The organism is Dongia sp. (assembly GCF_041905885.1).
In the GTDB taxonomy this organism is placed as follows: Bacteria; Pseudomonadota; Alphaproteobacteria; order Dongiales; family Dongiaceae; genus Dongia.
On the sequence record NZ_JAYRKD010000042.1, the window covers coordinates 1 to 48,233 of the forward strand.

The 48,233-nt window shown below is 65.0% G+C and carries 49 protein-coding genes and 3 tRNA genes; 19 read left to right on the forward strand and 33 right to left on the reverse strand.

Features of this window, described 5'->3' with window-relative positions; genetic code table 11:
* Window positions 1-146: 146 nt before the first annotated feature.
* From ACH2CY_RS26730 to ACH2CY_RS26800, 15 genes are all read right to left on the reverse strand, one after another.
* A tRNA-Val gene (locus ACH2CY_RS26730) sits at window positions 147-222 on the reverse strand.
* 182 nt (window positions 223-404) lie between these two features.
* Window positions 405-1,109, reverse strand: a complete 705-nt coding sequence (locus ACH2CY_RS26735; RefSeq protein WP_395022997.1) for a ribonuclease activity regulator RraA — start codon at window positions 1,107-1,109, stop codon at window positions 405-407.
* A gap of 14 nt (window positions 1,110-1,123) precedes the next feature.
* The gene (locus ACH2CY_RS26740) at window positions 1,124-1,633 is read right to left on the reverse strand and encodes a DMT family transporter (protein WP_395022998.1); all 510 of its coding nucleotides are present in this window, start codon (window positions 1,631-1,633) and stop codon (window positions 1,124-1,126) included.
* Window positions 1,623-2,054, reverse strand: coding sequence for an EamA family transporter (locus ACH2CY_RS26745; RefSeq protein WP_395023000.1), 432 nt, complete (start codon window positions 2,052-2,054; stop codon window positions 1,623-1,625). Before ACH2CY_RS26745 ends, ACH2CY_RS26740 begins: the two co-directional genes overlap by 11 nt.
* A gap of 92 nt (window positions 2,055-2,146) precedes the next feature.
* A complete protein-coding gene (locus tag ACH2CY_RS26750; RefSeq protein ID WP_395023001.1) occupies window positions 2,147-2,419 on the reverse strand; it encodes an HU family DNA-binding protein in 273 nt (90 codons plus the stop codon).
* Window positions 2,420-2,595: 176 nt separating this feature from the next.
* Window positions 2,596-5,010 (reverse strand): endopeptidase La, encoded by a 2,415-nt coding sequence (gene lon, locus ACH2CY_RS26755; RefSeq protein WP_395023002.1) that lies wholly within the window; start codon window positions 5,008-5,010, stop codon window positions 2,596-2,598.
* A 338-nt stretch (window positions 5,011-5,348) separates the two neighbouring features.
* Window positions 5,349-6,614, reverse strand: coding sequence for an ATP-dependent Clp protease ATP-binding subunit ClpX (clpX, locus tag ACH2CY_RS26760; RefSeq protein WP_395023004.1), 1,266 nt, complete (start codon window positions 6,612-6,614; stop codon window positions 5,349-5,351).
* A gap of 272 nt (window positions 6,615-6,886) precedes the next feature.
* Window positions 6,887-7,531: an ATP-dependent Clp endopeptidase proteolytic subunit ClpP gene (gene clpP / locus ACH2CY_RS26765; RefSeq protein WP_395023059.1), complete on the reverse strand. Its 645-nt coding sequence runs from the start codon at window positions 7,529-7,531 to the stop codon at window positions 6,887-6,889.
* A 116-nt stretch (window positions 7,532-7,647) separates the two neighbouring features.
* Window positions 7,648-8,991: a trigger factor gene (gene tig / locus ACH2CY_RS26770; RefSeq protein WP_395023005.1), complete on the reverse strand. Its 1,344-nt coding sequence runs from the start codon at window positions 8,989-8,991 to the stop codon at window positions 7,648-7,650.
* Window positions 8,992-9,043: 52 nt separating this feature from the next.
* Window positions 9,044-9,128: transfer RNA gene (locus ACH2CY_RS26775), tRNA-Leu, on the reverse strand.
* A gap of 181 nt (window positions 9,129-9,309) precedes the next feature.
* Window positions 9,310-9,723, reverse strand: a complete 414-nt coding sequence (locus ACH2CY_RS26780) for a GNAT family N-acetyltransferase (protein WP_395023006.1) — start codon at window positions 9,721-9,723, stop codon at window positions 9,310-9,312.
* 16 nt (window positions 9,724-9,739) lie between these two features.
* Window positions 9,740-11,272 (reverse strand): NAD(P)H-hydrate dehydratase, encoded by a 1,533-nt coding sequence (locus tag ACH2CY_RS26785; RefSeq protein ID WP_395023008.1) that lies wholly within the window; start codon window positions 11,270-11,272, stop codon window positions 9,740-9,742.
* A 1-nt stretch (window position 11,273) separates the two neighbouring features.
* Window positions 11,274-12,041: an HpcH/HpaI aldolase/citrate lyase family protein gene (locus tag ACH2CY_RS26790; RefSeq protein ID WP_395023009.1), complete on the reverse strand. Its 768-nt coding sequence runs from the start codon at window positions 12,039-12,041 to the stop codon at window positions 11,274-11,276.
* A gap of 61 nt (window positions 12,042-12,102) precedes the next feature.
* A complete protein-coding gene (locus ACH2CY_RS26795) occupies window positions 12,103-13,734 on the reverse strand; it encodes an SPOR domain-containing protein (protein ID WP_395023011.1) in 1,632 nt (543 codons plus the stop codon).
* Window positions 13,735-13,828: 94 nt separating this feature from the next.
* On the reverse strand, window positions 13,829-14,239 hold the full coding sequence (locus ACH2CY_RS26800; protein ID WP_395023012.1) for a nuclear transport factor 2 family protein: 411 nt from the start codon (window positions 14,237-14,239) through the stop codon (window positions 13,829-13,831).
* A gap of 122 nt (window positions 14,240-14,361) precedes the next feature.
* On the opposite strand from ACH2CY_RS26800, the gene mce reads away from it, so the two are divergent.
* From mce to ACH2CY_RS26815, 3 genes are read left to right on the forward strand one after another with little or no spacing between them, the layout of a single operon-like run.
* Window positions 14,362-14,766: a methylmalonyl-CoA epimerase gene (gene mce / locus ACH2CY_RS26805; RefSeq protein WP_395023013.1), complete on the forward strand. Its 405-nt coding sequence runs from the start codon at window positions 14,362-14,364 to the stop codon at window positions 14,764-14,766.
* Between the two features lie 7 nt (window positions 14,767-14,773).
* A complete protein-coding gene (locus ACH2CY_RS26810; RefSeq protein ID WP_395023014.1) occupies window positions 14,774-15,022 on the forward strand; it encodes a DUF1467 family protein in 249 nt (82 codons plus the stop codon).
* Window positions 15,023-15,055: 33 nt separating this feature from the next.
* Window positions 15,056-15,613: a DNA-3-methyladenine glycosylase I gene (locus tag ACH2CY_RS26815; protein WP_395023015.1), complete on the forward strand. Its 558-nt coding sequence runs from the start codon at window positions 15,056-15,058 to the stop codon at window positions 15,611-15,613.
* Window positions 15,614-15,870: 257 nt separating this feature from the next.
* On the opposite strand, the gene ACH2CY_RS26820 is transcribed toward ACH2CY_RS26815, so the two are convergent.
* Both ACH2CY_RS26820 and ACH2CY_RS26825 read right to left on the reverse strand, forming a co-directional pair.
* A complete protein-coding gene (locus ACH2CY_RS26820; RefSeq protein ID WP_395023016.1) occupies window positions 15,871-16,275 on the reverse strand; it encodes a hypothetical protein in 405 nt (134 codons plus the stop codon).
* A 168-nt stretch (window positions 16,276-16,443) separates the two neighbouring features.
* Window positions 16,444-16,520, reverse strand: a tRNA-His gene (locus tag ACH2CY_RS26825).
* Between the two features lie 260 nt (window positions 16,521-16,780).
* Here ACH2CY_RS26825 and ACH2CY_RS26830 point away from each other — a divergent pair.
* The 6 genes from ACH2CY_RS26830 (at window position 16,781) to ACH2CY_RS26855 (ending at window position 23,617) form a co-directional block, all read left to right on the forward strand.
* On the forward strand, window positions 16,781-17,962 hold the full coding sequence (locus tag ACH2CY_RS26830) for a pyridoxal phosphate-dependent aminotransferase (RefSeq protein ID WP_395023017.1): 1,182 nt from the start codon (window positions 16,781-16,783) through the stop codon (window positions 17,960-17,962).
* Between the two features lie 166 nt (window positions 17,963-18,128).
* Complete coding sequence (locus ACH2CY_RS26835; protein WP_395023018.1) at window positions 18,129-19,214, forward strand: type III polyketide synthase; 1,086 nt, start codon at window positions 18,129-18,131, stop codon at window positions 19,212-19,214.
* A complete protein-coding gene (locus tag ACH2CY_RS26840) occupies window positions 19,211-19,717 on the forward strand; it encodes an isoprenylcysteine carboxyl methyltransferase family protein (protein WP_395023019.1) in 507 nt (168 codons plus the stop codon). The genes ACH2CY_RS26835 and ACH2CY_RS26840 overlap by 4 nt, the downstream gene beginning before the upstream one ends.
* Before the next feature lie 134 nt (window positions 19,718-19,851).
* On the forward strand, window positions 19,852-20,190 hold the full coding sequence (locus tag ACH2CY_RS26845; protein WP_028096232.1) for a P-II family nitrogen regulator: 339 nt from the start codon (window positions 19,852-19,854) through the stop codon (window positions 20,188-20,190).
* Between the two features lie 122 nt (window positions 20,191-20,312).
* Window positions 20,313-21,722 (forward strand): type I glutamate--ammonia ligase, encoded by a 1,410-nt coding sequence (glnA, locus tag ACH2CY_RS26850; protein WP_395023021.1) that lies wholly within the window; start codon window positions 20,313-20,315, stop codon window positions 21,720-21,722.
* Between the two features lie 224 nt (window positions 21,723-21,946).
* Window positions 21,947-23,617: a methyl-accepting chemotaxis protein gene (locus tag ACH2CY_RS26855; RefSeq protein ID WP_395023022.1), complete on the forward strand. Its 1,671-nt coding sequence runs from the start codon at window positions 21,947-21,949 to the stop codon at window positions 23,615-23,617.
* Here ACH2CY_RS26855 and ACH2CY_RS26860 read toward each other — a convergent pair.
* Together ACH2CY_RS26860 and ACH2CY_RS26865 are read right to left on the reverse strand one after the other, a co-directional pair.
* Window positions 23,614-24,057, reverse strand: a complete 444-nt coding sequence (locus ACH2CY_RS26860; RefSeq protein WP_395023024.1) for a GNAT family N-acetyltransferase — start codon at window positions 24,055-24,057, stop codon at window positions 23,614-23,616. The two genes, ACH2CY_RS26855 and ACH2CY_RS26860, sit on opposite strands and share 4 nt — an antisense overlap.
* Before the next feature lie 41 nt (window positions 24,058-24,098).
* Window positions 24,099-24,743, reverse strand: a complete 645-nt coding sequence (locus ACH2CY_RS26865; protein ID WP_395023025.1) for a cation transporter — start codon at window positions 24,741-24,743, stop codon at window positions 24,099-24,101.
* A gap of 73 nt (window positions 24,744-24,816) precedes the next feature.
* Between ACH2CY_RS26865 and ACH2CY_RS26870 the strand changes: the two genes are divergently transcribed.
* On the forward strand, window positions 24,817-25,239 hold the full coding sequence (locus ACH2CY_RS26870) for a helix-turn-helix domain-containing protein (RefSeq protein WP_395023026.1): 423 nt from the start codon (window positions 24,817-24,819) through the stop codon (window positions 25,237-25,239).
* Here the strand turns inward: ACH2CY_RS26870 and ACH2CY_RS26875 are convergent.
* The 3 genes from ACH2CY_RS26875 to ACH2CY_RS26885 all read right to left on the reverse strand — a co-directional run bounded on the left by ACH2CY_RS26875 (window position 25,221) and on the right by ACH2CY_RS26885 (window position 28,079).
* The gene (locus ACH2CY_RS26875; protein ID WP_395023027.1) at window positions 25,221-25,772 is read right to left on the reverse strand and encodes a gamma carbonic anhydrase family protein; all 552 of its coding nucleotides are present in this window, start codon (window positions 25,770-25,772) and stop codon (window positions 25,221-25,223) included. The two genes, ACH2CY_RS26870 and ACH2CY_RS26875, sit on opposite strands and share 19 nt — an antisense overlap.
* Window positions 25,769-26,698: an N-acetyl-gamma-glutamyl-phosphate reductase gene (argC, locus tag ACH2CY_RS26880; protein ID WP_395023028.1), complete on the reverse strand. Its 930-nt coding sequence runs from the start codon at window positions 26,696-26,698 to the stop codon at window positions 25,769-25,771. Before argC ends, ACH2CY_RS26875 begins: the two co-directional genes overlap by 4 nt.
* Window positions 26,699-26,786: 88 nt before the next feature.
* On the reverse strand, window positions 26,787-28,079 hold the full coding sequence (locus ACH2CY_RS26885; protein WP_395023029.1) for a flavin monoamine oxidase family protein: 1,293 nt from the start codon (window positions 28,077-28,079) through the stop codon (window positions 26,787-26,789).
* Between the two features lie 133 nt (window positions 28,080-28,212).
* On the opposite strand from ACH2CY_RS26885, the gene ACH2CY_RS26890 reads away from it, so the two are divergent.
* Entirely contained in the window at window positions 28,213-29,169 is a 957-nt protein-coding gene (locus tag ACH2CY_RS26890; protein WP_395023030.1) for a sulfotransferase, read from the forward strand.
* On the opposite strand, the gene ACH2CY_RS26895 is transcribed toward ACH2CY_RS26890, so the two are convergent.
* From ACH2CY_RS26895 to rplM, 3 genes are all read right to left on the reverse strand, one after another.
* On the reverse strand, window positions 29,157-29,747 hold the full coding sequence (locus ACH2CY_RS26895) for a DUF2585 domain-containing protein (protein WP_395023032.1): 591 nt from the start codon (window positions 29,745-29,747) through the stop codon (window positions 29,157-29,159). The genes ACH2CY_RS26890 and ACH2CY_RS26895 overlap by 13 nt on opposite strands.
* An 83-nt stretch (window positions 29,748-29,830) precedes the next feature.
* A complete protein-coding gene (rpsI, locus tag ACH2CY_RS26900; RefSeq protein WP_395023033.1) occupies window positions 29,831-30,334 on the reverse strand; it encodes a 30S ribosomal protein S9 in 504 nt (167 codons plus the stop codon).
* Between the two features lie 5 nt (window positions 30,335-30,339).
* Window positions 30,340-30,813, reverse strand: a complete 474-nt coding sequence (rplM, locus tag ACH2CY_RS26905) for a 50S ribosomal protein L13 (RefSeq protein ID WP_395023035.1) — start codon at window positions 30,811-30,813, stop codon at window positions 30,340-30,342.
* Window positions 30,814-31,041: 228 nt separating this feature from the next.
* Between rplM and ACH2CY_RS26910 the strand changes: the two genes are divergently transcribed.
* The 4 genes from ACH2CY_RS26910 to ACH2CY_RS26925 all read left to right on the forward strand — a co-directional run bounded on the left by ACH2CY_RS26910 (window position 31,042) and on the right by ACH2CY_RS26925 (window position 33,442).
* Window positions 31,042-31,887 (forward strand): alpha/beta hydrolase, encoded by an 846-nt coding sequence (locus ACH2CY_RS26910; protein ID WP_395023036.1) that lies wholly within the window; start codon window positions 31,042-31,044, stop codon window positions 31,885-31,887.
* Window positions 31,884-32,675 carry an enoyl-CoA hydratase gene (locus tag ACH2CY_RS26915; protein ID WP_395023038.1) on the forward strand — a complete coding sequence of 264 codons (792 nt, stop codon included), beginning with the start codon at window positions 31,884-31,886 and terminating at the stop codon, window positions 32,673-32,675. The genes ACH2CY_RS26910 and ACH2CY_RS26915 overlap by 4 nt, the downstream gene beginning before the upstream one ends.
* 55 nt (window positions 32,676-32,730) lie before the next feature.
* Window positions 32,731-33,105: a CoA-binding protein gene (locus ACH2CY_RS26920; RefSeq protein WP_395023039.1), complete on the forward strand. Its 375-nt coding sequence runs from the start codon at window positions 32,731-32,733 to the stop codon at window positions 33,103-33,105.
* A gap of 73 nt (window positions 33,106-33,178) precedes the next feature.
* Window positions 33,179-33,442: a hypothetical protein gene (locus ACH2CY_RS26925; RefSeq protein ID WP_395023040.1), complete on the forward strand. Its 264-nt coding sequence runs from the start codon at window positions 33,179-33,181 to the stop codon at window positions 33,440-33,442.
* Window positions 33,443-33,472: 30 nt separating this feature from the next.
* Here ACH2CY_RS26925 and ACH2CY_RS26930 read toward each other — a convergent pair whose 3' ends face one another.
* Window positions 33,473-34,387: a transglycosylase SLT domain-containing protein gene (locus tag ACH2CY_RS26930; RefSeq protein WP_395023041.1), complete on the reverse strand. Its 915-nt coding sequence runs from the start codon at window positions 34,385-34,387 to the stop codon at window positions 33,473-33,475.
* A 221-nt stretch (window positions 34,388-34,608) separates the two neighbouring features.
* Here ACH2CY_RS26930 and ACH2CY_RS26935 point away from each other — a divergent pair, with 221 nt between their 5' ends.
* On the forward strand, window positions 34,609-36,123 hold the full coding sequence (locus ACH2CY_RS26935; RefSeq protein ID WP_395023043.1) for an ATP-binding protein: 1,515 nt from the start codon (window positions 34,609-34,611) through the stop codon (window positions 36,121-36,123).
* Window positions 36,124-36,125: 2 nt separating this feature from the next.
* Here the strand turns inward: ACH2CY_RS26935 and ACH2CY_RS26940 are convergent, their stop codons facing one another.
* From ACH2CY_RS26940 to ACH2CY_RS26955, 4 genes are all read right to left on the reverse strand, one after another.
* Window positions 36,126-36,554 carry a CBS domain-containing protein gene (locus ACH2CY_RS26940; RefSeq protein ID WP_395023044.1) on the reverse strand — a complete coding sequence of 143 codons (429 nt, stop codon included), beginning with the start codon at window positions 36,552-36,554 and terminating at the stop codon, window positions 36,126-36,128.
* A 148-nt stretch (window positions 36,555-36,702) separates the two neighbouring features.
* Window positions 36,703-37,635 carry a sugar kinase gene (locus tag ACH2CY_RS26945; protein ID WP_395023046.1) on the reverse strand — a complete coding sequence of 311 codons (933 nt, stop codon included), beginning with the start codon at window positions 37,633-37,635 and terminating at the stop codon, window positions 36,703-36,705.
* Window positions 37,636-37,668: 33 nt separating this feature from the next.
* Window positions 37,669-38,304, reverse strand: coding sequence for an NrsF family protein (locus ACH2CY_RS26950; protein WP_395023047.1), 636 nt, complete (start codon window positions 38,302-38,304; stop codon window positions 37,669-37,671).
* A 1-nt stretch (window position 38,305) separates the two neighbouring features.
* Window positions 38,306-38,890 (reverse strand): sigma-70 family RNA polymerase sigma factor, encoded by a 585-nt coding sequence (locus tag ACH2CY_RS26955; RefSeq protein WP_395023049.1) that lies wholly within the window; start codon window positions 38,888-38,890, stop codon window positions 38,306-38,308.
* 127 nt (window positions 38,891-39,017) lie between these two features.
* On the opposite strand from ACH2CY_RS26955, the gene ACH2CY_RS26960 reads away from it, so the two are divergent.
* A complete protein-coding gene (locus ACH2CY_RS26960) occupies window positions 39,018-39,830 on the forward strand; it encodes a phosphodiesterase (protein ID WP_395023051.1) in 813 nt (270 codons plus the stop codon).
* 12 nt (window positions 39,831-39,842) lie between these two features.
* Here ACH2CY_RS26960 and ACH2CY_RS26965 read toward each other — a convergent pair whose 3' ends face one another.
* A complete protein-coding gene (locus ACH2CY_RS26965) occupies window positions 39,843-40,025 on the reverse strand; it encodes a hypothetical protein (RefSeq protein ID WP_395023052.1) in 183 nt (60 codons plus the stop codon).
* Window positions 40,026-40,045: 20 nt separating this feature from the next.
* Window positions 40,046-40,357 (reverse strand): hypothetical protein, encoded by a 312-nt coding sequence (locus tag ACH2CY_RS26970; protein WP_395023053.1) that lies wholly within the window; start codon window positions 40,355-40,357, stop codon window positions 40,046-40,048.
* A 216-nt stretch (window positions 40,358-40,573) separates the two neighbouring features.
* Here ACH2CY_RS26970 and ACH2CY_RS26975 point away from each other — a divergent pair, with 216 nt between their 5' ends.
* A complete protein-coding gene (locus tag ACH2CY_RS26975) occupies window positions 40,574-40,936 on the forward strand; it encodes an Mpo1-like protein (protein ID WP_395023054.1) in 363 nt (120 codons plus the stop codon).
* Between the two features lie 70 nt (window positions 40,937-41,006).
* Window positions 41,007-42,062: a TIGR03032 family protein gene (locus tag ACH2CY_RS26980; RefSeq protein WP_395023055.1), complete on the forward strand. Its 1,056-nt coding sequence runs from the start codon at window positions 41,007-41,009 to the stop codon at window positions 42,060-42,062.
* A gap of 31 nt (window positions 42,063-42,093) precedes the next feature.
* On the opposite strand, the gene ACH2CY_RS26985 is transcribed toward ACH2CY_RS26980, so the two are convergent.
* On the reverse strand, window positions 42,094-48,180 hold the full coding sequence (locus ACH2CY_RS26985) for an FG-GAP-like repeat-containing protein (RefSeq protein WP_395023057.1): 6,087 nt from the start codon (window positions 48,178-48,180) through the stop codon (window positions 42,094-42,096).
* Window positions 48,181-48,233: the final 53 nt, after the last annotated feature.

Below are 48,233 nucleotides of genomic sequence, written 5' to 3' on the forward strand. Positions count from 1 at the left end.
ATGCGCTACGATCTCGGCTTCATCGATCTGGAGCAAAAGACCCTGCAACCCACAGACAACCCGTTTGGCCCCGGGTTGTAACCCATGTCTCCAGTACGACCTGTTACCTATGTGTCCGGTCCGGACAGATAAGGACTGCGCAGGCTTGGTGGGCGATGAGGGACTCGAACCCCCGACATCTTCCGTGTAAAGGAAGCGCTCTACCAACTGAGCTAATCGCCCTGCCCTCAGCGCTCTGGACTTCTGTTTAGAGGAAGTCCGCGGGGTTGGCCAGTGGGCCGAATGCCTCAACAAACACAGCCGTCATGCCAGGCTTTAGGCCTGGCATCCACGAATTTAGGGCCGGCAAACTCGTGGATGCCAAGGCCAAGCCTTGGCATGACGATCGAGTTTGGGTTTAACGGTCAGAGCTTCTTCTTCGAGGCCTCATACCTTGCCTTGGTCTCGGCATTGGCGGGGTAGAGGCCGGGGAGCGGTGTCCCCTTCTCCACTTCCTGCATGATCCAAGCTTCGAGCTGCTCCTGCTCCGGCGCCAGTTCCAGCACGTGATCGACCAGCGCCGCCGGGATCACCACCACGCCGTCGCCGTCGGCGACCATGATGTCGTTCGGGAAGACGGCGACGCCGCCACATCCAATGGGTTCCTGCCAATTGACGAAGGTGAGGCCGGTGACCGAAGGCGGCGAGGCGATGCCCTGGCTCCAGACCGCGAGCCCGGTCTCGCGCACGCCGGCGACGTCGCGCACCGCGCCGTCGGTCACCAGGGCGGCGACGCCGCGCTGCTTCATCCGCGCGCAGAGGATGTCGCCGAAGATGCCGGCATGGGTCACGCCGTTGCCGTCGACCACGGCGATGCAGCCCTCCGGCATATGCTCAATCCCGACCCGGGTCGAGATCGGCGCCGACCAGGATTCCGGAGTCGCCAGATCCTCGCGCATCGGCACGAAGCGGAGCGTGAAGGCGCGACCCACCTTGCGCGGCTGATCGGCCTTGAGCGGCGCAACGCCGCGCAGCCAGACGTTCCTCAGACCCTTCTTCAGCAGGATGGTGGTGATGGTCGCGGTCGTGACCTTGGAGAGAATGTCGACGATCCTGCTATCGGTTGACATGCGCTTTTCCCCGCCTATTGCGCGGCCGGCGACGGAGCGGCCGCCGGCTCCTTGCCTTTATAATTCGCCAGATAGACCCCGGCCACCACGATCGCCGTGCCGGCGATGGTGAGCGGCGTCAGTGCCTCATGCAGGAACAGCCAAGCCTGCAGGGCCGCCAGCGGCGGCACCAAGTAGACCAGCGAGGCGACACGGCTGACCTGGCCCTTGTTCAGCAGATAGAGCAGCAGCAGGATCGCGGCGACCGAGGTCCCGAGCACCGACCAGGCGAGAACCGCGACGAACTGCCAGCCGAAGTCGATATGCATCGGCTCCAGCAGGAAAGCGAAGGGCATGATCACGACGACCGCCGCGAGATATTGCAGGGTCGCGGCCCAGCGGATGTCGGTGCCCTGCAGGAATCGCTTCTGGTAGATGGTGCCGCAGGTGACCGAGACCATGCCGAGGATGTTGACCAGCACCGGGAACCAGGGGATGCCGGCCGAGGCGCCCGTCCCGATCTGGTGCTGGAGCTTAGGCAACACCCGCGAGGGCGACGCCGAGGAAGCCGAGGACCAGACCGAGCTTCTGCAGCCGGCTGAGGCGCTCGTCGAGGACATAGGGCGCCAGCAGGGCGGTCAGCAGCGGCTGCAGGCCCGCGATGATGCCGGAGATCCCCGCCGGCACGCCCTGCCCGATCGCCCACCAGACCGGGCCGAGATAACCACCATGCAGCAGGACGCCCGAGACCAGGATGCGGCCGAGCTCGCGGCGGCTCCGCGGCAGGCGCGCGCCGGAAAGCACGCCGATCGCGGCGAAGAAGAGGATCGCGACGCCGAAGCGGATCACCAGGAAGATGAGCGGCGGCGAAACCATCGTGCCGAACTCCGCCGCGACCCAGCCCGAGGACCAGAGCAGGATGAAGACGACAGGCACGAGGCGGCCGAATGAAACTCCGGATGACATGGCGCTGTGCTTCCAAAAGCGAACCGGCCGCCGCGGTTTCCCGGGCGGCCGGCCGTTGGTCGGATGTCGACGATTCGATCGGGCGACCGCGTTTAGTTGACCGCGTCCTTCAGGCCCTTGCCGGCCTTGAACTTCGGCTGTTTGGAAGCCGGGATCTCGATCTCCTCGCCGGTGCGCGGGTTGCGGCCCTTCGAGGCCGCGCGCTTAGCGACGTGGAAGGTGCCGAAGCCGACCAGGCGGATCTCCTGGTTCTTCTTCAGCGCCCGGGTGATGGAATCGAAAACTGCATCGACCGCCTTCGCCGCATCGGTCTTCGACAATCCGGTATCGTCCGCCACTTCGGCGATCAGGTCGTTCTTATTCACGGGGGACCCCCTTCTCTCTTCATTCTTCTGGGTGAATGCCCGGCTGGGAGCGCCAGGGCGAAATCGGCGCGGATTCTAGTGCAGAAATGACGGGCGTCAATCATAACCGCAAAAAACCCCGGGGATAAATCCCCGGGGTTTTCCGCAGCTTACACGACTTTCGACCTAACGCGGGGTCAGTGCGTCACCACACCGCGCTCGTCCTCGCCTTCCTTGGAAGCCGGGGTCTCGATCTCCGCCGGCTCGATCCATTCGACCGGCGTCAACGGCTTGGTGAGCGCCGTCTTCAGCACCTGATCGACGCTCTCGACCGGGATGATCTCGAGGCCCTTCTTCACGTTGTCCGGGATGTCGGCCAAGTCCTTCTCATTCTCCGAAGGAATGAGGACGGTCTTGATGCCGGCCCGGAGTGCCGCCAGGAGCTTCTCCTTCAACCCGCCGATCGGCAGCACGCGGCCACGCAGGGTGACCTCGCCGGTCATCGCCACGTCGCGGCGGACCGGAATGCCGGTCAGCACCGAGACGATCGTGGTGACCATGGCGACGCCGGCGCTGGGACCGTCTTTCGGCGTGGCACCCTCGGGCACGTGCACGTGGATGTCGCGCCGGTTGAAGACGGTCGGCTTGATGCCGAATTCCACCGACCGCGACTTCACGAAGGATTCGGCCGCTTGCACGGATTCCTTCATGACATCGCCGAGCTTGCCCGTCGCGGTCACGCGGCCCTTGCCGGGCAGCGTCACCGCTTCGATGGTCAGGATCTCGCCACCCACTTCCGTCCAAGCCAAGCCGGTCACGACGCCGACCATGTCGGTCAGCTCGGCTTCGCCGTAACGGAACTTCTTGATCCCGGCATACTTGCCGAGATTCTTACGGGTGATGGTCACCTTCTCGAGATTCTTCATCAGAATCTCTTTTATCGACTTCCGCGCCAGGTTGGCGATCTCGCGCTCCAGGTTACGCACACCGGCCTCGCGCGTGTAATAGCGCACGAGGTCGCGGATCGCGTCATCCGACAGCGCCCATTCGTCCTTCTTCAGGCCGTGGTCCTTGATCTGCTTCGGGATCAAGTGGCGCTTGGCGATCTCCACCTTCTCGTCCTCGGTGTAACCGGGGATGCGGATGATCTCCATACGATCCAGCAATGGCTGCGGCATCCGCAGCGAGTTGGCGGTCGTGATGAACATGACATCCGACAGGTCGTAATCGACCTCGAGATAGTGATCGGCGAAGGTCGAGTTCTGCTCGGGGTCGAGGACCTCGAGCAAAGCCGACGACGGATCGCCGCGCCAGTCCTGGCCCAGCTTGTCCACCTCGTCGAGGAGGAACAACGGGTTCGAGGACTTCGCCTTCTTCATCGCCTGGATGACCTTGCCCGGCATCGAACCGATATAGGTCCGGCGATGGCCGCGCACCTCGGCCTCGTCACGCACGCCGCCCAGGCTGATGCGCACGAAGTTGCGGCCGGTCGCTCGCGCGATCGACTTGCCGAGCGAGGTCTTGCCGACGCCCGGCGGGCCGACCAGGCAGAGGATCGGGCCTTTGATCCGCTTCTGGCGCTGCTGCACGGCGAGATACTCAAGGATGCGCTCCTTGACCTTCTCCAGACCATAGTGGTCCTCGTTCAGCACCTTCTCCGCCAGGCGGATGTCGCGCTTGATCTTGGTCGGCTTCGACCATGGAATCGACAGGATCCAGTCGAGGTAGTTGCGCACGACCGTGGCTTCCGCCGACATCGGGCTCATGGTGCGGAGCTTCTTCACTTCCGCCTGGGCCTTCTCGCGCGCTTCCTTCGAGAGCTTGGTCTTCTTCACCCGCTCTTCGATCTCCGCGATCTCGTCGCGGCCGTCCTCGCCCTCGCCGAGCTCCTTCTGAATCGCCTTCATCTGCTCATTCAGGTAGTACTCGCGCTGGGTCTTCTCCATCTGGCGCTTCACGCGCGAGCGGATGCGCTTCTCGACCTGGAGCACGCCGATCTCGCCTTCCATGAAGGCATAGATCTTCTCCAGCCGCTCGGAGACCGAACCGATCTCCAAGAGTTCCTGCTTCTCCGCGATCTTCAGCGAGAGATGCGAGGCGACGGTGTCGGCGAGCTTCGACGGGTCTTCGATCTGATTGATCGAGACCAGCACCTCGGGCGGCACCTTCTTGTTGAGCTTGATGTACTGCTCGAACTGCGAGACCACCGAGCGCGCCAGCGCCTCGACTTCCTTGCCGGCGGGATCGGCGGCATCGGTCAAAGCCGCGGCTTCCGCCACGAAGAACTGGTCGTTCTCAGCGAACTTCTTGATCCGCGCGCGGTAGCCGCCTTCGACCAGCACCTTCACGGTGCCGTCGGGCAGCTTCAGGAGTTGCAATACGGTGCCGACGGTGCCGACGGAATAGATGTCGGCGGGGCTGGGATCGTCCTGGGCCGCGTTCTTCTGGGTGACCAGCAGGATCTGCTTGTCATCCTTCATCACGTCTTCCAGCGCCTTCACCGACTTCTCGCGCCCCACGAAGAGCGGCACGATCATGTGCGGGAAGACCACGATGTCCCGAAGCGGCAACACCGGATAGTTCTGGGATGATGGGCCGGGATTGTTTTCCATGGTGATTCTTCAAGTTCTCCAGGGCTTTGGCCAGACTAACGCCGGCCGCCGCCACACTGCAATCGTTGACCCTGGCACCGCGACGCGGTTCGGGGCTTTTTTTGCTCTCGCCTTGGATTCGGCTGTGGATAAGTGATTGATAGGCTTCGCCGAAAGGACATCCGCGGTTCGAGCGCCGCAGCCCGCCAGTCCAACTCGTTAACTTATTTGGGCACGTCCCGACCTTTATCAAGGGACGCAAGGATCCCGCCATGATCTGCATCATGGTGGACTTCCGAATCGAACCCAGTCGAGGCGGAATCGTTGAGCGCAGCGAGCAGCTTAGGACCGTTGGCAGGTCAGGCGCCGGCCGCGCCGCCAGCACGGTCGGTGTAGATGTAGAGCGGACGCGCGTTCCCCTCCACCACCTCGCGGCTGATGACCATGGCTTCGACACCGTCGAGGCCGGGCAGCTCGAACATCGGCTCGAGCAGGATGCCTTCCATGATCGAGCGCAGCCCACGGGCGCCGGTCTTGCGCGCGATCGCCTTGCGGGCGATGGCGGAAAGGGCGTCGTCGGCGAACTCGAGACGGACGTCTTCCATCTCGAACAGGCGCTGGTACTGCTTCACCAGCGCATTCTTCGGCTCGGTCAGGATCTTGATCAAGGCCGGCTCGTCGAGATCGGTCAGGGTCGCCACCACCGGCAGACGGCCGACGAACTCGGGGATCAGGCCGAACTTCAGCAGATCCTCGGGCTCCACCTCGCGCAGGATCTCGCCGGCGCCGCGCTCATCCGGGCCGCGCACATCGGCGCCGAAGCCGATCGCCGAACCGCTGCGTCCGCGCTGGGCGATGATCTTCTCGAGACCCGCGAAAGCGCCGCCGCAGATGAACAGGATGTTGGTGGTGTCGACCTGCAGGAACTCCTGCTGCGGATGCTTGCGACCGCCCTGCGGCGGCACCGAGGCGATGGTGCCTTCCATGATCTTCAGCAGGGCCTGCTGCACGCCCTCACCCGAGACATCGCGGGTGATCGACGGGTTGTCCGACTTGCGGCTGATTTTGTCGACTTCGTCGATGTAGACGATGCCGCGCTGCGCACGCTCGACATTGTAGTCCGCCGATTGCAGCAGCTTCAGGATGATGTTCTCGACGTCCTCGCCGACATAGCCGGCTTCGGTGAGCGTGGTCGCATCCGCCATCGTGAACGGCACGTCGATGATGCGGGCCAGGGTCTGCGCCAGCAGCGTCTTGCCGCAACCGGTCGGGCCGACCAGCAGGATGTTCGACTTCGACAGCTCGACGTCGTTCTGCTTCCCGGCATGGGAGAGCCGCTTGTAGTGGTTGTGCACCGCGACCGAGAGGACCTTCTTCGCATGGTCCTGGCCGATCACGTAATCGTCGAGGACCTTGCAGATGTCCCGCGGGCTCGGCACGCCGTCGCGCGACTTGACCAGGGTGGTCTTGTGCTCTTCACGGATGATGTCCATGCAGAGCTCGACGCATTCGTCGCAGATGAAAACGGTCGGTCCGGCGATGAGCTTGCGGACCTCGTGCTGGCTTTTGCCGCAAAAGGAGCAATAGAGGGTGTTCTTGGAGTCGCCGTTGGTGGACTTGTTCATCGCCGACCTATCTGCGTCGCGCCTGGGATTCGCTGCGCGACAATCATGTTAAACCGTTAATTCGCGGTCACACAACGAGTTTTTGGCCTTTTCGCACACCGGGCGGCACGCTGCGGCAGGACTGCAACGCGCCTTCCACGGCCAGCTTAGCCTAGCCCGATATTCCTGAGAAAAGCTTAAGGGCAACCTGGTTCCAAAGACGGTTCCGGGCCTGTTCAATAACCCCAAAAACCTCTGGCAAAATCCGCGGGTAATTCCTTCGACGAAACGCCTCAGGAACTCTTGTCGTCGTCCCCGGACCGCGGGCGCTCGGTCACGACCTCGTCGATCAGCCCGAAATCCTTCGCCTCTTCCGGAGTCATGAAGCGGTCGCGGTCCATGGCGTTCTCGATCTTCGAGAGTTCCTGGCCGGTATGCTTCACGTAGATCTTGTTCAGCCGGTCGCGGGTTTTCAGGATCTCGCGGGCATGGATCTCGATATCCGCCGCCTGGCCCTGGAAGCCGCCCGAAGGCTGGTGAATCATGATGTTCGAGTTGGGCAGGCTGTACCGCTTGCCCTTGCGCCCGGCGGTCAGCAGCAGCGAGCCGGCCGAGGCCGCGAGACCGACGCAGACGGTCGCGATCTCGGGGCGGATGTACTGCATGGTGTCGTACATCGCGAGGCCCGAGGTCACCACGCCGCCCGGCGAGTTGATGTAAAGCGAGATTTCCTTCTTCGGATTCTCGGACTCGAGGAACAGCAGCTGGGCGCAGACCAGGCTGGCCATGCCGTCGTTGACCGGGCCGACCACGAATATGATCCGCTCCTTCAGGAGGCGCGAATAGATGTCATAGGCGCGCTCGCCGCGGTTGGTCTGCTCGACCACCATCGGCACCAGCAGGTTGTTGTAGGTCTCGATCGGGTCGCGGTCTCTGATCATGGTGCTGCTCTACTCCGTTGCGCCGGTCGACCCTGATATCCGCCGACTCGGCCCCTGCTCCAATCTTAGCGCCCGATCGCCCTCTTTGCGTACCCGCAAGGGAACCGGGTCCGTTACTTCTTCAGCGCCGCCAGCTCGTCTTCGCCTTCCTTGGCGAATTGCTCCGGCGTCACCGCGCGGTCGGTGATCGCCGCCTGCTCCAGGATGAAGTCCACGACCTTCTCCTCATAGAGCGGCGCGCGCAGCTGGTTCAGAGCCTCCGGCGAACTCTGGTAGTATTCGAACACCTTCTTCTCGTGTCCGGGATAGCGCCGCGCCTCGGCGATCAGGGCCCGGGTCAGGTCTTCCAGGGCGACCTCGATGTTATTTAGGCGACCGACTTCCGAGAGCAAGAGGCCGAGCTTCACGCGGCGGACCGCGATGTCGCGATACTCCTGCTTCAGCTGCTCCTCGGTCTTGCCCTTGTCCTCTTCGTCGAGGCGGTCCGCCTTCATGTCCTCTTCGATCTGGCGCCAGATCGCCTGGAATTCAATATCCACCAGCCCCTCAGGCAGAGTGAACTCGTGGTTGTCGGCGAGCACGTCGAGGAGCTTGCGCTTCACCCGGGCGCGGGCGACCTGCCCGTATTCGCCTTCCATCCGCTCCTTGGTCTGCTTCTTGAGATCAGCGAGATCCTGGAGCCCCAGCGACTTCGCCAGCTCGTCGTCGAGCGCCGCCGGCTTCGGGGCGCGGATCTCGGTCGCGGTCACGTCGAACTCGGCCGCCTTGCCGGCCAGGTCGCTGTTGGCGTATTCGGCCGGGAAGGTCACCTTCACGACCTTGCTCTCGCCCTTCTTGATCCCGATCAGCTGGTCCTCGAAGCCCGGAATGAACTGGCCCGAGCCCAGCTCCAGGTAATGGCCCTCGGCGCTGCCGCCGTCGAAAGCGACGCCATCGACCTTGCCGACGAAGTTGATGACGGCGATGTCGCCCTTGGCGGCGGCATGGTCGTCGGCGGCGACGTCGGAGCCGCCCTGGCGCTTGGCCAGCATCTCGAGGCGGTCATCGACTTCCTTGTCCGGAACCTCGACCTTCACCCGCTCGAGCTTCACGGTCTTGAAGTCCATCGGCTTGATTTCCGGGATGACTTCCATGGCGACGCTGAACTCGAGGTCGGAATTCTCCTCGAACTTGGTGATCTCGACCTTGGGCTGCCCGGCCGGGCGCAGGTTGTTCTCGTGCATCAGCTTGTGCGAGCCCTCGTTGACGGCCTCGTTGATCACCTCGCCCAGCACGTTCTTCTGGTAGCGGCGCTTCAGCTCGGCCATCGGCACCTTGCCCGGGCGGAAGCCGGGAAGCTGGACCTTCTGGCCGAGCTCGACGAGCTTGCCATCGACCTTCGACTTGAGGTCGTCCGCGGGCACCACGACCTTGTATTCGCGCTTCAGGCCGCTGGTATTGGTTTCGGTAACCTGCATGATCGTCCAACTCTGCTCTGATGATTGACCCTAAATCGCCGAGCCGGATCTTTGGTGCGGGCGGAGGGACTTGAACCCCCACGACTTGCGTCACGGGAACCTAAATCCCGCGCGTCTACCAGTTCCGCCACGCCCGCCCGAAGTTACTCCCGAGGGGTCCGGCGAACCGGTTCAGAGGCCGCGATCCGGCCGCTCAGAAGCGCCTTCCGACCCCCAGGAATCCCAGGGGAAATCCGGTGAAATCAGGGCGCGGGTTTATCCCACGAAACCCACCCTTACAAGCAAATTCGCCCCGGAGCTCAAGGTGCGGAAATCGCACTATTTCCGCAACCTTACCCAGGGCCCGGTCTCGGCCTCGCCCTCGCCCACTTCGCACCAGCCGAGGTGCTCGTAGAAGGCGACCGCCCGCTTGTTGACCTTGTCGCATTTCAATTCGCAGATGCCCTTGGCGCGGGCCACCACCGCCTCCAGCAGCCGCCGCCCGATCCCGCGGTTCTGGAGCCGCGGTTCGACGTAGAGGCTGTGGATAAAGTTCTCGGGCCAATAGATTGATAATACAGCAATTATCTGGCCGGCCTGGACCGCCACCCATTGCTCCTCGCCGGTGATGCTCTCGAAGTAGCGCTCGGGCACGTAATAGTCGGGCGGGTGCAGCGGAAAGGCCTGCCGATAGGCCGCCAGGAAGACCGCGGCACAGGCGGGATGATCCTCCGGCTGAGCCGGCCGGATCACCAAGTCGGGCGAAAGCTCATTCAGGGTCCACCTCGGAGAGCAGCCGGAGGACTTCCGGAATCAGTTCCGGCAGGTCCTCGGCGATGAGGCCGGGCCCGAAGGCCGCGCCGGCCATGCCGTGCAGCGACACCCCGGCCGCCGCCGCCTCGAAGGCCGGCATCCCCTGCCCCAGCAGCCCCAGGATCAGCCCGGCCAGAACATCGCCCGAGCCGGCGGTCGCCAGCCAGGCCGGCGCATCGGCATTGATCGCCGCCCTTCCGTCCGGCGCGACAATGACCGTGTCGGCGCCTTTCATCACCACCGTGCAACCCGAAAGGCGCGCGGCTTCACGGGCGCGGACCAGCTTGTCGCCTTTGAGGTCGGGGAAGAGACGCGCGAACTCGCCTTCATGCGGCGTGAGCACGATGTCCGCCCGGCCGAGCTTGGCGAGCGCATCGACGCCGCCGGCAAACGCGGTCAAGCCGCCGCCGTCGATGACCAGCGCGCGGTTGGAAGCCGCCGCCGTCTCGACCGCGCCGGCGGTGGCGCTGTCGGCCGGCAAGCCGGATCCGACCAGCACGGACGTGAAGCGCTTGTCTTCGAGCAGGGCTTGCAGCGCCGCGGCATCGGCGGCCTCGCGCACGATCAGGCCGGGCTGGTCGATCAGGTAATAGGGATGCGCCTCGCGCGGTGCGGCGACGGTCAGCATGCCGGCGCCGACCCGCCGCGCCGCGCGCGAGGCCAGCCGCGTCGCCCCCGGCATGGTCGCGCCGCCGACCACCAATGCATGGCCGCGGGTGTATTTGTGATCCGCCGCCGAAGGCAGCGGCAGGTGGTTGCGCCAGAGCGCGGTGCCGTTGACCCGCGGAACCTTCGCGAGATCGGGCAGGTCCTCGTCGCGGCAGCCGATATCCGCCACCACCAGATCGCGCGCCCATTCGCGTCCGGGCAGCAGCAGATGTCCGCGCTTCGGCCAGCCGAAGGTGACCGTGAGCGCAGCCCGGGGTGCTGCGCCCAGCACCGCGCCGGTATCGGCATCGATGCCGCTCGGCACATCGACCGCGACCACCGGGCAAGGCCGGCCATGCAGGGCGTGGATGACCGCCTTCACCGCATCCGCAACCGGACGCGCCAGGCCGATGCCGAAGATTGCGTCGATGACGACGCAGTCGCCCTCGTCCAGCTTTGCCAAGGCGCCGGGCTCGAGCTTCGCGATCGACCCGCCCCAGAGCGCAGCGGCGCGCGCGGCATCGCCGCTGTAGAGCTCGCGGGCCTGCATCGCCGCGACATGCACGTCCAAGCCGAGCGCTTTCAATTCCGAGGCGACGATGAAGCCGTCGCCGCCGTTGTTGCCCGGACCGGCCAGGACCAGCGCCCGCTTGAACGGCGTCGGCCAGCGCAGGCGGATTGCCTCGACCACGGCGCGGCCCGCCGTCGCCATCACGTCGAAGCTCGGTGTGCCGCGGGCGAAGAGTGCTGCTTCCGCCGCGCGCATCTCCGCGGCGGTGACGACCGGAAGGCCGGCAATCTCTTCGGCCGAGCGGCCGTGTCGATGCCAGCGCAGCTTCATCTCAAGACGGACTCTGCGCCTTGACGTGGTTGGCAACCGCTTCGCGCAGCAGCGCCACGTCGGAGCCCGAGATCACCAGGTCGAAGCCGAGTGCAAACAGGGCCTTCGCGTCGCGCTCCTTGGTCGGCACCGTGCCGAGCCATTTCCCCTTGGCCTTGGCCGCGGCGATGATCCGGTCGATCGCCTTGCGCACGGTCGGGTGATCGCCCTGCCCCAGATGGCCCAGCGAAGTGGAGAGATCGTTCGGCCCGACGAACAGCATATCGACGCCATCGACCGCGGCGATCTTCTCCACCGCATCGAGCCCGCCCAGGGTCTCGATCTGCGCCATCACCATCTGGCGCACCGGGATGCTGTCGAAATAGCCCTTGGTGTCGTGGCCGTAGCCGGACGCGCGGATGCCGCCGGTCGCCAGACCGCGCCGGCCGCGCGGCGGATAGTAGCAGGCCGCGACCACCGCCTCGGCATCGGCGACGGAATCCACCATCGGGAACATGACGGTCGAGATGCCCATGTCGAGCAGGCGCTTCACGTGGTTGGGATCATGCGAGGGCACCCGCACCATCACCTGCGCGCCGCGCGATTCCGCCGCCACCGTCTGGCTGTGGATCATCTGCAACTCGGTCGGCCCGTGCTCCTGGTCAATGAGCAGCGCCGAATAGCCGGCGATCGCCATGATCTCGGCGGTCACCGGGGTCAGGCCATAGACCCAGCCGGCCAGGACCTTCTCGCCGGCTTTCAGGCGCTCCTTGATGCTGCGCGCGGTCACGTGTGGTCTCTCCTCATATTTCGGGTTCAATCGGGCAGGAAGGCGGCTTGGCGCCGGGTGCTCAGTTAATCACCGGCCGGCACTTCTGTCCGCCGTCGCGTTCCTTGATCTTGGCGCAAAGCTCTTGCGCCTTCTGCACACTTTCGATCGGCCCCACATAGACACGATAGGCCGTGTTGGTGCCGCTGGCGAATTGCCGGACTTCCAAAGCGTAGCTGTCGAGCAAAGGTGCAAACTTCGTCTTCGCGCCGCCATCGCCGTCGAAGGCCTTGCGCGCCGCCTGGTCCTGGCCCCAGTCCTGGCCGAGCCATATGTGGAAGATCTGCTTGCCCGCGGTCAGCGAGTCCGCGATCGGCAGATGCTGTTCGAGCGCCGCCGCTGCGTCATCGTGAGCGGCTTCAGGCGCGGGCGCAGCTTCGGCATGGTCCGTGTCGGCCGGCGCGGCTTCCGCGGGGGCTGCTTCCGCCGGCGGCGGCGTTTCAGCCTGCGTCTCGGCCGGCGGTTCAGCCGGCGCGGCGGGCTGTACGGCCGGCGTCTCCGCTTCGGCGACCTTGGTCTCGGCCTCCGCCGGCTTCGGCTCGGTCGGCGTTTCGGTCGCGGCGTGGTCGTCGGTCTTCGCTGCTTCGGCGGCGTGCGCGTCGGCTTTCGGCACCGAAGTCGCCGCGCTGCTGGCGGGCGGCGGCGGCGTGTCCACGGGCTCAGGCTCGGTCTTCGGCTCGCTGTCGAGAATGCTGCTGCCGGTCGTTTCCTGTGTGGTCGCCGGAGTCTCAGCTTCAGCTGGAGCGGCCGGCGCGGCTTCGGCATGCTGATCCGCCGGCTTGGTCGTGGATGCGGTTTCGGTCTTCGGCGAATCCGCCGCCGTTTTGGCCTTTGCCGCGGTCTCGGGCGTCGCCGGTTCCGTCGCCGCATGTTCCTCGGTCTTCGGCGGCTCGGTCACTTCCGCAGCCTTCTTTTCCGGCTCGGTCTTCGGCGCTTCTTCCTTTGCAGTCTCGGTCTTCTCGAGCTCGACCTTCGCGGGCTCGGTCTTGGCAGGCTCGCTCTTCGACGCTTCTTCCGTCTTGGAGGCGTCCATCTGTTCGAGGTAGCGCTTGGCGTCGCTGCTGCCGTTGGCGGCGGCGCGCTCCAGCCAGTCGCGCGCGGCCTTCTCGTCCTTCTGGACGCCGACGCCCTGGTAATAGAGTTGTCCCATGTAAGCCTGGGCGTAAGGCAGGCCGCCCTCCGCCGCCTTGGCGATCCAGCGGGCGCCCTCTTCATCGCTCTTCGCCAGGCCCTCGCCCAGCATGTACTGGATGCCGAGATTGAACTCGGCGGTGGTGTTGTTCTTCTCCGCCGCCTGCTTCCAGAGCTCGATCGCCTTCTTCTGGTCCTTGGCGACGCCGCGGCCGCTGGCATAGAGCATCGCGAGATTGTTCAGCGCCGGCGCGTAATCCTGCTTGGCCGAAGCCTCGTACCAGCGGATCGCTTCCTTGATGTCCGGCTTGTCCAGGCCGCGCCCGGTCTCGTAGATCAGGCCCAGCCCATGCTGCGCCTGGGCGTCGCCGCCCTGGGCCGGCGCGTTCCACTCCTTCATCGCCGCCTTGTAGTTGCCGGCGTTGAAGGCCTGGAGCCCGGCATTGTAATCGGCCAGCGCGGCGGTCCCGGCGGCAGCCGCCCCGGCCAAGGCCAGGGCGGCCAGCTTCATGTTGAGTCGCAAAGGAAAAATCCGATTCATGATCGCCAATATGCCGCCGCCGACCGGTGGGCGCAATGCGCCGCCGTGCCCTAGATGCAGTTTCAATGCCGCCTCTCTAGTGCCGGGGCGGCGGTTCGTCCTGGGCCTTGGCCTCCTCCGGCACGCGGGCCAGGGGACCGGCCTGGTGATGGATCATGCGCCAGCCGCCGTCGGCGCGGATGAACAGGTTGCTGGCAACCAGATGCTGGTTGCCGAATCGCTCATAGCAGCAGACCAGTCCGATATCGCCGAAGATGGTGGCCTTCGGCGCGACCGCACTCACCGGAATCGGGCCGGCATTGCTGAGAATCTCCCGCCAGCTCGCCAGCACCTCGGTCCGATTGGTGATCGGCGGCCAACCGGGATGAACGCAAAAGACATTGGCCTGCTCGGCCCAGACCGCCGCCATCGCCTCCAGACTGCCCGCGGCGAAGGCCTGGTAGAAGGCGTCGTTGGCAAATTCCAAGGTCGCGACATCGGCGCTCATATCTCATTTCCCATCGCGCTGTTGTGACGCGGCGGCCGCGTCGTCTCCAACCGAAGAGAGGTTGCACCCCGGGCACGTGCACTGCAACATGGCCGCCCCTCAAGTTTGACCGGATACCACCGATGATCGGCCGTCTCAATCACGTGGCGATTGCAGTGCCAGACCTCGCCGCGGCTTCGGCGCTCTATGGCGGCGCGCTCGGCGCCAAGGTCTCGGCGCCGGTGGCACAGCCGAAGCACGGCGTCACCGTCGTCTTCGTCGAGCTGCCGAACACCAAGATCGAGCTCTTGCAGCCGCTGGGCGAGGAATCGCCGATCGCCGGCTACTTGGCGCGCAATCCTGCGGGCGGCATCCACCATGTCTGCTATGAGGTGGATGACATCCTGGCCGCGCGCGACCAGTTGAAAGCTTCGGGCGCAAGGGTGCTCGGCGACGGCGAGCCGAAGATCGGCGCCCATGACAAGCCGGTGCTGTTCCTGCACCCGAAGGACTTCCTCGGCACGCTCATCGAACTCGAACAGGCATAATCGGAAAATGAACTGGCTCGGATCTTTCTTCATCTACATGGTCGTCTGGTGGGTGGTGCTGTTCGCGGTGCTGCCCTGGGGCGTCAGGCGCAACGAGAACCCGGAGGTCGGCCACGATACCGGCGCGCCGGCGGTCACCCATCTGAAGCAGAAGCTGATCGCGACGACCTTGATCACCTTCGTGCTCTGGGGCATCGGCGTGTTCCTGTTCTGGCATTACGGCCTGTCGCTGACCATGCTGGAGCATGCGAAGTAGCCGAAGGCTGCTCGGAAGGTTTTGGGGGAAATCATGAGCGGATATTGCAAGGTGGCGCCCGGCCATGAATGGCACGGGCCCTATCATGGCGAGCATTACGGCTATCCGATCGCCGATGACAACGAGCTGTTCGAGCGGCTGATCCTGGAGATCAACCAGGCCGGCCTTTCCTGGCTCACCATGCTGAAGAAACAGCAGGGCTTCCGCGACGCCTACCACAACTTCGAGATCGCCAAGGTCGCGCGCTACGGCGAGCGGGATCGCAAGCGGCTGCTGAACGATGCCGGCATCATCCGCAACAAGCTCAAGGTCAACGCCGCGATCGAGAACGCGAAGCGCATCCAGGCGCTGCAGAAGAGCCACGGCTCCTTCGCCGCCTGGCTGGCCGCGCAACATCCGCTGACCAAGCCGGAATGGATGAAGCTCTTCAAGAAGACCTTCGTCTTCACCGGCGGCGAGATCGTCGGCGAGTTCCTGATGAGCATCGGCTATCTCCCCGGCGCCCATGCTCCCGACTGCCCGGTCCACAAGAAGATCGCCAAGCTGAAGCCGGCCTGGATGGCCGCTGTGAAGAAGGGGATGAAGTACTAGAAGCCGGAATCAAAAAGAGGCGGCCTTGCGGCTGCCCCTTTGAAGTGTAGCGTCCCCTGTGTTTTGTGAGCTGCCACCTTACGGCTTTCGGCGCTGTCCCTCCCAGAACTTGGACTGTGCTCCTTCGGCTCGCTCGCCCCGGATTCGTTATGTCCGAGGGAAGGGGACGGTACTCACATCCCCGAATTGTGTCACGCCTCTTATTCCCGTTTTAGGGCAATAATATTGGCTCTTATGGATTTACTGTAACCGCGTCTTCACTCAGTGATCTCATAGGGGACGATGATGGCTTCGTCCTTCGCGAAGATGGTGCAGGGCACGCCGCCGCTGCGGGTGTGGCAGATGTCGATCGCGTCCTGGCTGACCGGCATGCCCTCGATGCATTCGTTCACCGGGCAGCCGGTCAAGCCCCAGCTCCGCCCATCCTGTGCCACGGCAAAATAGCCCTGGCCCATCGGCTTATGCCAGGCGATCGGGGTCAGCCAATATTTATAGTTTTCAAAGGCCGCCCAGGTCGCCTTGGTGATGGTAACCTTGCCGCCGGACGGTGCCGCGGCCTCCGTTGCGGGCGCCTTCGCGTCCGACTTGCCGGCGCCGAACCAGCCTTCAACGGTGCTGCATCCCGAAAGCAGGATCACCGAAGCGATCAATAAGAAACGCATCAGTCGTTCTCCCACCGACTGCCCATCCCTGATTGGATTTATACGGGATCAAGACCGGGATTAACAGTGCCGTAATATGGTGAATTGCGTCAAATGCATCGCAGACCGAGCCGTGCGAGGACGAACGGAATGATGCAAAATGCGAAATCTCGGGAGTAAAGGGGGCGCTGGGGCGAACGAGGGGACTCGAACCCCCGACATCCAGGACCACAACCTGGCGCTCTAACCAACTGAGCTACGTCCGCCATCGCGCGTCGGGGCCGGCCAAGGAAACCCTCGGGACGGCCCTTCAGAACGGCGAGGATGTAACCGAGGGGGCCAGAACCGTCAAGCCACCCGCATGAAGCTTGGCGCGGCCGGGGCTTATCCCCCCTTCTCCACCTTGTCTCGGGCTGTCGTCGGCATGCAAATTCCTGTCGGCTTCGGCCCGCTGGCCGTGTGGTCTTTCGCTAAACTCCCGGCCCGACCCGGCCCCGGTTGAGGGGCCTTCACTGAGGGATCTTTCATGCTTCACCTTGCGAGCGGCATGGGCCGTCTTGGCACCGAATCCGCCTTCGAAGTCCTCGCCCGCGCCAAGGCGCTGGAAGCCCAGGGCAAGAGCATCATCAGCCTTTCGATCGGCCAGCCCGACTTCCAGACCCCGGGCCACATCGTCGAGGCCGCGATCAAGGCGCTCAAAGACGGCCACCACGGCTACACCCCGGCCAACGGCATCCCGCAGGTCCGCGAGGCGGTCGCCGCCGACCTGCACCGCCGGCACGGCGTCACCGTCGATCCGGCCAACGTGCTGATCGTCCCCGGCGGCAAGGTCACGATGTATTTCGCGATCGCCATGTTCGGCGAGCCGGGTGCTGAGATCATTTATCCGAACCCCGGCTTCCCGATCTACGAGAGTGCCATCAAGTTCACCGGCGCGACCCCGGTGCCGCTGCCGCTGCTGGAAGAGAACGGCTTCGGCTTCAAGGCCGAGGACGTGCTCTCGCGCATCACGCCGAAGACCCGCCTCATCATCATCAACTCGCCGGCCAACCCGACCGGCGGCATCTGCGTCAAGGCCGAGATCGATAAGCTGGTCGCCGGCCTGGAGAAGCACCCGGACGTCGCGATCATGTCGGACGAGATCTATTCCGAGATGCTCTACGACGGCAACGTCCACACCAGCCTGCTCAAGTATCCGCAGCTCGCCGACCGCCTGATCGTGCTGGACGGCTGGTCGAAGACCTACGCGATGACCGGCTGGCGCATGGGCTACTCGGTCTGGCCGAAGTCGCTGATCGAGCATGCCACGCGCCTGTGCATCAACGTGCATTCCTGCGTCAACGCGGCGGCCCAGTGGGCCGGCATCGCGGCGCTGCAGGGCCCGCGCGGCGAGATCGACAAGATGATGAAGGCGTTCGACGAGCGCCGGAAGTTCGTGGTCGCCGAGCTGAACAAGCTGCCCGGCGTCTCCTGCATCACGCCGCTTGGCGCCTTCTATGCCTTCCCGAATATCAAGGGCACCGGCTTCAAGTCGAAGGCGCTGGAAGTGGCGCTGCTCGACGAGGCCGGCGTCGCCTCGATCGCCGGCACCAGCTTCGGCGCCTATGGCGAAGGGTACCTGCGGATCTCCTACGCCAACTCAATCGAGAACATCGCCGAGGCGATGAAGCGCATCGGCAGCTTCCTGGCAAAGCGCAAGGCAGCCTGACCTTTTAGACATCAAGCTGACAGAACGCGTCCGACCAAGGTCGGACGCGTTTTTGTTTGCGGCCGGTTATTCGCCAACGACTCCACGCCTCCCGGTTTCGTGATTGGCGGTCGCTGCAGTGCAGCGATTAGCTGCTGTTGAGCCCTCCAATCGAAAGCTCTCAGCGATGCGCAGCGCCGCCCTTCGCCTGCTCGAAAACGACCCGCCGACGCTGCTCTCGGTCGCCACGACGGTGCCGAAGCACCGGCTCGCGCAGGGCGAGGTCGCCGCGATCGCACCGCGGCTGTTCGATCGTCAGAAATCCGACATCGACCGGCTGATGCCGGTGTTCGAAAATGCCGGCATCGCCACCCGCTATTCCTGCGTGCCGATCGACTGGTATCTGGAGCCGCATGGCTGGCGCGAGCGCAACCAGCTCTATCTCGACAACGCAGTCGAGCTGCTGACCGAAGCGGCGGAGAATGCGCTTGCCCAAGCCGGGCGGAGGCCGCAGGACATCGCCGCTGTCGTGGTCGCATCGACCACCGGCATCGCGACGCCGAGCCTCGACGCCTTGTTGCTCAACCGGCTCGGTTTGCCGTCGCACATTCTGCGCCTGCCGATCTTCGGCCTCGGCTGCGCTGGCGGCGTGCTGGGTCTGAGCCACGCGGTGGCGCTGGCCCGGAGTCTCGACAGGGACGACCGTGGGGGCGACGTGCTGTTCCTGGCGGTCGAGCTCTGCGCCCTCACCTTCCGCCAGGGCGATCTCTCGAAGAGCAACATCGTCGCTGCGGCGCTGTTCGGCGACGGGGCCGCGGCCCTGGTGATCGGCCGGCCCGGATCGGAGGGCCTGCGCTTCGGCCCCTCCGGCACCCATACCTGGCCGGACTCGCTCGACGTCATGGGCTGGCATGTCGAGGATGACGGGCTCGGCGTGCTGTTCTCCCGCGACATTCCCGCTCTGGTGCGCGACGAGTTCGGCCCGGCCATGGACGCCTTCCTCGGGCGTTGCGATCTCAGTCGCGACGACCTCGCCGGCTTCGTCTGCCATCCGGGCGGCGTGAAGGTGCTCGATGCTTTGGAAGAGGCCTTCGGTCTCGAACCCGGCACGATGCAGGAGGCGCGCGACGTGTTGCGCGAGCATGGCAACATGTCGGCGGTGACAGTGCTGTTCGTGCTGGAGCGGATGCTGCACCGCGGCCTGGCCGGCAGGCAGCTGATGACGGCGCTCGGGCCCGGCTTCAGCGCCGGCTTCCAGATCCTGGAAGCATGACTTTTGCGCTGCTCCTGTTCGTGACATTGCAGCGCCTCGGCGAATTGGCGATCGCGCGGCGCAACACGCAACGCCTGCTGGCCGATGGCGCGGTCGAGATCGGCGCCGGTCACTATCCGCTGCTGGTCCTGCTGCATACGTCATGGCTGACGGCGCTCTGGATCCTGGCGCTTTCCGGTCGGGCGGAAATCTGGTGGCCGGCGGTCGCAGGCTATGCGATCGCCGAGCTGGCGCGCGCCTGGGTGATGGCGAGCCTCGGCCGCTACTGGACCACCCGCATCATCGTCCCGCGCGGCGCGCCGGTGGTACGCAGCGGACCCTACCGCTTGCTCAAACACCCGAACTATTGGGTGGTCGCCGCCGAGATTGCGCTGTTGCCGCTGGCGCTGGGCTCGTGGACACTGGCCCTGGTCTTCTCGGGATTGAATGCCGCCGTGCTCAGTTGGCGGATCCGGGTCGAGGAAGGCAGCCTCGCGCCGCGCCGAACGCTGCCCGATTCCTAAGCATGCCCGCCTAATTATTCAGCATTTCCGCAGCGCACCAACAAATTAATATGGCGATTCCAGCGGCTTAGACGCTGGCACGAGCTTTGCGAATTGGGCGAGGAACCTATGGCAGGGAAAGGCCTGGAGAACGCATGAAAAAGATCGAAGCCATCATCAAGCCGTTCAAACTCGACGAGGTGAAGGACGCGCTGCACGAAGTTGGGATCCAGGGCATCACCGTCACCGAGGCCAAGGGCTTCGGCCGGCAGAAGGGCCATACCGAGCTCTATCGCGGCGCCGAGTATGTCGTCGATTTCCTGCCGAAGATGAAGCTCGAGGTCGTGCTGGAAGACCACCTGGTCGAGCGCGCGATCGAGGCGATCCGCCAGGCGGCCGCCACGGGGCGCATCGGCGACGGCAAGATCTTCGTCATCAATGTCGAGGAAGCCATCCGCATCCGCACCGGCGAGCGCGGGCCGGATGCGATCTAATCGCTAATCTATGGTGGCGCACAGTAGCCGAAAGGTCTATGCGTCCGCGCAGTGAGTGACCCAAAGGATCGCCGGGGGAGAGCGGTCCAGAAACCAAACAACAAACGATCGGAAGAGAGACCATGTCCAGCGTCAAGAAAACCCTGGAGCTGATCAAAGCCCAGGACGTCAAGTACGTCGATTTCCGTTTCACCGACCCGCTCGGCCTCTGGCATCACCTGTCGCAGCATGTCAGCACCGTCGATGAGGACATGCTGACCGAGGGCGTCATGTTCGACGGGTCCTCGATCGCCGGTTGGAAGGCGATCAACGAGAGCGACATGGTGCTGAAGCCGGACTGCGCCACCGCGATCATGGACCCCTTCGCGGCGCAGACCACGCTGGTCATCAACTGCGACATTCTCGAGCCGCTGACCGGCCAGAACTACGGCCGTGACCCGCGCTCGATCGCCAAAAAGGCGGAAGCCTATGTGAAGAGCTCCGGCGTGGGCGACACCATCTATGTCGGCCCGGAAGCCGAGTTCTTCGTGTTCGACGACATCCGCTACGACGTCACCATGAACGCGACTTTCGTCGAGTTCACCTCGGAAGAGGCGCCGTATGTCACCGGCAAGAAATTCGAAGAGGGCAACCACGGCCACCACATGAAGATCAAGGGCGGCTATTTCCCGGTCGCCCCGCTCGACTCCGCCCAGGACCTCCGCGGCGAGATGCTGACCACCCTTGCCGCCATGGGCGTCGAGGTCGAGAAGCATCACCACGAGGTGGCGCCGTCGCAGCATGAGCTCGGCGTGAAGTTCGGCACCTTGGTGAACTGCGCCGACGCGATGCAGAAGTACAAATACGTGGTGAAGAACGTCGCCCACAACTACGGCAAGACGGCGACCTTCATGCCCAAGCCGGTCAAGGGCGACAACGGTTCGGGCATGCATGTGCACCAGTCGATCTGGAAGGACGGCAAGCCGCTGTTCGCGGGCAACGGCTATGCCGACCTGTCCGAGATGTGCCTCTACTACATCGGCGGCATCATCAAGCACGCCAAGGCCCTGAACGCCTTCACCAACCCGACCACCAACTCCTACAAGCGGCTGATTCCGGGCTTCGAGGCGCCGGTGTTGCTCGCCTACTCCTCGCGCAACCGCTCGGCCTCCTGCCGCATCCCCTATGTCGCAAGCCCGAAGGGCAAGCGCGTCGAGGTGCGGTTCCCGGATCCGCTCGCCAACCCCTACCTCGCCTTCGCGGCGATGGTGATGGCGGGCCTCGACGGCATCCAGAACAAGATCCACCCGGGCGACCCGATGGACAAGAACCTCTACGACCTGCCGCCCGAGGAGCTGAAGAATGTGCCTACCGTTTGCGGCTCGCTGCGTGAGGCGCTGCAGTCGCTGGAAGCCGACAAGAGCTTCCTCCTGAAGGGCGACGTCTTCACCGAGGACTTCATCAGCGCCTATCTCGAGCTGAAGTGGGAAGAGGTCTACGCCCTCGAGCACACCCCGCATCCGATCGAGTTCAAGATGTACTACTCTTCCTAAGCCGGACCCTCTTCCGGAAACTTGCGGCCGGGCGAAAGCCCGGCCGTTCTGTTTGCGCGACCCGCCTACAGCCGGCATCAGTCTCGCGCAGTGGGACCATATGGAGCCCTGCGTTACGCAGCACGACATTCTTTTAGAAAGGTTCAAATTCTCCGCTTTATCGAATGGTTAACCGGTCTTGATCTAGATCTACTCCCGAAAACCAAAAGCTGGGAGTTTCTGCGGTGACCATTGGCAAGCGTTTCCTGATCGCCGGCATCATATCCATCCTTGCGCTGATCGCGGTGAGCGCCCTGGGTGTCTGGGGCACCATCGAAGCCGTCAGAGGCAGCGCGCAGATCAACACGGTTTCCACGGCGGTCCGCAATCACATGGAAGCGGACATGATGCACGACGCGCTGCGGGCCGACGTGCTCTACGCCTTGCGCGAGGGCAAGACCGGAAACAAGGACGCCCAGCCGGGTATCGCCGCCGACACCGCGGACCACATCAAGAATTTCGAGGAGCATGTCGAGGCCAACAAGGAACTCGACCTGCCGGCCGAAGCGCGCAAGTCGCTCGACGACCTCGACCCGGTGCTGTCGCCCTATATCGAGGCGGCGCAGAAGATGGTCGACACCGCCTTCACCGACAACTATGCCGCCCAGCGCGGATTCGACGACTTCATGAAGACGTTCGAGACGCTGGAAGAAAAGATGGGCGCCACCGGCGACGCCATCCAGGAGAGCGCCAACACGATCCAGGCTGAGGTCAACAGCAAGACCCAGACCAGCTTCATCCTGCTCGCCGTCATCATCGCGGTTTCGGTGATCGCGGTCGTCGCGGTGCTGACCTTGACGGCGCGCTCGGTCGTGCGCCCGGTCAAGGCAATAACCCGCGCCATGGGCAGCCTCGCCGCCGGCGATCTTGCCACCGAGATCCCCGGCCGCAACCGCAAGGACGAGATCGGCGCCATGGCCGATGCGCTGGAAGTGCTGAAGGAGAACTCGCTGCGCGCGCAGCACCTCTCCGGCCAGCAGGGCGAAGTCCATGACGCGCAGCGCCGCCGCGCCGAAGCGCTGGAGCGTTTGTGCCAGGAGTTCGACACCGAAATGTCGAGGAACCTGAGCGACGTCGCCAACTCGCTGCAGACGATGCAGAGCGCGGTCGGCTCGATGGCGAAGAGCGCTGAGCAGACCGCCGGCGAAGCCGGCCATGCCAACGAAGCCTCGGCGCAGACCGCCAGCAGCGTCGGCTCGGTCGCCAGCGCCACCGGCGAGCTCTCCAACACCATCACCGAGATCACCCGCCAGGTCGCCCAGTCGAACCAGATCGCCGGCGAGGCGGCCAACCAGGCCCGCCAGACCAACGAGCAGATCAAGGGCCTGGCGATCGCCGCCGAGAAGGTCGGCGCCATCGTGCAGCTGATCAACGCGATCGCGGGCCAGACCAACCTGCTGGCGCTCAACGCCACGATCGAAGCGGCGCGTGCGGGCGAGGCCGGCAAGGGCTTCGCGGTGGTGGCTTCGGAAGTGAAGAACCTGGCCAGCCAGACCGCCAAGGCGACCGAAGAGATCGCGAGCCATGTCGGCGCGATCCAGACCGAGACCCAGCGCTCGGTCTCGGCGATCCAGAGCGTCGCCGCCATCATCGAACAGATCAACCAGATCACCGCTTCGGTCGCCACCGCCGTCGAGCAGCAGGGCGCCGCCACCCAGGAGATCGTGAAGAGCGTCGATCAGGCCTCGGGCGGCACCCGCGAGGTGACCGAGAGCATCAACACCGTGGTCGGCGCGGCCGGTGAATCACGCAACGCCGCGGCGCGCCTGACCGAGGTGACCGGCGCGCTCAGCACCCAGTCGCAGTCGCTCAGGGCCGGCGTCGAACGCTTCCTCGCGAATGTGAAGGCGGTCTAACCGGCGGGACCCTTCCAGGTCATCAGCCGCTCCTCCGCGAAGAACCGCGCGCCCAGGCGTTGATAGAAGGCCATGGCCGCGGGGTTCTGGTCCCAGACGGTCCAGAGCAGGCGTTGCCCGCCGCGTTGGCGGATCACCGCGGCGGCCGCGTCCATCAAGGCCCGCCCCACCCCGCTCTTGCGCGCAATCGGCCGCACGAAGAGATCGACCACGTGCAGGCTGGGCGCGGCATCGGCCGGCCAGTAGCCAAAGTGGTACATGAGATAGCCGACCACCGTACCGTCCTGCTCCGCCACCAGCACATGGGCCAGCGGTTCGGCACAAAAGACGTCGCGCGCCAGGATCTCGGGCGAGAAAACAATGTCGTCCGCTTCCGGAATCGCCGGCGCGTCGGATGCGACCGGCATGGCGTCGAGCTCGTCGACAAACTCCTGGGACATCCGGCTGAGCTCGCCTGAATCGCCGGGAAGCGCGGGCCGGATCAAGGGCGCAACGCGGCCCGTGCGTCGAACCGCAACTCGGTTTGTGCCTGGCGAATGATCTGCCAGCCACCGCTGATGCCGAGGAAGGCCATGATCGCGGCAACGACCAGATCCGGATAGCCGGTTCCGGTGCCGAACACACCCGCGGCCGCTGCCACCACGGCGATGTTGCCGATTGCGTCGTTGCGCGAGCAGATCCAGACCGATCGCATGTTGGCGTCGCCCTGGCGAAAGCGGAACAGCATGAGCGCCACGCCGGCATTGGCGATCAGCGCCAGGACTCCGACGATGCCCATGACTTCGGCTTGCGGCAAGGTCCCGGCATAGGCGTGCCAAGCCGTGGAGCCGAGGACCCAGAGCCCGAGCGCCAGCAGAGCCCAGCCCTTCAACAGGGCCGCCCGCGCGCGCCAGGCGAGACCCAGCCCCGCCACGCCGATGCTGATGGCGTAATTCGCGGCATCGCCCAGAAAGTCGAGCGCGTCGGCCTGCAGCGAGGCGGAGCCCGCCGCGGCACCGGCAGCGATCTCGGCGACGAACATCGACGCATTGACGCCGAGCGCAACCCAAAGCGCACGGCGCCAAGCCGGGCTATCGACCGCCTTGGCCTGGGAGGAGCAATTGTCGTGAGAACAGCATCCGGACATTCGGGTTTCGATCGTTGAAGTGGCGTTACCGACCCTCTAATATGGACCCTATAGTCACTAGAGGGTCAAGGCGATGGCGGAACGATTTTCCATTGGCGACCTGGCCAAGGCCACAGACACCAAGGTCGAAACCATCCGCTACTACGAAGGAATTGGATTGTTGCCAAAGCCGGCGCGGACGGCGGGCAACTATCGCAGCTATGTCGCGGCGCATCTCATGCGTCTCGGCTTCATCCGCCGTGCCCGGGATCTCGGTTTCTCCCTGGACGAGGTCCGCGCCCTGCTGCGCCTCTCAGACGATCGCAGCCGATCCTGCGAACAAGTCGACGCGCTGGCCAAGGCGCATCTCTCCGATGTCGAGCGAAAGATCGCCGATCTCGAGGCGCTGCGGAACGAGCTCAAAGAGCTGATCCGCCAGTGCCGCCACGGCACGATCGACGAGTGCCGGATTCTCGAAGCCTTGGCGCCCTCCGCCGCTCAGCCCCTCGCGCGATAACCCGCCGCGAGCTCGGCGTAATGCTCGGCCGAATAGGCAAAATAGGCGAGCTCCTTGTCGCTGAGCAGGCGCATCAGCTTGGCCGGGCTGCCGGCCCAGAGCTCGCCCTTCTTCACCCGCTTGCCCGGCGTCACCAGCGCGCCGGCGGCGACCATACCGCCGCCTTCGACCACCACGCCATCCATCACGCAGGCCTTCATGCCGACGAAGGCGCCGTCCTCGAGGGTGCAGGCGTGGAGCAGCGCCATATGGCCGACCGTGATGTCGTTGCCGATTGTGGTCTTGGTGCCGGTAGCCCCTTCCCGCTCGTGATTCACGTGGATGACGGTGCCGTCCTGGATGTTGGTGCGGGCGCCGATCTTGATGCTGTTGCTGTCGCCCCTGAGCACGCAGCCGTACCAGATGCTGGAGCCGGCGCCGATCTCGACATCACCGATGATGACGGCGGTCTCGGCGATGAAGGCGTCCGGCGCGATCTTCGGGGTGATGCCTTCGAAGGGCTTGATCAGGGCGGGCATGGCGAGCGGCTTCATGCCTTGTCCAATCCCAGCATCAGGCGGATGTTCTGCACCGCCGCACCCGAAGCACCCTTGCCGAGATTGTCGAGCCGCGCCACCAGCAGCGCCTGGTTGAGCGCGTCGTTGCCGTAGACGCGGAGCTCCATCTTGTCGGTGTCGTTCAAGGGCTCGGCCTCCAGGCGGTCGTTCGGCGCGGTCTTGACCACCTTCACCAGCTCGGCGCCCTCGAAATGGCGTTCGAGCGCGGCTTCGAGATCGGCGGCCTTGGGTTTGCCGGGGAGCGTGTCGAGATGCAGCGGCACCGAGACCAGCATGCCCTGGCGGAAATGCCCGACCGAGGGGATGAAGATCGGCCGGCGCGAAAGCTTGGAATATTGCATGAGCTCCGGCACGTGCTTGTGCTCGAAGCCGAGGCCGTAGAGCTCGAAGGACGGACCGCCGGTCGCCTCATGCGCCTCGATCATCTGCCTTCCGCCGCCGGAATAACCGCTGACCGCGTTGACGGTGACGGGGTAATCGGCCGGCATCAACCCGGCCTCGACCAGCGGGCGGATGAGCGCGATGCCGCCGGTCGGGTAGCAGCCGGGATTGGAGACGTGCTTCGCCTCGGCGATGCGCTTGGCTTGGCCCCGGTCCATCTCGGCGAAGCCGTAGACCCAGTCCGGCGCCACGCGATAGGCGGTGCTGGCATCGAGGATGCGGGGCGCGGCATTGCCCAATCCGGCGGCGAGCGCGACCGACTCCTTGGCCGCCGCATCGGGCAGGCAGAGCACGACCAGGTCCACTTCGCCCATGATCTCGCGCCGCGCATTGGGATCCTTGCGCTTCTCGCCGGTCAGGCTCCGGAGCTCGATCCCAGCCTGCGTCAGCAAGCGCTCGCGGATCCCGAGCCCCGTCGTGCCCGCCTCGCCATCGATGAAAACCCGCGCCGTCGCCGCCATTGGTGGACCTTCCTGCCGAACCTTGCCCGTCCTAGCTAATGGAGACGGCCGGGAGGATCAAGCGACGGTTCCGCGCAGCGGCCTTGCGTCAGTTCCTGCCGAGGAAGCTCAGGATCTCCGCCGCGGCGGCCTCGCCCGAGGTGACCGCGCCCTCGAACCAGCCGGCCTGGTCGGGCGCGAAGTCCGAGCTGGCGAAGGCGAGCGGACCGTGGCGGCGCCAGGTGGCCGCCACCGTGGCCTCCGGTGCGTCGAGATTGGTCGCGACCCAGGCGCCCCTGGCGAAGGGATCGTCGTTCCAGTCGTGCCAGTCGACTGAGACCACCTCGGCCTCGGGGAAGAAGCGCTTGGTGGCCGCCACCGCGTCGGCCGGCATCCTGGGCGACCAGCCCTCGTCGGCGACACCGAAGCCGACCAGCAGCGCGGCACCGCCGTCTTCCGCCAGCCGCTCGCTGAACATCCATTCGATCTCGGACCGCCCGCCGGTCGCGAGCACGCCGACCGGGACGTTGCGCGCCTTGACCCAGACCTTGACCGCGCGGCCGAGATGGCCGGCCTCGATCGCATCCGCCTTCGGCTGGGGCAGCGGCGGATCGAAGCGAATGGCGCGCAGCGGGTTGAGGCCGGTTGCCAGGATCGCCGCGCGGCTGCGCCAAAGCCTGCCGTCCTCGGTGGTGATGCCGACGCCGTCATCGTTGACGATGATCGTCTCGACCGGATGGGTGAGCTGCAAGCTCGCGCCGGAATCCTCCAGCATGCGCGTGGCCAGGGCGGTGACGCCGCCGACCAGCGTCTCCACCCAGACATCGGCCATTCCCTCGGTCAGTCCGTCGGAATAGGCCGAGCTCGACAGCAGCTCCGCCGCCGGCGCCCGGCGCTTCTCCGCATTGCCCGAGACCGCCCACCAGGCGCTCAGCAGGTCGCAGGTCGAAAGCGGCGCGCCGATCCGCACCAGGTAGTCGGCCAGGCTTACGGCGGCGATGTCGCGACCGTGCTCGTCCCGCGCCTTGCCTGCCTTGAGCAGCATGGCATCCGCCGCGATCCGGGCGACCGCGTGTTCATGGGCCGCACGATCAACGGCCGAGGTCGGCCCATCGCGATGCAAGGCACCGTCGCGAAACCAGCGGCGCTCGACGATCGGCGTGCGCGGGCGGAGCGCAATGCCATGCTCGGCGCAAAGCGCGCGCATCCGATGCTGCCAGGGCGTAATCCAGGCGCCGCCGAAATCCAGCAGCTCGCCGGCCACCGCAAAGTGCCGGGCATAGCCACGGCCGCCAATGCGGTCGCGAGCCTCGATGACTGTCACCCTCCGATTGCTCTTGGCGAGTTCCAGGGCTGCAGTGGCACCGGCCAGGCCAGCACCGATGATGATGACATCGTGCATTCACTACCCTGTGTGACCTTTCGTTCAACAAGTTTCCCGCCAGGGACTTCAGAATCAACGCAAATCGCCCCTGATCCGAATCACCAATCCCCGCGCCCTGCACTGGCGGAGATCCCTGAACCAGTTACCTGTCTTGCGCATTGCTGACGAGATCATGTTAGGGCGGGCGAGGCAATTTCCAATGTTGGACAGGACCTTAGCAAGAATACCGCATAAGATTTTCTTCGACCGGCACGACCTTTCGAAAGCGGCGATCGTCGCCGGCAGCGGACGCAGCGGGACCACCTGGGTGGGCCAGGTGCTCGGCTCCATCTCGCACTATCGCTTGATGTTCGAGCCCTTCCACTGCAAGGAAACGCGCATCGTTCGCGACTGGCATTGGCGGCAATACGTGCGGCCGGACGATCGCCGCGCCACCTATGTGGGACCGGCCAGTTTCATTCTCTCCGGTCGAGTGCATTCCGATTGGATCGACAAGCTGAACGCCGAGGTGTTTCCGCGCGGCCGCTTGATCAAGGATATCCGGATCCAGCTGCTCCTGCCGTGGATGCACGAGACCTTTCCCGAAATCCCGATCGTTATCGTGACGCGGCACCCCTGTGCCGTGGCACTGTCGCGGATGGCCCTCGGCTGGGAGACCAGCCTCACCCCCCTGCTCGAGCAAGGCGAGTTGATCCACGACTATCTCTCGCCCTTCGTCTCTGAGATGGAGCACGCAAAGGACGAGTTCGACAGGTGCCTCATCCTGTGGTGCGCCGAGAATTATGTTCCCATCCAGTACTTCTCAAGCCGGAACTACGGTTCGCAGATGCATACACCCGGCGACCCCGCCTATCTCACGCGCTACGAAGACATCTGCGCCGATCCGGAAACTGAGTTCGGCAAGCTTGCGGACTTCTTCGGATGGCAAGTCAACCAGGAGAGCAAGGCGCTGATGAAGAAGCCCTCCGCGATGACGGCCAAGCACAGCGCCATCCTGAGCGGTGGCAACCTGGCGGAGGCCTGGCGCAAGAAGATCACCGACGCCCAACTCGCCAGCGCCCGGCGGTTGCTGGAGATCTTCCAGCTCAATCATCTCTATTCGGTCTGAGGCGGCGGCGCCGGCTGGATCTGCGACTGCCATTCGGTGATGGCGTCGATCGGGTAGATGAAGTTGAGCACGTTGAGCGTGAGATTGTCGTGGATGGCGTAGGCCGCCGCGAGTTCCAGGACCAGGACCAAAGCGACGCTGGCCCAGACCGGCACGCGGCGCGCGACAGCGAAGCCCGCCATCATCGAGAAGGTGTCCATCACCGAGTTCAATGTGCTGTCGCCGACATAGCCCTGCGCCAGCGCCTGCTGGCGATAGGCCTCGATCACGAAGGGCGTGTTCTCCAGGATCTCCCAGCCGATCTCGATGCCCATCGCGATCAGCAGCGCCTGCCAGACGCTCAGGCGATGGCGGAAGACCAGCCGGATCGCGCCGTAGAACAGGAAGCCGTGCACGATATGCGAGAAGGTGTACCAGTCGAACAGCTGCTGCGAGGTCTCCGGCGAAAGCGGGCTGTTCTCCCAAAGCCGGATCGTGCCACAGGTGCAGATCGGCGGCCGTCCCATAGCCAGCAGGACGACGATCTGCAGGACGAGAAGGACGGGGATGCCCCAGACCCAGCGGTTCACACGGTTCATAGCGCGAGAGTAGCTGAGTCGCGCCAAAAGCAAAAAGGGCCGCAGCGAACTGCGGCCCTTTCCGTCTCCAGAGGAAAGGAGATTTAGCGCTTCGAGAACTGGAAGCTGCGGCGCGCCTTGGCGCGGCCGTACTTCTTACGCTCGACGGTACGGCTGTCGCGGGTCAGGAAGCCTTCCTTCTTCAGGGCCGAACGGAGATCCGGCTCATAGTAGGTCAGCGCCTTGGAGATGCCGTGACGGACGGCACCGGCCTGGCCGGAGAGGCCGCCGCCGACCACGGTGCAGATCACATCGAACTGGCCGGCGCGGTTCACGATGCCGAACGGCTGGTTGATGATCATGCGCAGGACCGGGCGCGCGAAATACTGCGTGCTGTCCTTGCCGTTGATGGTGATGACGCCCTTGCCCGGCTTGATCCAGACGCGGGCTATCGCGTCCTTGCGCTTGCCGGTGGCGTAGGAGCGGCCCTGGGCGTCGACCTTGCGCTCGTAGCGCGGGGCGGCTTCCATCGCCTTGCCGGCGACCACGCCGGTGCGGGCGCCGCCGAGGTCCTTCAGGTCGGTGAGACGAGTCGGTTCGTTAGCCATCTGGATCAACCCCGCTTGTTCTTCGGATTCATCGCGGCGACGTCCAGCGTTTCCGGCTGCTGCGCCTCGTGCGGATGCTCGGCACCCGCATAGACCTTCAAGTTCTTCATCTGCTTGCGGCCGAGCGGGCCCCGCGGGACCATGCGCTCCACCGCCTTCTCGAGCAGGCGCTCCGGATGCGCGGAGCCGAGGATCTTGCCCCAGGTGCGCTCCTTGATGCCGCCGGGATGGCCGGTGTGCCAGTAGAACTTCTCACCCTCGGCTTTGTTGCCGGTGAGCTTCACCTTGGCGGCGTTGATGATGATGACGTTGTCGCCGTCATCGATATGCGGGGTGTAGGTCGGCTTGTGCTTGCCGCGCAGCCGGTTGGCCACGATGGAGGCGAGGCGGCCGAGAACGACGCCCTCGGCGTCGATCAGGATCCACTTCTTCGCGACCTCTGACGGCTTCGACGAAGAGGTTTGCTCTGTAAGGCGCATGGTTCACTCGAATACAGTTAGTCGGCGGAGCCCTCTCCGCGGATCGGGCCGGTGTATAGAGGCGGCTTTTCGGCCTGTCAACCAGCCCGCTCGTCGCGGCAGAAGCTTAATCCAGTTAAATCAATATCTTATGGTTACGGTATTATAATACCGGCAAATAATTCCCCGGAATCATGGACTTTTGCCCCTCCCGCCGAGAAAATCGCCGGCAACTCACGGGGAATAAGCATGTACGAGGCGCTGACGGAAGCGGATTTCGTGCGGCATTTCATGCCGCGGCTGGCGGTGCCGGACCACGAGACCTGGCTCTCCGAAGACCATGCGCTCAGCGCCTCGATGCGGGAACGGCTGCGGCACCGGCGGAATGAGCGCTATGGGCCGGGGCCGCTGCAGCTGATCGATCTCTTCCCGGCCAAAGCGCCCAATAGCCCGGTCTTCGTCTTCATCCACGGCGGCTATTGGCGGGCACTTTCCAAGGATCACTTCGGCTTCATCGCCGAGCCGCTGCTCGATGCGGGCGCCGCGGTCGCATTGGTCGACTACGACCTCTGCCCCGCCGTGCCGCTCGCGACCGTGGTCGAGCAATGCGCCCAGGCGGTCGCCTGGATCCGCGGCCAGGCACGCAGCATCAACGGCGATCCCGACCGGCTGGTGGTCGCCGGCAATTCGGCGGGCGCGCATCTCGCCGCCATGCTGCTGAGCCGGGATTGGAACGATGGCGCAAAAGCTGCCTTCATCCAGGGTGCGGTGCTGGTGACCGGGATTTACGACCTCGCGCCCATTCCCCATATCCAGGTGCGCGAGGACGTGGCGCTGACGCCCGCCGACATCGAGCGCCTCAGCCCGCTGCGCCTAAAGCCGCGGGTGAAAGCGCCGGTCGTGATTGCCGCGGGCGGCGACGAACCGCCGCTCTGGATCGACCAGTCGGCGCGCTATCATCGGCAGCTGGTCGAAGCCGGGATGGAGAGCGAATACATGTTGCTGCCGGGCCATCACCACTTCTCGATCTCGCGCGCAATCGCCGAGCCCGAGGGCATGCTGTTCCGGGCCATGCGGCGGGTGCTGGAATCATGACCAGCGTGGTGTCGAACGATCCCCTGCTCCGCGCCGACCTGAACGGCATCGCTACCCTGACGCTCAATCGGCCGGCGCAGCGCAATGCGCTTTCGATCGGCCTGATGGAAGCGATCATCGCAGAGTTCGACCGCATCAAGGAGGATGCCGGCGTGCGCGTGGTGGTGATCACCGGTGCGGGAACCTGTTTCTGCGCCGGCCACGACTTGAAGGAACTGCGCGCCGATCCCAGCCGGGCGCATTATGAGAAGACCTTCGCGCTCTGCTCGACGATGATGCAGCGGATCGTCGCCCTGCCCCAGCCGGTGATCGCCGCGGTTCATGGCATCGCCACGGCGGCGGGCTGCCAGCTGGTCGCCACCTGCGATCTCGCGGTCGCCGCCGAGGAAAGCCATTTCGCGACCCCGGGCGTGAATATCGGGCTGTTCTGCTCGACCCCGATGGTGGCGCTGACCCGCGCGGTGTCCCGGAAGCAGGCGATGGAGATGCTGCTGACCGGTGAGCCGATCGATGCGCCGACCGCGCTCCGGCTCGGGCTGGTCAATCGCCTGGCACCGACGCCCCAGGTGATGGAGGAAGCGGTCGATCTCGCGGTCGAGATCATCGCCAAGTCGCCGCTCACCTTGAAGCTCGGCAAGCAGGCCTTCTACGCCCAGGCCGAGCTCGGCCTCGCCGCGGCCTATGACTATGCGAGCCAGGTGATGACCGAGAACATGATGGCGCTGGACGCCCAGGAAGGCATCGACGCCTTCCTCGCCAAGCGCAAACCGGAATGGAAGGGCTGCTGAGGTGAGCGAGGATTACAGCGACGACTTCCTGCGCGGCATCCTGAAGGAGACCAAGGTGATCGCCCTGGTCGGCGCCAGTCCCAAGCCGGACCGGCCGAGCCATGGCGTCATGCGCTACCTGCAGCGCCGGGGCTATCGCGTCATCCCGGTCAATCCGGGGCTCGAAGGCCAGGTGTTGAACGGCGAAAAGGTCTACCGAAGCTTGGGCGATATCCCGCAAAACGAGACCGGCGCTGTGGATATGGTGGATATCTTCCGAAATTCCGCCGCCGCGGCCGCGCCGGCCTTGGAAGCGATTGCGATTGGTGCGAAAACAATCTGGATGCAGCTGGGCGTCGTCAATGAAGCGGCGGCGCAGACCGCGAGAACGGCCGGGCTGAAGGTCGTCATGAATCGCTGCCCAGCCATCGAGATACCTCGACTTCTTTAGTAAGAATGTCGCTTAAGTATTTTCTTTTGAAAGAAACTTCTGTATCGTCGCAACATCAACGACGGGGGCGAAGATGGCACGGGGACTGACGATCGCGGCTAGCAACGACCATCCCCATGCGGTCGAGATCGCTTGGCTGGCGCGCGGGCTGAAGCAGCCCGGCGGCAAGCTCCCGCTGTTCGACGAATGGGGCCAGAAGGTCTCCTCCCGCACCGTGCGCTTCTGCATCGACCATGGCTGGGCCGAGCCCTGGTTCACCAACCCGCTGAAGCCCGACTGGCTGGTCTGCAAGCTGACCGACGCCGGAAGGAAGATGCTCGAAGGCCGCGGCGAGTAGCGCTGCGGCTGCGCGATCGCCTCTCGGCGCTTAGCCCAATCCCAAGGCCGCCATCGGATTGACCGTCGGTCGGATCGCGCCGTGGCGCGGGCCGCCGCCATGGCCGGCCGCGTTGGCGGCCTCCTTCTCCTGCTCGTTGGCGAGCGGCAAGGCCGCGATCGTCACCAGGAGCAGCGGCGAGAGAATGCTCCCCGGATTGCTGAAGCCTTGCAGCGGTGCCTCCGCGGCCGAGGCGACCGCGGTCGTGCTGGCCGGCGACGTGCCGCCGGCCGGCGTGGTCGCCAGCGAGGCGAAGGTCTGCTGGTCGCTGGTGATGCTGGTGTTCATCCGGTTATAGATCTCGGCCACGGTCCGCGCATTGCCGCTCTCGTCGTAGAAGACGTTGGCATTGGCGGCGGCGGCGCGCGGGAACATCGCCGCACCTGTGGTCGAGGGATCGCTGTCCATCTTGCGGATGAATCGAAGCGCGCCGGAGAGACCCAGGAAATGCGCCAAGTGGAGATCGGTCGCCGTCGCCGGGCGGCCGAGGGCGGCTTCCATCTTGGTCTTGTTGTCCGAGGCGAGCTCGGCCGCCAGGGCGGCGTTGAGGGTCGGGTCCTTGCGCAGGTCGAGGATCTGCTTTCGGGCGGCAGCATCCGCCACCACGAAGTGGCCGTCGGCCCGCTTGGTGATCTTGTTCGCCAGGTCGCCGTAGCCGTATTCCGCGGCATGCTCCTTGAAGGTCCCGAGCCAGGTCTGCTCGACGAATTGGTAGAGGCCGGTGGCGCTGCTGGTCGAGGCCTTGGCTGCGGGGTCGAAGCTGCTCTCCCGCGAGGCCTGGGCCATCAGGTAGGAGAAATCCACGCCGGTGTTGGCGCTCGCCTTCTGGATGCTGGCAAGCACGTCCGGCTGGATGGTCGATCCACCGGCACGAATCGGCTGGGTGGCAAACAGGGCCGGGGTCATTTCCGGATCTCCCGCGGGGAACCGGCGTTCCACCCGGCAAGACTTGCCGGGTCCGCTGCCAATTCCATCGCTCGCTTGGTCGAAAACCGCATCTTCAGGCCCCTCCACGGGCTTCTCGGGACAGATATCGCAAGGCCCGTGCCAAGGATCCGGGGGCGGGTGCTTCCTAAATCAAGGGGTTCCGGTTAAGAATATTTCGCCCGCGCAGCGAGGGGATAGCGTTGGACCACGGGAACATATACCGGACGATCTTCGAGCAGTCCGATATCGGCGTTTACCAGACGTTGATCGAGGGCGGCGTGGTGCAGGCCAACGCGGCCATGGCCCGCATGTTCGGGTATGAGACGCCGGCCGAGTTCATCGCCGCGACCGGGACCACCAACGAGACCGTCTACGTCCGCAAGAGCGACCGGGACTGGCATATCGCCGAGCTGAAGCGCTCCGGCCGGGTCGCCTCCCATGTCACCGAGATGAAGCGGCGCGACGGCAGCCGCTTCTGGGTATCGGATTCCACCACCCTGGCCCAGGATCCCGGCGGCAACATCTCGATCCTCGGCACCATGGTCGACGTGACCGACCTCGTGGAATCGCAGCGGGCGTTCCGCGAGGCCGAGGCGCGCTATCGCAGCATCATCGACAACGCGCTGGAGGGCGTCTACATCAGCTCGCTCGACGGGCGGATGATCGTGGCCAACCGGGCGCTCGCCGAGATCAACGGCTATTCCTCGCCGGAGGAACTGATCCTCTCGGTCAAGGACATCGCCAAGGAATGGTACGTCCGCCCCGAGCGGCGCCAGGAATTCGTCGATGCGATGGCGCGCGACGGCGAGGTGCGGAACTTCGAAAGCGAGGTCTATCGCCACCGCAGCCGCGAGCGGATCTGGGTGCAGGAGAATGCACGCCTGGTCAGCGACGAGAGCGGCAAGCCGCTCTACTACGAAGGCACGGTCCAGGAGATCACCCAGCGTAAGAACTTCGAGCGCCAGCTGATGGTGGCGCGGCGCGCGGCCGAGGCGTCGAACCGCGCCAAGTCGGAATTCCTGGCCAACATGAGCCACGAGCTGCGCACGCCGTTGAATGCGATCATGGGCTTTGCCCAGATCCTGCGCGACCGCTGGAACGACCCGGAGCATGCCAAGGTCGCGGAATATTCCAGCGACATCCTGCAGAGCGCACAGCATCTCTACGGGCTGATCAGCGAGATCCTGGACTATTCCAAGATCGATTCCGGCACTGTGCAACTGGTCGAGGGGCCGATCGACGTCAACGCGCTCTGCAGCCACTGCGTCCACATGATCAGCGAACGGGCCAACCGGGCCGGCCTGAAGCTGAAGCTCGAGGTCCCGGAGCGGCTGCCGGCCCTCAATGCAGACGAACGGCGCATCACCCAAGTGCTGCTGAACCTCGCCACCAACGCGGTGAAGTTCACGCCGGCGGGCGGCACCGTGACGGTCGCCGCCGGGGTCGAGCCCTCCGGCAACCTGGTGATGTCGGTGGCCGACAGCGGAATCGGCATCAGCGAAAAGGATCTCGAGCGCGTGTTCGAGCCCTTCGTTCAGGTCAACCGCAGCGCCCATCCGCAGCAGGAAGGCGCCGGGCTCGGCCTCTCGATCTGCAAGAATCTGATCGAGCTGCATCAGGGCCGGATCGAGGTTTCCTCGAAGCCGCAGCGCGGCACCACCGTGCGCGTCATCCTGCCCGCGGCGCGGCTGATGCCCCTGACGGCGGCGGTCTAGATCTAAGAGGCGATGTATTCCCGGAGCTGAGCGGCTTCGCCTTCCGCCTCTTCCACCCGCGCCTTCACGACGTCGCCGATCGAGACCATGCCGATCAGCTTGCCGTTGCTCCGCACCGGGAGATGGCGGAAGCGCCGCGCGGTCATCATGCCCATGACGTCGGCGACCGAATCCTGCGGCGCGCAGCAGATCACGTCGCGGGTCATGATGGTGGAGACCGGCCGCTCCAGGACGGCGGCGCCGTCGCGCGCGACCGCGCGGACGATGTCGCGTTCGGAGAGGATGCCGATCATCTCGCCGCCCGCGTTGCGGACGACCAAAGCGCCGATCTTTTCCTCGGTGAGAAGTTTCGCGGCATCGGCCAGCGACTTGCTTTCCGGCAGCCCGATCAGGCGTTCGGGCTTACCCTGGAGAATGGCTGCGACACTCATCGCGCGTTCCCTCCGCGGCTGTTGCACTCCTGCCAAGTTCAATTTGGGACCGGCTTGGGGCGATGGCAAGCCCTTCAAGAGTCGGAGAGATGGGTGCCGCGGCCGGAACAGGCGCGGCGGAGGGTTCCTTTTTGCGACTGCGAAGGGGTCAGGCGCGCAGGAACCTGTAGACCTCGGCCGGCCGGGGGATCGGCGCCACCGCGCCATAGCCGGTGGTCGAAAGCGCCGCCGCCGCATTGGCATAGCGCGCGGCTTCGAGCGGCGCATCGCCGGCGATCAGCCGCGCCAAGAAGGAGCCGTTGAACGTGTCCCCTGCCCCGGTCGCATCGACCGCGTCGACCCGGTTGGGCGGCAGGCGGTGCCGCGCCTCGCGGCTCGCCAGGATCACGCCGTCCTTGCCCATGGTCATGACCACCAGCTTCGGCCCGAGCGCCAGGAAATGGTCGAGGATCGCATCGGGGTCCTCGATGCCGGTCAGGGTGCGGGCGTCATCCAGCGCCGGGCGCAGGATGTTGGCCTTGCGGATCGCCTGGTCGATCGCAACCCGCGCCCGCTCCAGCGGCCAGAGCTTGAGGCGCAGATTGGTGTCGAAACAGACTTCGAGCCCGGCCGCGCGTGCCGCGTCCATGGCGGCGAAGACCGTCGCGCAAGCGGTCTCCGAGATCGCCTGGCTGATCGCCGAGACATGCAGCACCTTGCCGCCGCGCAGGTAATCGAGCGGGAGATCGGCCGGCGTCATGCGGCTGGCCGCCGAGCCGGCGCGGTAATAGTGGAACTGATGGCCGGCCGCGCTGTGGGTGACGAAGTAGATTCCGGTCGGCGCCTTCTCGTCGCGCTTCACCCCGGCGGCATCCACCTCCTCGCGCGCCCAGAGCTGCATCAGCAGATCGCCGAAGCGGTCGGTGCCGAGTGCGGTGACATAGCCGGATTTCGCGCCCTGGCGCGCGGCGGCGATGGCGGTGTTCGAGGTGTCGCCGCCGAATCCGGCCTTGTAGAGATCGTTCCCTTCGGAATCATGGGCCGAATGGGGCTGCTGGTTGAACTCGACCATGGCTTCGCCGAGGCAGATGAGATCGGGCACGGGATTCGTCCGGAATAGTGGGCCGCGCCCCTTTTAGGCGACCGCGCGCCGTCCCGCCAGCCCGCCGAGCACCACCAGGATCACCGTCGGCACCAGGTTCACGGTCAGGGCGATCAGCGAATCCTGCTCGGTATGGACCAGGAGATGGGCGGTGTCGGCAAAGCCGGCCACCGCGAGACAGCCTAGCCAGGCGGTCAGCTGCGGGCGCAGGGTCTTCACCCGCCGCAACATCGGCAGCAGCACGGCGATCAGGCCGGCCGAGGTCGCGACGATGGTCATCACGCAGGCGCTTTCGGGCAGGAGTGCCAGGCTGCCGAGGATGTCGCCGGGATTGACCAGGCAGGTATAGGCAAAGCCGGTGCCCCAGAGCAGCACCGGCGCAAGCGGCAGCCAGAGCCAGCGCCGCGAGCGGTCCGGCAGGATGACCTGGAAGGCCGCGGTCGCCGCGGTCACCCCCGTGAGCCAGCTGCCGATCAGCGGGACCAGGAAGGTCGCTTCGGTCATCGCATGGGTGAGATCCGCCGCCGAGCCGCCGATCGCGCCGACCAGGGCGATCACCAGGGTTGCAAAGCCGCTCCACAGGGCCGCCCGCAAGCCGGGCTTGCGCAGCGGCTGCACCGGCTCCAGTTTCGCGGTCAGGCTGTCGATCAGCTGCTCGGTCGCGGCCATGTCAGGCGCCCCCCAGCAGGCCGCGCAGCCGCTTGATCGCGCGATGGACCGAGACCTTCAGCGCGGTTTCCGATTGCCCGGTGGCTTGGGCTGCCTCCTTCAAGGACATTTCCTTCAGCTTCAACATCTCGACCGCCCGGCGCTGGCCTTCGGGCAGGCTGGCGATCGCCGCCTGCAGCCGCGCGGCTTCGCCGGCCAGTTCAGGGTGATTCGTCTCGACCGCGGCAAAGGTTTCATGCGCCTCGGTCAATTCGGTCTCCCGGCCGGTTTGCCGCACCCGCCGCCGCAGCCGGTCGAGCAGCCGGTGCCGGGCGACCGCGGTCAGCCAGGGGGCGAAGGGCCGGGCCGGGTCATAGGTATGGCGGATCGAATGGACCGTCAGCAGCACGTCCTGTACCGCATCCTCCAGGTCGGCACCGCTCAGGCCGAAGCGATGGGCCAGGGCGCGCAGATAGGGGGTGACCGACTGCAGCAGCCGGCGATAGCCCGCGGCATCGCCCTGCTGGGCCTTGGCCATCAGCACCGACCAGTTCTCCTCGGGCGACCGGGCCGGCTGCGATGTTGCGGTTTTCTGTCCGTCGTTCACGGGCGCGACGCTATCACCTTCCGGGGCAAATGAGCAGGCCCAGAGGTCGGTTTGGGATTTCTGTTGCCCGGGCGACGTTGCCGCGGCCAATCTACCGGTCAACCCCGGGATGTCGTGGCGTAGGATCATGCTCATTGCCCAGCTCAGCGATCTCCACGTCCAGCCGCCTGGCGTGCTGGCTTACGGCGTGGTCGACACCAACCCCTTCGTCGAACGCGCCTTCAAGGCGGTCGTGGCTCTCGATCCCAAGCCGGACGTCGTGCTGCTCACCGGCGATCTCACCGATCTCGGCACCGACGCGGAATACGACGCCCTCGGCGGCCTGATCCGCCGCCATCTCGGCCTGCCCGTCTATCTCATCCCCGGCAATCACGATCGGCGCGAGGGCATCAAGGCGCGGCTCGGCCATCTTCCCGGCGTCGCCGCCGATCCCCGCTTCGTGCAGTACGTGATCGAGGATCTCCCGGTCCGCCTGGTGATGCTGGATTCGATCGTGCCCGAGCAAGGGCATGGCGAGCTCTGCGCCGAGCGGTTGGCCTTCCTCGAACGCGCGCTGGCGGCAGCGCCGCAGCAGCCGGCCCTGGTGGCGCTGCACCACCCGCCCTTTCTCACCGGCATCGCCCATATGGACGAAGTCAGCCTGCGCAATCCCGATGCCTTCGAGGCCGTGATCCGCCGCCATCCGCAGGTCGAGCGAATCCTGTGCGGCCACGCGCACCGGCCGATCGTCGTCCGTTTCGGCGGCAGCCTGGCGCAGGTGGCGCCCAGCGTCGCCCACCAGGTGACGCTCGACCTCCGGCCGGACGGACCGGCCACCTTCAACTTCGAGCCGCCCGCCTTCCTGCTGCACCACTGGCGCCCGGAGGGAAAGCTGGTGACGCACCAGGTCTATGTCGGGGAATTCGCCGGGCCGCATCCCTTCGATATGGACGAAGGGTGAAGCCGCGGCGCGCTAGCGTCTGCGGAACTGGCTGAGCAGAGCTTCCAATCCCATCTCGAGCATGTCGCTCAAGGCCAATGCACCGCCGTCCGTGGCTGCAGCCGGGTCGGCGCGGAACTCCGATGCGTCGGCGGTGGCGACCCGGCTGGTCGCCGAGAGCTGCATCAATTGCCGGTGGGCGCGTTCATCGATCATGCTTTTCCCAGTCGTCAGCTTCAGTGATTCGGGCTGGCGGTGTTCGGCTCCAGCTCTTCGGCCTGGCCGGGCGCCGGCCGCAATTCGGCCGGCGGCATCGGCTGGTCGGGAAACGGCCCCGGTTCGCCCGGGGTGAGTCCGTTGGGCGTCTCGACCGAGACGCCCTGCTGCCGGCGGAATTCCTGGCGCCCGCAAAGCAGCCGCTCGGCGATGGTCGGCTGGTTCGCGCAATCCGCCTCGGGCGGATAGACCTTGCTCTGTGCGCTCGCGATGCCGGGAATTATGACAGCCGCCACCGCCGCAGCCAGCACGAGGTTCTGACGAGAGTTCATGCGCATGTCTTTCCACCGTGCCGGCAAGGATTCGGATTTACCGAAGTAACCCGAGAAGCGGCGGTTCGATCCGAGCGGCGGCTGCCAAGCGCGCGCGGAACCCCTCAACAGCGCCGGCGTTACTCACCGTCGGGCCGACGAATTTCACGCGAGATTGCGGGCCGTTCGAGCCTCCGACCAGAAGCAACAGACCAGAAGCAACAGCCGGATGGGCCGATGACCTTTCGCGAGTTCTGGCCGCTCTATTTGCAGGCCCACAGCCAACCCATGACCCGCGCCGTGCATTACGCCGCCACCCTTGTCGGGGTCGGCGGCGCGCTCGCCTCGGCGCTCACCTTGCAGCCGGCTTTTCTGGTCGGGATCGGCATCGCCTATGGCATCGCCATCGGCGCGCATGTCCTCATCGAGAAGAACCAGTCGATGATCCGGGTGAACCCGGTCTGGGGTGCTATTGCCGATCTGCGCATGTTCTGGCTCGCCGCCACCGGCGGTTTGCAGCGCGAGTTGGAGAGGTGCCGCGCGACCCGGCAGTCACGCTCCCTGCCGGCGCGCGGCAAGGCTTCGTCCCCGGCGACCTGAACGCAGGCGCCCCTCGACACCGATCCTCCCCCATCCTATACCCGCGGTGGTATTGACCGGGGGATGAGAGATGTCCGAGACCGCCACGGATTCCGGCACGCCGCCGCTTGAGTTCCTGCCGTCGCGGCAGTTTCCCGAATGGCTGGCTGAGAACCGGCTCTCGCTCTGCTTCTCGACCTACCAGGCGGGCAAGCTGTTCTTCATCGGATTGCAGCCGAACGGCCGGCTCTCGATCTTCGAGCGCACGTTCAACCGCTCGATGGGCCTTTGGAGCGACGGCCAGACGATCTGGATGACGTCGCTCTATCAGATCTGGCGCTTCGAGAACGCGCTTCAGGCGGGCGAGGTCTACCAGGGCTACGACCGGCTTTACGTGCCGCAGCTGGCCTACACCACCGGGGACATCGACGCCCATGATATCGCGATCGACGCCGCCGGCCGGCCGGTCTTCGTCAACACGCTGTTCTCCTGCCTGGCCCAGCCTTCCGAGACCAAGAGCTTCCGGCCGCTCTGGCGACCCGGCTTCGTCAGCCGCCTGCTGCCGGAGGACCGCTGCCATCTGAACGGCTTGGCCATGGAAGCCGGCCGCCCGGCGTACGTGACCGCAGTCGGCGAGACCGACGTGGCGGATGGCTGGCGCGAGAAGCGGGTCGGCGGCGGGATCGTGATCGACGTCGCCGCGGACCGGATCGTCGCTCGGGGCCTCTGCATGCCGCATTCGCCAAGGCTGCATCAGGGCAAGCTCTGGCTGCTGGATTCCGGCACCGGCAACCTCGGTTTCGTCGAGCCCGGCTCGGGCCGGTTCGAGGCCGTCGCCTTCTGCCCCGGCTATCTGCGCGGGCTCGCGTTCCACGACCGGTTCGCCATCGTCGGCCTGTCGCAGCCACGCGAGAACAAGACCTTTGCCGGCCTACCCCTGGACGACGCCCTGGCCAAGCGCGGCGCCGGACCGCAATGCGCCTTGATGGTGATCGACCTGAAGTCCGGCGCGACCGTGCACTGGCTGAAGATCGAAGGCATCGTGCACGAGCTCTACGACGTGGTCACGCTGCCCGAAATCCGCCGGCCGATGGCGCTCGGACTGAAGACCGACGAAATCCGCCGCGTCCTCACGATCGAGGAGTGAGCCCGGCCCACCGGACCCGGGCCGGACTGCCCTAGACCGTACTCACCACCACGTCGGTATCGATCGCGATCTTGACGTTCACGTGGGTATAGACGGCGTAGCCGGCCAGGGCGCCTTTGTCGGCAGCGCTCCACCCGTCCGCAGCAAAGAGCTGCAAGGTGTCGCCGACATTGCCGTCGATCTTCAGCACGTTGTCCAGGGTCGCCACGCCACCGACATTGCTGTTGTTGGCATCGATGTCCAGCACGTCGGCCAAGTGCAGCGACAGGCCATTGTTCTGGCCGTTATCCACGTCGATGGTCTCGATCCCGCTGATCTTGCCGCGATCGGACGTGGCGGCGTTGGCATCGAGGTTTCCGAAGTCGATCGCACCGGCGAAGTCGAGATGGAGCGTGTCCGCGCCAGAGCCACCGTCGGCGCGGAAGAACGTGCGGTCGGCGACATGGATCTCGTCGTTGCCCGTCCCGGGCTGCAGGGAATCGCGGCCGCCGCCGCCGAAGATCGTGTCATTGCCGTCACCGCCGGCAATCAGATCTGCCGCGGCAGTTCCAGTCAGGGTGTTCGCTTTGTCATCGCCGAGCTGCGTTGCATCAGCGCGGACATCACCGCCGTAGAGGATGTAGCTGGTGCCCGGGATACTATTCGTTGAGATCGCGGTCACGGCGATATCGTCATATCCATCGTGGTTGAGGTCCCCGACAAACTCGGCCTTGCCATACTGTATGTCTGGAGGCGCGATCTCGAAACCGTTCAATCCGTTGAGTTTCGCGAGATCGAAAGAAGCGGCAAAATCACCGCCGTGGCCATAGACCAAATAGTCGCTGGCGGGATGCGTGCCATCGCCCTGACCTCTCGATCCGCCATTGAGCAGCACGTCGCTGTACCCGTCGCCATTGAAGTCACCGGTCGAAACCACCGCCCATCCAACGGCCGAGCCTGGAGTACCGTCTATGCGGAAGCCGTTCTTCCCGTCGAGCGTCCTCATATCGACTTGCGACCCGAGGCCGCTGGCTGTGCCGAACACCACATAGGCCGCGCCATCCTGGGTTCCACCGCCGGCGACGCCCGCCCACAGATCGGTCGCCACAAAGTCAGCGAAGCCATCCCCATTGATGTCGCCTGTGGTGAAGGGACCGCCGCTGCCGATGAACTCGGTCATGGCTTTGCCGTCCGGCACCGCCGTCACCGTGCTGCCGAAGCTACCGCCATGCCCGAAAAAGACGAAGGTGCGATCAGGCCACCCACCGACGGCGATATCGGCATAGCCGTCGCCATTCAGATCGTCGCCACCGAGGATGTAGGGTTGACGATACACAGTCGCGTCCGGGACATCGAGGCGGAATCCAGTCGAGCCGTTCAACGACGAGAGATTGACGGTGGTATTGACTCCGGCCTGATGTCCGAACACGACATAGAGCGCACCCGCATTCGTGCTGTCAGTCGAAACATCCGCTGCGACGAAAACGTCGTCGTAGCCGTCGCCGTTGACATCCCCCGCAGCTACAACTCCGGTTACGGCGCCGATGATGCGAAAACCATCGCTTGTCGTGAGTTGGGACGCATCGAGGGCTGATGCGAACGCTCCCGAATGACCCAGAGCGATGAAGGCGCCCGTGCCGCCGATCAAAGCGATGTCGTCGATGCCGTCGCCATTGACATCGCCAGCGGCTGAAACGCCAGTCGGCAGCGAACCATTCTGATAGCCGACCAAATTCTCAATTTGGAACCCAACCTTCCCGTCAAGCTCCGTTTCGGCCAGGTCGTCGAGAGGTTGGTCCTTCGCGCCGAAAACCATCCACATCTCGGGGGAATAGCCCCAGTTATCTGATTGCACATAGACGTCGTCGCGACCGTCACCGTTGAAATCGCCCACCCTGTGCACAGAAACATCTGAGAACAATGGGCTGACGCCGAAGGCGACATCAAGCTTGTAACCTTGTTCCGCTGTGAGATTCGCTAGATCAACCAGCCGGGCGGGCAGCATTGTTCCGGGCGGCAAGGTGGTCACTTCGTCTTCAATCAGCGCCACCGCAGCACCAGCGTGATACTCGCGATACTGGATCCCACCCAAGAGCTGCGTTCCCGCCAAGCTAAACTCGCTGGACATGACGATGAGATCGTTCTCGCCGCCGTCGATCCGCAGAGTGTCGGAGGTGGTTGATGCCGCCAGCACGGCAGCCTGTGTGAGCCGGACGAAGATGGCATCGCCGGTCAGATCGAGTCGTTCCACGCCGGAGACTTTGGTGCCAGCGTAGGCAGAGAAGTCGACATCGACCTCCTGGCCGCTTATCTCCAGGGTGTCTTCGTCCAACCCGCCATTCACACTGGTGAAGAAGACATCCTTCACCACGATCCGGTCGGCGCCCGAACCGCCCGAGAGCTTATCCAAACCGCCGCCCCCGACCAGAGTGTCGTTTCCGTCGTTGCCGGTGAGGGTATTGCCAAGGGCATTTCCCGTCAGCACGTTGTCGGCGGCGTTGCCTGTCAGAGACAGAGCCTGCCCGAGCAGGATGGCGTTCTCGATCGCGCCGCCGCCCAGCACCGAAAGATCAACCGAAACGGTCGTCCGCACCAGATCGGCAGCATCGGTGTTTCCCTCTTCGTCGATTGTGTCGCCGGCACTGTCAACGATGTAGGTATCGTTACCGGAGCCGCCTTTCATGGCATCGTTGCCGCTGCCGCCATCCATAAGATCGGCTCCCGCGAGCCCGACCAAGGTGTCGTTGCCGGCGCGGCCGCGCATGACATCCGCATCAGCGGTGCCGGTCAGCGCATCCGCTTTGATGGTCCCACTGATGTGGTTGCCGTCGATGCCCGTTCCATAGATTACCTCGACCGCGCCCGACGATGCGCCGTGCGGATCGGCGCCGGGGGCGCCGACAAGAAGGTCGTCGATGCCGTCGCCGTCGATATCCCCCGCCGCCGAAACCGAGACACCCGCGAAATCACCGGCAAAGTCGCCATAGACCCAGAAGCCCTCTTTGGTTCCGAGCTTCGAAACGTCGACCGACGGGCTCATCTGATCGGTCGTTCCGAACAAGATGTAGGCGGCGCCGTAGTTCTGCGCGTCGACATTCGGGGCACCGATGATTAGATCATCGAGCCCGTCGCCGTTCACGTCACCCGCGGAAGAGACCGAGAAGCCGCTGTAGTCGTTGGCTTCAAGACCCATTACCTTGAAGCCGTTGTTGCCGCTCAACTGCGCCATGTCGAGGGACGACATGTTGGCGCGGCCGAACACGATGTAGGTGCTGCCCGAGTTGGTCGCGGTCACATCCGCATAAGGCGCCGATACGATCAGGTCGGAGAAGCCATCTCCGTTGAAATCGCCGGCGGAAGCCACCGAGAAACCGGCGAGTTCATACTGGGAGATTCCGGAAAGCGTGATCCCTGCGGAACCGAGGTTCGACAAGTTCAAGTTGGCAGAGAACGCCGCGGCACGGCCGAAGACCACATAAGCGGCGCCGGAATAGTCACCCGGCGTGCCGGCGAAGATCGAACCCACCACCAGATCGTCGAAGCCATCCCCGTTGATGTCGCCGGCTGAGGAGACCGACCATCCGGCCCGGTCATAAGCGAGCGCACCAACCAGCCGGAATCCATTGCTCCCGTTCAAGGACGACAAGTCGATGTTCGGATTGAAGGCGCCGCCATGGCCGAACACGACATAAGCTGCACCGCTGTTGGTCCCGTTCGCGTCTGCGCTGTCGGCGCCGACGATCAAGTCCGCATAACCGTCGCCGTTGATGTCGCCCGCGGAGGAAACTGAGGCGCCGGCAAAGTCCGCGGCGGCGGCACCACTGATCCTGAAGCCGTCGGTTCCATTCAGTGCGCTCAGATTGATGTTGGCGTTGAACGCACCACCATGGCCGAACACAACATAGGCGGCGCCGGAATCCAGCCCGTTCGGATTGGCGCCCAGAGCACCGACGATGAAGTCGTCATAGCCGTCCTTGTTGACGTCGCCGGCACCAGCCACGCTGATTCCCGCGCGATCGGCGGCCTCAAATCCGGTGATCTTGAAGCCGTTGCTCCCGTTCAAGGCCGACAGATCGAGAACCGGCGGCAATCCGCTTGCGTCTCCGAAGACAACATAGGCGCCTCCGCTGGTGCCGGCGTTGGTCGCGGGTGCGCCGATGATGAAGTCGTCGTAGCCGTCCTGGTTGATGTCGCCGATACCCGCCACGGATGCACCGACCCCCTCGTCCGCGGCGGTGCCGTGGATGATCGGCTGCAGCTTGATGTTGATAGTGCCATCGGAGAACTTGGCATGCTCGACGTTGATGAGCGCGTCAACACCGTCATCCCCGTCGCTGCTATCGATATCCTCGAAATAGGCGTAGCCGTTCGAATAGACGAGGCGATACCCGTCCGCCTTGCCTTGGAAGACGACGGTGTCTTCGCCGCCGGCGCCGTCGATGGTGTCGTTGCCGCCGGCGCCGGTCATCACATTGTCGAGCGCGTTGGCGGTGAAGTTCCAGTTCATCAAGTCGTTGGTATAAGTGAAGACCTCGACATTCTCGACCGTCCAGCTCTGCCAATCCTTGAACACGACGGTGTCATAGCCACCGTTGGTGTCTTCCACGACCTTGTCGATGTTCTGGTAGACCCAATAGGTGTCGTCGCCGAGTCCACCGATCAGTTGATCTCCACCGTCTCCGCCCCAGGCGCCGTCGAGTATGTTGGCTCCCGCATTGCCGATGATCACGTTCGCATCGGCGTTGCCGGTGCCGTTGATCGGGCCGTTGCCGGCCAACGTCAGGTTCTCGACACCCTTGCCCAATGTGTAGCTGATGGTCGAGATGACCGTGTCCGTTCCCTCGTTGCCGCCGGCCAGCGCGCCGACCGCATCGGCGGTCTTGCCGGAGACCGGCGCCCAGGTCACCGAGGTGCCGTTGATGTAAATCCCGTACTGGGTCGTGCCCGCCGTGTAGAGCACATCCTTCTTGTTGTCGCCGTTCAAGTCGGCGAAGCCCGCCACCGTCCAGCCGCCCCAGGACGGCAGCGCGATCGGGGTCTGCGCCACACCGTCCTTGATGATCTGGACCTGGGCGACATTCGTCGTGCTGTTATAGAGCAGCACGTCGCTCTGGCCGTCGCCGTCGACGTCGCCGACGCCCTTGATCTCGAAGCCCGCCGGTGGCGTGTAGGCCGGGGTCGAGTTCTCGATCACCTGGTCGCCGATGTCGTCGACGTAATACTTGTCGTCCCCCTTGCCGCCCGACATCTTGTCGGCCCCGGCATCGCCCTTGAGCTCATCGTTGCCGCCATTGCCGGTCAGCGTGTCGTTACCGCCCTGACCCGACAGCACGTCGTCCAGGCGACCGCCGGTCAAGGTATTGGGATTACCGTCGCCGGTCAGGGTCAGCGGCAGCAGCAAACTGGCGCCGGAGAAGTCCGCCGTGGTCAGTGTCTTGCTGCCTGTGAGCTCTATCTGGAAGTCGGCGACCTTGTCGCCGTTGATGTCGCCTTCGAGAATCGTGTTGCCGCCCGAGGAGACGGTGTGCAGCGCGTCCTTGTCGCCGTCGAAGGCCGCGGTCGCCAGGAAGCGGAACTGGTCCAAGGCAGAGATATCGAGCTTGTCGGTCCCGACCTGGAAATCGGTGACGATGTCCCGGGTCGCCTGGGTCGCCCCGGTGTCGCCCGCTGCGAACACGAAAGTATCCGCGCCGAGATCGCCGGTCAGCGTGTCCGCACCCTTGCCGCCGGTCAGGATATTGGCCGCCGTGTTGCCGATCATGGTGTTGGTATCGGCATTGCCGGTGCCGTTGATCGCAGCACCGCCGGACAAGGTCAGGTTCTCGATCCCGGTGCCGAGCGTGTAGCTGATGCTCGATACGACCGTGTCGGTGCCTGCATTGCCGCCGGACAAGTTTCCGACTGCGTCCGCGGTCTTGCCGCTGACCGGCGCCCAGGTCACCGAGCTGCCGTTGATGTAGATCCCGTATTGGGTCGTGCCGGCGGTGTAGAGCACGTCCTTCTTGTTGTCGCCGTTCAAGTCGGCGAAGCCCGCCACCGTCCAGCCGCCCCAGGACGGCAGCGCCATCGGCGTCTGCGCCACGCCGTCCTTGATGATCTGCACCTGGGCCGCCCCGGTCGTGCTGTTATAGAGCAGCACGTCCGATTGCCCGTCGCCATCGACGTCGCCGACGCCCTTGATCGTGAAGCCCG

Bases quoted from the DNA above. Each gene is read 5' to 3' on its own strand.
- ACH2CY_RS26735 (WP_395022997.1), bottom strand. From the start codon at position 1,109: ATGTCAACCGATAGCAGGATCGTCGACATTCTCTCCAAGGTCACGACC.
- ACH2CY_RS26745 (WP_395023000.1), bottom strand. From the start codon at position 2,054: ATGTCATCCGGAGTTTCATTCGGCCGCCTCGTGCCTGTCGTCTTCATC.
- lon (WP_395023002.1), bottom strand. From the start codon at position 5,010: ATGGAAAACAATCCCGGCCCATCATCCCAGAACTATCCGGTGTTGCCG.
- clpX (WP_395023004.1), bottom strand. From the start codon at position 6,614: ATGAACAAGTCCACCAACGGCGACTCCAAGAACACCCTCTATTGCTCC.
- tig (WP_395023005.1), bottom strand. From the start codon at position 8,991: ATGCAGGTTACCGAAACCAATACCAGCGGCCTGAAGCGCGAATACAAG.
- ACH2CY_RS26785 (WP_395023008.1), bottom strand. From the start codon at position 11,272: ATGAAGCTGCGCTGGCATCGACACGGCCGCTCGGCCGAAGAGATTGCC.
- ACH2CY_RS26800 (WP_395023012.1), bottom strand. From the start codon at position 14,239: ATGAGCGCCGATGTCGCGACCTTGGAATTTGCCAACGACGCCTTCTAC.
- mce (WP_395023013.1), top strand. From the start codon at position 14,362: ATGATCGGCCGTCTCAATCACGTGGCGATTGCAGTGCCAGACCTCGCC.
- ACH2CY_RS26810 (WP_395023014.1), top strand. From the start codon at position 14,774: ATGAACTGGCTCGGATCTTTCTTCATCTACATGGTCGTCTGGTGGGTG.
- ACH2CY_RS26815 (WP_395023015.1), top strand. From the start codon at position 15,056: ATGAGCGGATATTGCAAGGTGGCGCCCGGCCATGAATGGCACGGGCCC.
- ACH2CY_RS26820 (WP_395023016.1), bottom strand. From the start codon at position 16,275: ATGCGTTTCTTATTGATCGCTTCGGTGATCCTGCTTTCGGGATGCAGC.
- ACH2CY_RS26830 (WP_395023017.1), top strand. From the start codon at position 16,781: ATGCTTCACCTTGCGAGCGGCATGGGCCGTCTTGGCACCGAATCCGCC.
- ACH2CY_RS26835 (WP_395023018.1), top strand. From the start codon at position 18,129: ATGCGCAGCGCCGCCCTTCGCCTGCTCGAAAACGACCCGCCGACGCTG.
- ACH2CY_RS26840 (WP_395023019.1), top strand. From the start codon at position 19,211: ATGACTTTTGCGCTGCTCCTGTTCGTGACATTGCAGCGCCTCGGCGAA.
- ACH2CY_RS26845 (WP_028096232.1), top strand. From the start codon at position 19,852: ATGAAAAAGATCGAAGCCATCATCAAGCCGTTCAAACTCGACGAGGTG.
- glnA (WP_395023021.1), top strand. From the start codon at position 20,313: ATGTCCAGCGTCAAGAAAACCCTGGAGCTGATCAAAGCCCAGGACGTC.
- ACH2CY_RS26860 (WP_395023024.1), bottom strand. From the start codon at position 24,057: ATGTCCCAGGAGTTTGTCGACGAGCTCGACGCCATGCCGGTCGCATCC.
- ACH2CY_RS26865 (WP_395023025.1), bottom strand. From the start codon at position 24,743: ATGTCCGGATGCTGTTCTCACGACAATTGCTCCTCCCAGGCCAAGGCG.
- ACH2CY_RS26870 (WP_395023026.1), top strand. From the start codon at position 24,817: ATGGCGGAACGATTTTCCATTGGCGACCTGGCCAAGGCCACAGACACC.
- ACH2CY_RS26875 (WP_395023027.1), bottom strand. From the start codon at position 25,772: ATGAAGCCGCTCGCCATGCCCGCCCTGATCAAGCCCTTCGAAGGCATC.
- argC (WP_395023028.1), bottom strand. From the start codon at position 26,698: ATGGCGGCGACGGCGCGGGTTTTCATCGATGGCGAGGCGGGCACGACG.
- ACH2CY_RS26885 (WP_395023029.1), bottom strand. From the start codon at position 28,079: ATGCACGATGTCATCATCATCGGTGCTGGCCTGGCCGGTGCCACTGCA.
- ACH2CY_RS26895 (WP_395023032.1), bottom strand. From the start codon at position 29,747: ATGAACCGTGTGAACCGCTGGGTCTGGGGCATCCCCGTCCTTCTCGTC.
- rpsI (WP_395023033.1), bottom strand. From the start codon at position 30,334: ATGGCTAACGAACCGACTCGTCTCACCGACCTGAAGGACCTCGGCGGC.
- rplM (WP_395023035.1), bottom strand. From the start codon at position 30,813: ATGCGCCTTACAGAGCAAACCTCTTCGTCGAAGCCGTCAGAGGTCGCG.
- ACH2CY_RS26910 (WP_395023036.1), top strand. From the start codon at position 31,042: ATGTACGAGGCGCTGACGGAAGCGGATTTCGTGCGGCATTTCATGCCG.
- ACH2CY_RS26915 (WP_395023038.1), top strand. From the start codon at position 31,884: ATGACCAGCGTGGTGTCGAACGATCCCCTGCTCCGCGCCGACCTGAAC.
- ACH2CY_RS26925 (WP_395023040.1), top strand. From the start codon at position 33,179: ATGGCACGGGGACTGACGATCGCGGCTAGCAACGACCATCCCCATGCG.
- ACH2CY_RS26930 (WP_395023041.1), bottom strand. From the start codon at position 34,387: ATGACCCCGGCCCTGTTTGCCACCCAGCCGATTCGTGCCGGTGGATCG.
- ACH2CY_RS26940 (WP_395023044.1), bottom strand. From the start codon at position 36,554: ATGAGTGTCGCAGCCATTCTCCAGGGTAAGCCCGAACGCCTGATCGGG.
- ACH2CY_RS26950 (WP_395023047.1), bottom strand. From the start codon at position 38,304: ATGGCCGCGACCGAGCAGCTGATCGACAGCCTGACCGCGAAACTGGAG.
- ACH2CY_RS26960 (WP_395023051.1), top strand. From the start codon at position 39,018: ATGCTCATTGCCCAGCTCAGCGATCTCCACGTCCAGCCGCCTGGCGTG.
- ACH2CY_RS26965 (WP_395023052.1), bottom strand. From the start codon at position 40,025: ATGATCGATGAACGCGCCCACCGGCAATTGATGCAGCTCTCGGCGACC.
- ACH2CY_RS26970 (WP_395023053.1), bottom strand. From the start codon at position 40,357: ATGAACTCTCGTCAGAACCTCGTGCTGGCTGCGGCGGTGGCGGCTGTC.
- ACH2CY_RS26975 (WP_395023054.1), top strand. From the start codon at position 40,574: ATGACCTTTCGCGAGTTCTGGCCGCTCTATTTGCAGGCCCACAGCCAA.
- ACH2CY_RS26980 (WP_395023055.1), top strand. From the start codon at position 41,007: ATGTCCGAGACCGCCACGGATTCCGGCACGCCGCCGCTTGAGTTCCTG.